45 protein-coding genes (2 of these 45 cut by a window edge) are annotated in these 57,671 nt (G+C 71.5%); 25 read left to right on the top strand and 20 right to left on the bottom strand.

What is annotated here, in order from left to right:
• Window positions 1-317 carry the beginning of a Glu/Leu/Phe/Val dehydrogenase dimerization domain-containing protein gene (locus JMF97_RS26640; RefSeq protein WP_203224019.1) on the bottom strand. Its footprint begins 811 nt before the window's first position, so the window shows 317 of its 1,128 coding nt (coding positions 1-317); the start codon lies at window positions 315-317; its stop codon lies beyond the left edge, outside the window.
• Between the two features lie 163 nt (window positions 318-480).
• Here JMF97_RS26640 and hppD point away from each other — a divergent pair, with 163 nt between their 5' ends.
• Genes hppD through JMF97_RS26620 form a run of 4 tightly spaced genes read left to right on the top strand, consistent with a single transcriptional unit; the run spans window position 481 to window position 6,206 of the window.
• On the top strand, window positions 481-1,518 hold the full coding sequence (hppD, locus tag JMF97_RS26635; RefSeq protein ID WP_307817116.1) for a 4-hydroxyphenylpyruvate dioxygenase: 1,038 nt from the start codon (window positions 481-483) through the stop codon (window positions 1,516-1,518).
• Complete coding sequence (locus JMF97_RS26630) at window positions 1,515-3,968, top strand: aminotransferase class I/II-fold pyridoxal phosphate-dependent enzyme (protein ID WP_203224017.1); 2,454 nt, start codon at window positions 1,515-1,517, stop codon at window positions 3,966-3,968. Before hppD ends, JMF97_RS26630 begins: the two co-directional genes overlap by 4 nt.
• Window positions 3,965-5,461, top strand: coding sequence for an amino acid adenylation domain-containing protein (locus JMF97_RS26625; RefSeq protein ID WP_203224016.1), 1,497 nt, complete (start codon window positions 3,965-3,967; stop codon window positions 5,459-5,461). The genes JMF97_RS26630 and JMF97_RS26625 overlap by 4 nt, the downstream gene beginning before the upstream one ends.
• 10 nt (window positions 5,462-5,471) lie before the next feature.
• The gene (locus JMF97_RS26620; RefSeq protein ID WP_203224015.1) at window positions 5,472-6,206 is read left to right on the top strand and encodes a thioesterase II family protein; all 735 of its coding nucleotides are present in this window, start codon (window positions 5,472-5,474) and stop codon (window positions 6,204-6,206) included.
• 20 nt (window positions 6,207-6,226) lie between these two features.
• Here the strand turns inward: JMF97_RS26620 and JMF97_RS26615 are convergent, their stop codons facing one another.
• From JMF97_RS26615 to JMF97_RS26605, 3 genes are read right to left on the bottom strand one after another with little or no spacing between them, the layout of a single operon-like run.
• Window positions 6,227-8,734 carry a non-ribosomal peptide synthetase gene (locus tag JMF97_RS26615; RefSeq protein WP_203224014.1) on the bottom strand — a complete coding sequence of 836 codons (2,508 nt, stop codon included), beginning with the start codon at window positions 8,732-8,734 and terminating at the stop codon, window positions 6,227-6,229.
• Window positions 8,727-9,953: a cytochrome P450 gene (locus tag JMF97_RS26610; protein ID WP_203224013.1), complete on the bottom strand. Its 1,227-nt coding sequence runs from the start codon at window positions 9,951-9,953 to the stop codon at window positions 8,727-8,729. Before JMF97_RS26610 ends, JMF97_RS26615 begins: the two co-directional genes overlap by 8 nt.
• The gene (locus tag JMF97_RS26605; protein ID WP_238360223.1) at window positions 9,950-10,714 is read right to left on the bottom strand and encodes an FkbM family methyltransferase; all 765 of its coding nucleotides are present in this window, start codon (window positions 10,712-10,714) and stop codon (window positions 9,950-9,952) included. The genes JMF97_RS26610 and JMF97_RS26605 overlap by 4 nt, the downstream gene beginning before the upstream one ends.
• Before the next feature lie 237 nt (window positions 10,715-10,951).
• On the opposite strand from JMF97_RS26605, the gene JMF97_RS26600 reads away from it, so the two are divergent.
• From JMF97_RS26600 to JMF97_RS26545, 12 genes are all read left to right on the top strand, one after another.
• Window positions 10,952-13,780, top strand: coding sequence for an amino acid adenylation domain-containing protein (locus JMF97_RS26600; protein WP_203224011.1), 2,829 nt, complete (start codon window positions 10,952-10,954; stop codon window positions 13,778-13,780).
• Complete coding sequence (locus JMF97_RS26595) at window positions 13,777-15,312, top strand: argininosuccinate lyase (RefSeq protein WP_203224010.1); 1,536 nt, start codon at window positions 13,777-13,779, stop codon at window positions 15,310-15,312. The genes JMF97_RS26600 and JMF97_RS26595 overlap by 4 nt, the downstream gene beginning before the upstream one ends.
• The gene (locus JMF97_RS26590; RefSeq protein ID WP_013734190.1) at window positions 15,309-16,205 is read left to right on the top strand and encodes a GHMP family kinase ATP-binding protein; all 897 of its coding nucleotides are present in this window, start codon (window positions 15,309-15,311) and stop codon (window positions 16,203-16,205) included. The genes JMF97_RS26595 and JMF97_RS26590 overlap by 4 nt, the downstream gene beginning before the upstream one ends.
• Before the next feature lie 8 nt (window positions 16,206-16,213).
• Window positions 16,214-18,484 carry a pyridoxal-phosphate dependent enzyme gene (locus JMF97_RS26585; RefSeq protein WP_203224009.1) on the top strand — a complete coding sequence of 757 codons (2,271 nt, stop codon included), beginning with the start codon at window positions 16,214-16,216 and terminating at the stop codon, window positions 18,482-18,484.
• A complete protein-coding gene (locus JMF97_RS26580) occupies window positions 18,481-19,512 on the top strand; it encodes a GntG family PLP-dependent aldolase (RefSeq protein ID WP_203224008.1) in 1,032 nt (343 codons plus the stop codon). The genes JMF97_RS26585 and JMF97_RS26580 overlap by 4 nt, the downstream gene beginning before the upstream one ends.
• Window positions 19,509-20,456, top strand: a complete 948-nt coding sequence (locus tag JMF97_RS26575; RefSeq protein ID WP_203224007.1) for a TauD/TfdA family dioxygenase — start codon at window positions 19,509-19,511, stop codon at window positions 20,454-20,456. Before JMF97_RS26580 ends, JMF97_RS26575 begins: the two co-directional genes overlap by 4 nt.
• A gap of 74 nt (window positions 20,457-20,530) precedes the next feature.
• A complete protein-coding gene (locus JMF97_RS26570; RefSeq protein WP_203224006.1) occupies window positions 20,531-21,271 on the top strand; it encodes a thioesterase II family protein in 741 nt (246 codons plus the stop codon).
• 5 nt (window positions 21,272-21,276) lie between these two features.
• Window positions 21,277-22,533 (top strand): DegT/DnrJ/EryC1/StrS family aminotransferase, encoded by a 1,257-nt coding sequence (locus tag JMF97_RS26565; RefSeq protein WP_203224005.1) that lies wholly within the window; start codon window positions 21,277-21,279, stop codon window positions 22,531-22,533.
• A complete protein-coding gene (locus JMF97_RS26560) occupies window positions 22,530-23,588 on the top strand; it encodes an ATP-binding protein (protein WP_203224004.1) in 1,059 nt (352 codons plus the stop codon). Before JMF97_RS26565 ends, JMF97_RS26560 begins: the two co-directional genes overlap by 4 nt.
• On the top strand, window positions 23,585-24,895 hold the full coding sequence (locus tag JMF97_RS26555; RefSeq protein WP_013734183.1) for an MFS transporter: 1,311 nt from the start codon (window positions 23,585-23,587) through the stop codon (window positions 24,893-24,895). Before JMF97_RS26560 ends, JMF97_RS26555 begins: the two co-directional genes overlap by 4 nt.
• A complete protein-coding gene (locus JMF97_RS26550; RefSeq protein ID WP_203224003.1) occupies window positions 24,892-25,530 on the top strand; it encodes a class I SAM-dependent methyltransferase in 639 nt (212 codons plus the stop codon). Before JMF97_RS26555 ends, JMF97_RS26550 begins: the two co-directional genes overlap by 4 nt.
• Window positions 25,527-29,006, top strand: coding sequence for a condensation domain-containing protein (locus tag JMF97_RS26545; protein WP_203224002.1), 3,480 nt, complete (start codon window positions 25,527-25,529; stop codon window positions 29,004-29,006). Before JMF97_RS26550 ends, JMF97_RS26545 begins: the two co-directional genes overlap by 4 nt.
• A gap of 58 nt (window positions 29,007-29,064) precedes the next feature.
• Here JMF97_RS26545 and pyrF read toward each other — a convergent pair whose 3' ends face one another.
• From pyrF to JMF97_RS26530, 3 genes are read right to left on the bottom strand one after another with little or no spacing between them, the layout of a single operon-like run.
• On the bottom strand, window positions 29,065-29,922 hold the full coding sequence (pyrF, locus tag JMF97_RS26540) for an orotidine-5'-phosphate decarboxylase (RefSeq protein ID WP_203224001.1): 858 nt from the start codon (window positions 29,920-29,922) through the stop codon (window positions 29,065-29,067).
• Window positions 29,922-30,641 carry an HAD family hydrolase gene (locus tag JMF97_RS26535; protein WP_203224000.1) on the bottom strand — a complete coding sequence of 240 codons (720 nt, stop codon included), beginning with the start codon at window positions 30,639-30,641 and terminating at the stop codon, window positions 29,922-29,924. Before JMF97_RS26535 ends, pyrF begins: the two co-directional genes overlap by 1 nt.
• Entirely contained in the window at window positions 30,638-30,853 is a 216-nt protein-coding gene (locus tag JMF97_RS26530) for an MbtH family protein (RefSeq protein WP_203223999.1), read from the bottom strand. Before JMF97_RS26530 ends, JMF97_RS26535 begins: the two co-directional genes overlap by 4 nt.
• Window positions 30,854-30,985: 132 nt before the next feature.
• Here JMF97_RS26530 and JMF97_RS26525 point away from each other — a divergent pair, with 132 nt between their 5' ends.
• Both JMF97_RS26525 and JMF97_RS26520 read left to right on the top strand, forming a co-directional pair.
• On the top strand, window positions 30,986-33,319 hold the full coding sequence (locus JMF97_RS26525; protein ID WP_203223998.1) for an AMP-binding protein: 2,334 nt from the start codon (window positions 30,986-30,988) through the stop codon (window positions 33,317-33,319).
• A 3-nt stretch (window positions 33,320-33,322) separates the two neighbouring features.
• Window positions 33,323-34,348, top strand: coding sequence for a hypothetical protein (locus JMF97_RS26520; protein WP_203223997.1), 1,026 nt, complete (start codon window positions 33,323-33,325; stop codon window positions 34,346-34,348).
• Window positions 34,349-34,390: 42 nt separating this feature from the next.
• Here the strand turns inward: JMF97_RS26520 and JMF97_RS26515 are convergent, their stop codons facing one another.
• The 5 genes from JMF97_RS26515 to JMF97_RS26495 form a co-directional block, all read right to left on the bottom strand.
• Window positions 34,391-36,178 carry a condensation domain-containing protein gene (locus JMF97_RS26515; protein WP_203223996.1) on the bottom strand — a complete coding sequence of 596 codons (1,788 nt, stop codon included), beginning with the start codon at window positions 36,176-36,178 and terminating at the stop codon, window positions 34,391-34,393.
• 8 nt (window positions 36,179-36,186) lie between these two features.
• Window positions 36,187-37,512, bottom strand: coding sequence for a helix-turn-helix domain-containing protein (locus JMF97_RS26510; protein ID WP_203223995.1), 1,326 nt, complete (start codon window positions 37,510-37,512; stop codon window positions 36,187-36,189).
• 241 nt (window positions 37,513-37,753) lie between these two features.
• Window positions 37,754-38,920 (bottom strand): winged helix DNA-binding domain-containing protein, encoded by a 1,167-nt coding sequence (locus tag JMF97_RS26505; protein WP_273543942.1) that lies wholly within the window; start codon window positions 38,918-38,920, stop codon window positions 37,754-37,756.
• Between the two features lie 103 nt (window positions 38,921-39,023).
• Window positions 39,024-40,043: a helix-turn-helix domain-containing protein gene (locus JMF97_RS26500; protein WP_203223994.1), complete on the bottom strand. Its 1,020-nt coding sequence runs from the start codon at window positions 40,041-40,043 to the stop codon at window positions 39,024-39,026.
• Window positions 40,040-40,648 carry a TOMM precursor leader peptide-binding protein gene (locus JMF97_RS26495; protein WP_203223993.1) on the bottom strand — a complete coding sequence of 203 codons (609 nt, stop codon included), beginning with the start codon at window positions 40,646-40,648 and terminating at the stop codon, window positions 40,040-40,042. Before JMF97_RS26495 ends, JMF97_RS26500 begins: the two co-directional genes overlap by 4 nt.
• A gap of 123 nt (window positions 40,649-40,771) precedes the next feature.
• Between JMF97_RS26495 and JMF97_RS26490 the strand changes: the two genes are divergently transcribed.
• Window positions 40,772-43,597, top strand: coding sequence for an AfsR/SARP family transcriptional regulator (locus tag JMF97_RS26490; protein ID WP_203223992.1), 2,826 nt, complete (start codon window positions 40,772-40,774; stop codon window positions 43,595-43,597).
• A 1-nt stretch (window position 43,598) separates the two neighbouring features.
• Here the strand turns inward: JMF97_RS26490 and JMF97_RS26485 are convergent, their stop codons facing one another.
• Window positions 43,599-44,555: a LysR family transcriptional regulator gene (locus tag JMF97_RS26485; RefSeq protein ID WP_203223991.1), complete on the bottom strand. Its 957-nt coding sequence runs from the start codon at window positions 44,553-44,555 to the stop codon at window positions 43,599-43,601.
• Between the two features lie 70 nt (window positions 44,556-44,625).
• On the opposite strand from JMF97_RS26485, the gene JMF97_RS26480 reads away from it, so the two are divergent.
• Window positions 44,626-45,636 (top strand): YeiH family protein, encoded by a 1,011-nt coding sequence (locus tag JMF97_RS26480; RefSeq protein ID WP_203223990.1) that lies wholly within the window; start codon window positions 44,626-44,628, stop codon window positions 45,634-45,636.
• 129 nt (window positions 45,637-45,765) lie between these two features.
• Here JMF97_RS26480 and JMF97_RS26475 read toward each other — a convergent pair whose 3' ends face one another.
• From JMF97_RS26475 to JMF97_RS26465, 3 genes are all read right to left on the bottom strand, one after another.
• Window positions 45,766-46,380, bottom strand: a complete 615-nt coding sequence (locus tag JMF97_RS26475; protein ID WP_203223989.1) for an AAA family ATPase — start codon at window positions 46,378-46,380, stop codon at window positions 45,766-45,768.
• 11 nt (window positions 46,381-46,391) lie between these two features.
• The gene (locus tag JMF97_RS26470) at window positions 46,392-47,030 is read right to left on the bottom strand and encodes a DUF998 domain-containing protein (protein ID WP_203223988.1); all 639 of its coding nucleotides are present in this window, start codon (window positions 47,028-47,030) and stop codon (window positions 46,392-46,394) included.
• 84 nt (window positions 47,031-47,114) lie between these two features.
• Window positions 47,115-47,666 (bottom strand): winged helix-turn-helix transcriptional regulator, encoded by a 552-nt coding sequence (locus tag JMF97_RS26465; RefSeq protein ID WP_203223987.1) that lies wholly within the window; start codon window positions 47,664-47,666, stop codon window positions 47,115-47,117.
• 121 nt (window positions 47,667-47,787) lie between these two features.
• Between JMF97_RS26465 and JMF97_RS26460 the strand changes: the two genes are divergently transcribed.
• Window positions 47,788-48,492, top strand: coding sequence for an SDR family oxidoreductase (locus JMF97_RS26460; protein WP_203223986.1), 705 nt, complete (start codon window positions 47,788-47,790; stop codon window positions 48,490-48,492).
• 5 nt (window positions 48,493-48,497) lie between these two features.
• Here the strand turns inward: JMF97_RS26460 and JMF97_RS26455 are convergent, their stop codons facing one another.
• The 4 genes from JMF97_RS26455 to JMF97_RS26440 all read right to left on the bottom strand — a co-directional run bounded on the left by JMF97_RS26455 (window position 48,498) and on the right by JMF97_RS26440 (window position 53,429).
• Complete coding sequence (locus JMF97_RS26455; RefSeq protein WP_203223985.1) at window positions 48,498-48,917, bottom strand: DUF4259 domain-containing protein; 420 nt, start codon at window positions 48,915-48,917, stop codon at window positions 48,498-48,500.
• A 117-nt stretch (window positions 48,918-49,034) separates the two neighbouring features.
• Window positions 49,035-50,987, bottom strand: a complete 1,953-nt coding sequence (locus JMF97_RS26450; RefSeq protein ID WP_203223984.1) for an ABC transporter ATP-binding protein — start codon at window positions 50,985-50,987, stop codon at window positions 49,035-49,037.
• Window positions 50,988-51,250: 263 nt separating this feature from the next.
• Complete coding sequence (locus tag JMF97_RS26445) at window positions 51,251-52,510, bottom strand: barstar family protein (RefSeq protein ID WP_307817115.1); 1,260 nt, start codon at window positions 52,508-52,510, stop codon at window positions 51,251-51,253.
• A gap of 145 nt (window positions 52,511-52,655) precedes the next feature.
• Entirely contained in the window at window positions 52,656-53,429 is a 774-nt protein-coding gene (locus JMF97_RS26440) for an SDR family NAD(P)-dependent oxidoreductase (RefSeq protein WP_203223983.1), read from the bottom strand.
• Window positions 53,430-53,587: 158 nt separating this feature from the next.
• On the opposite strand from JMF97_RS26440, the gene JMF97_RS26435 reads away from it, so the two are divergent.
• From JMF97_RS26435 to JMF97_RS26420, 4 genes are all read left to right on the top strand, one after another.
• Window positions 53,588-54,487, top strand: coding sequence for an AraC family transcriptional regulator (locus JMF97_RS26435; RefSeq protein WP_307817114.1), 900 nt, complete (start codon window positions 53,588-53,590; stop codon window positions 54,485-54,487).
• A gap of 118 nt (window positions 54,488-54,605) precedes the next feature.
• Window positions 54,606-56,183, top strand: coding sequence for a phenylacetate--CoA ligase family protein (locus tag JMF97_RS26430; RefSeq protein ID WP_203223982.1), 1,578 nt, complete (start codon window positions 54,606-54,608; stop codon window positions 56,181-56,183).
• Between the two features lie 2 nt (window positions 56,184-56,185).
• Complete coding sequence (locus JMF97_RS26425) at window positions 56,186-56,626, top strand: DUF4188 domain-containing protein (RefSeq protein ID WP_203223981.1); 441 nt, start codon at window positions 56,186-56,188, stop codon at window positions 56,624-56,626.
• Window positions 56,623-57,671: the 5' portion of a GNAT family N-acetyltransferase gene (locus JMF97_RS26420; protein WP_203223980.1), read on the top strand. It continues 31 nt past the right edge of the window; 1,049 of the gene's 1,080 nt are visible here — the first part of the coding sequence; its start codon is at window positions 56,623-56,625; its stop codon lies off the right edge, out of view. Before JMF97_RS26425 ends, JMF97_RS26420 begins: the two co-directional genes overlap by 4 nt.

The following is a 57,671-nucleotide window of genomic DNA, read 5'->3' as shown; positions in this document are numbered from 1 at the left end:
TCGTGCGTGATGCCCTGGTCCGAGCCGAGGTACAGGCCGCCGCGCAGCAGGGGGGTGAGCTGCCGGCCGAACGCCGTCAGGACCTTGTTGCGGTGCGGTCCCGGTGGCAGACCGCAGCGGATGCCGGCCTTCGCGCCGCCGATCGGCACCCCGGCCAGAGCCAGTTTTCTCGTCATCGCCGAGGCCAGGCCGGCGACCTCGTCGACGGTGACGTCGGTGGTCATCCGGGTTCCGCCCATCGCCCGGCCGGCGACGAGTGAGTCGACGACGACGAACGCCTCGACGTCGTTCTCCTCGTCGCGGATAAGGATCCTCATCTGACTGGTCATGCGACTCCGATCAGGGAAAAGCCGCCGGTCACACCGACGTCGGCTGCCGTGGCGGTCCGCGTCCCGCGCGCCGTTGACGAGGCGATACTAAACAACTAACGTGACAAGAGTAAAGGAGACATAACAACAGTCAACAGTGGTGGGAGTCGAAGTGTTCCGTGACATCCCGTACCTGGACCTGGTCACCGACGATCCGCAGAGCGTCATCGGCTACCTGTCCGACCAACTCGCCTTCGCTCCGGCGGCCCGCGCCGCCGACGCCGATCGGCAGGCGTTGGCGTTGCGAAACGGCCCGGTGACCATCGTCGTGTCGTCCCCGGTAGGCGCCCACGGGCCGTACGCGAAGCACCTCGACCGGCACGGCGCGGGCATCATCGACGTCCCGATGACCAGCACCGACCTCGACGCGGACGTCGGCCGGCTCGTACGGTCCGCGACGCCGATGCTGCCCGCGCCGGTCGGTGCCGCCCGCGCCGCGGGGTTCGGACCTGTGGTGCACACCCTGCTCCCCGTCGGAGCCGATCCGCTGCCGCCCGGCCTGTCCTGGACCTACCTGCCCGACCAGCCCGTCTCCCGGGGCGCGCTCGACATCCAGGCCCTCGACCACATCGCCGTCTGCCTGCCCGGGGGCACCCTGCAACAGACCGCCGACCACTACGCCGACGCCTTCGGGCTGCCCCGCTACTCCAGCGAGTACATCGAGGTCGGGGCGCAGGCGATGGACTCGGTGGTGGTCCGCAGCCCGTCCGGAGCCATCACCTTCACCCTCATCGAGCCCGACCTGTCGCACGCGCCCGGACAGATCGACGAGTTCCTCGACCGGCACGCCGGGGCTGGTGTGCAGCACCTGGCCTTCCTCGTCGACGACATCGTCACCGCCGTCCGGCAGGGACGCGACGCCGGGATCAGCTTCCTCACCCCACCGGGCGTCTACTACGAGACGCTGCTGGAACGGGTCACCTCGCTGCGCGACCGCATCGCGGACCTGCGCGACACCGGGGTGCTCGCCGACTGCGACGAGTGGGGCTATCTGCTCCAGATCTTCACCCGCTCGCCGTACCCGCGTCGGACCCTCTTCTACGAGCTGATCCAGCGCAACGACGCCCGTGGCTTCGGCAGCGCCAACATCCGTGCCCTCTACGAGGCGGTGGAACGCGAGCGCCAACGCGAGAGCACGCGGACCCGATGACGGCGTACCTCACCCTCGACGACCTCGCCGCCGCCGCCCGCAGCAAGCTACCCGCCGAGGTCTGGGACTTCGTCGAGGGCGGCGCCGGCCGGGAACGGACCCTCGCGGCCAACCGGGACGCCTTCGAGCGGATCAGGCTCCGGCCCCGGGTGCTGACCGGGGTGACCGAGGTCGATCCGAGCGTCAGCGTCCTCGGTGGCGTCTGGGCGGCTCCGGTCGGCATCGCGCCGCTGGCGTACCACACCCTGGTCCACCCGGACGGAGAGCTGGCCACCGCGCGGGCCGCCGGTGCCTGCGGCGTACCGCTCGTCGTCAGCACCATGGCCGGTCGCGCGTTCGACGAGATCCGCGCAGAAACCACCGCGCCGCTGTGGTTGCAGCTCTACCCGCTGCGCGATCCCGACGCGACGGCACATCTGGTGCGTACGGCCGAGCGGGCGGGGTTCGACGCGCTGGTGCTCACCGTCGACGCTCCCCGTCTCGGTCGCCGCCTGCGCGACCTGCGCAACGGCTTCCGGCTGCCGGACGGCGTCGCACCGGTCAACCTGCCCACGTCCTGGCGCACCGGCGCCGCCCGTCCCGCCGGGCACGCGGAGAGCCACTTCGCGACCGGGCTCACCTGGGACGCCGTCGCCCGGTTGTGCGCCTCGACCACGCTCCCCGTGATCGTCAAGGGGGTGCTGACCGCCGAGGACGCCCGACTGGCCGTCGCGGCGGGTGTCGCCGGTGTCGTCGTCTCCAACCACGGTGGACGGCAACTCGACGGCGCGCCCGCGTCCCTCGACGCCCTGCCCGAGGTGGCCCGCGCCGTCGACGGCGCCGCCGTGGTCCTGCTCGACGGCGGCGTACGCACCGGCGCCGACGTCCTCGGCGCGCTGGCTCTCGGCGCCACGGCGGTGCTGGTCGGACGGCCGGTGCTGCACGGGCTGGCCGTCGACGGGGAACAGGGGGTCGGCGAGGTCCTCCGCATCCTGACCGAGGAGTTCGTCGAGAGCATGTTCCTGACCGGCCTGGCCACCGTCGCCGACATCGATCCGGCCACGGTCACCGCTCCCGCCCTCGTCACCGCCTCGGTCGCCGCTTCGGTCAGCGCCCCGGTCAGCGCCCTCGTCGCCGGCCCGGTCACCGGCCCACCGGAGCCGACTGCCGGTGCGCTGCCGACCGGCCTGCATCTCACCAGCCTGCACGCGAGCCTGCGTCATCCGGTGCTCCGCACCATGACCTTCCTCAACGAGATCGTCGCCCGCTATCCCGACGCGGTGTCGTTCGCGCCCGGTCGCCCCTTCGAGGACGGGTACGACCTGGCGGAGCTGTCCGGGCACCTGAGCGCCTACCTCGAACACCGGCAGGCCGACGGGCAGACCGGGACCGCCCTGACCCGTGAGCTGTTCCAGTACGGCCCGACCGCCGGCACGATCCGCGACATCGTCGCCCGGACGGTCGCCCAGGACGAGGGAATCCACGTCGCCCCCGAGGCGTACGTGATCACGGTCGGGGCGCAGGAAGGGCTGCTGATCACCGTCCGGGCCTTCTGTGCCGACCCCGACGACGTGCTGCTGGTCCCCGATCCCTGCTACACCGGCGTCACCGGCGTGGCGAGTCTGCTCGGCGTGAGCGTCGAGGCGGTGCCGGAGACCACCGACGGTCCCGACCTGGTGTATCTGGACCGCCTGCTGGCACGGCTGCGCGCCGAGAAGCGACGGGCCCGACTGCTGTACCTGGTCCCGGACGCCGCCAACCCCTCCGGCACCACGATGAGCCGCCACGCCCGCGAGCACCTGCTGCGGGTGCTGCGGCCGTACGGCACGGTGGTGCTCGAAGACACCCCGTACCGGTTGCTCGGCCCCGCCGACCGTCCACCCACGCTCAAGGCACTCGATCGACACGGGCAGGTCGTCCACGTGGGATCGTTCGCCAAGTCCGCCTTTCCCGGTGCCCGCGTGGGCTACGTGATCGCCGACCAGACCGTGCACCGACCCGACGGCACCGGCCTGCTGGCCGACGAACTCAGCAAGATCAAGAGCATGGTCACGGTGAACACCTCACCGGTCAGCCAGGCACTCATCGGTGGACTGCTGCTGCGCGCCGGTCACCGGCTCGGCGAGGCCACCGCACCGGCCGCCCGCCGGTACTCGGCGATGATGCGCCTGCTCCGCGCCGAACTGGACCGCCACTTCCCGCAGCCGGTACGCGACCGGCTCGGGATCAGCTGGAACGACCCGGACAGCGGCTTCTTCCTGAGCCTGACCGTGCCGTTCGTCGCCGGCGACGAGCAACTCGACGACTGCGCCCGCAGGTACGGGGTGCTGTGGACACCGATGAGCTACTTCCACGTGCACTCCGACGCCGGGCAGCACGCCGTACGGCTGTCTGTCAGCTACCTCACCGAGCAGGAGATCGTCGACGGCGTCGGGCGGCTGGCCCGCTTCATCACGGACACCGCATCATGACGGCGGCCGGTACGACCCTCGCCGTACCCGAGATGGTGCGCCGGTGGATGCGGCACGCTCCGCACGCCCCGGCCGTACGTCAGGGTGCCCACACCCGCGACTACCAGGCCGTCGCCGGTCTGGCCCGGGCCGTGGCCGACCGGCTCACCGCCGCCGGCATCCGGGCCGAGGACCGGGTCGCGGTCCTGGCCGACCGCAGCGCGGACCTGCCCGCGGTGCTGCTGGGGATCGCCGCGTCCGGTGCAGTTTGCGTACCGATGGACGCCACCCACCCGGCGGACCGGCTCCGCTACGTCGCCACCGACGCCCAGGCCCGTCTCCTGCTCACCGACGGGACGCAACAGGTGCCGCCCACCCTGGCCGGACTGCCGGTGCTGCGCCTGGACACGCTGGCCCCGGTGTCCGGCGAGATCGGCTTCGACGGCCATCCGCACCAGCTCGCCTGCCTGCTCTACACCTCGGGATCCACCGGGCGCCCCAAGGGAGTCGGCGTGACCCACGGCGCGCTGGCCAACTGCCTCACCGCGACCGCCGAGGCGCTGGCCTACGCCCCCGGCGAACGCCTCCTCGCGGTCACCCCGCTCACCTTCGACATCGCCATGCTGGAACTGCTGATGCCACTCACCGCGGGTGGACAGGTCGAGATCGCCGGCCGTGCACAGGCGCGCAGCGGTCCCGAGCTGGCGCGACTGCTGGCCACCACCACGCCGCGCTATCTGCACGCCACCCCCTTGACCTGGCAGATGCTGTTCACCGCAGGCTGGACCGGGGACAGCGGGCTGGTGGCGCTGATCGGCGGCGACCGGGTGCCACCGGCCCTCGGCGGCCGACTGGCGGAGCGCGTCGAACGGGTGCACCACCTGTACGGACCCACCGAGGCCACCATGTACGCGGTCAGCGACATCGTGCCGCCCGGGCCACAACCCGCCGTGCTGCCGATCGGTACCCCGATTCCCGGCACCCGGGCGGTGGTCCTGGACCGTACGCTGCGACCGGTGCCCGCCGGTACGGTCGGCGAACTCTGCCTCGGCGGCGTCTGCCTGGCCCGCGGCTATCTCGGTCGGCCCGCGCTGACCGCCGAGCGCTTCGTACCCGACCCTGATCATCCCGGCGAGCGGCTCTATCGCACCGGCGACCGGGCGCTGGTGCTGCCCGACGGGCGGCTCGAACTGCGGGGCCGGGACGACGACCAGGTGAAGATCCGTGGCCACCGGATTGAGCTCGGCGAGATCGAGAACGTGATGAGCGAACACCCCGACGTCGCGGTGGCCGCCGCCGTGGTGGTACCGGTCGGCGCGGACCAGCGTCTCGTCGGGTACGTGCAGCTGCGCCCGGCCGCGTCGGCGTCGGCGCTCGACACGCTTCGCGCGTACCTGCGCGACAAGCTGCCCGGACACATGCGACCCACCGCGATCGGGGCGCTGCGCACCATGCCCACCACGACGACCGGGAAGGTGGATCGCGCCGCGCTCGCGCGGATCCGTCTGCCCTGAGGGAGGACCCATGACGGTAGACACCGCACGCGCGAACGGATGGTTGCTGCGCCCGGTCGAGGGCGATCCGGCCGCTCGCCTGTTCTGCCTGCCGTACCTCGGTGCCGGCGCGTCGATGTATCACCGCTGGCCGCGCCGCATCGGCGAGGTCGAGGTCTGCCTGCTGCAACCACCGGGTCGGGAGAACCGGCTGCTGGAACCGGCCCACCAGGCGTACGAGCCGTTCGCGGAGGATCTCCTGGCCGCCGTCGAGCCGTTGTTGGATCGGCCGTACGCCCTCTTCGCGCACTGCAACAGCGTCTTCGCCGCGTACGTGGTGGCGCTGCGGCTGGCCGCGGCCGGCCACCGGCCACGGCGCTTCTTCGCCTCCTCGATGGTCGCCCCCGACCAGGTCCCGTTCGGCAGCCTGCTCGACGTACCCGCCGACCGCCTGCCCGAGGTCGTCGCCGACCTGATGCGGGCGCGCGGCACCGAACCCTCACCGGAGATCGTCGAGCTGGCGATGGAGGCGGTCGAGTCGGATCTGCGCGCCTACCGTGACTTCGGTGGTGCCGCCCCCGCACCCATGCCCTGCCCGGTCACCGTGCTCTCCTGGCGCGACGACCGTACGGTCCCGCCGAGCCTGACCACCGGCTGGACCCGGTTCGGTCAGGACCGGGCGGTCAGTCTCGACGGTGACCACTGGGCGTTCCTGGACCCCTCGCCGGCCCTCCTGCGGATCATCGCCGAGGATCTGGCCGGCTGAGGGGTCCACCGCACCGGGGACTACAGCCGGGCTACCGCTGCGGCGAAGTCGGCAAGCACCGGCTTCTCGAACAGCAGCCGCATCGGCAACCGGTTGAGCTGGTACGCCTGCCGCACCGAGCCGATCATCTGGGCCGCCACCAGCGAGTGTCCGCCCAGCTCGAAGAAGCTGTCGGTACGCCGTACCTGGGCGACACCCAGCGCGTCCCGCCACAGGCCGGCGATGCGCTGCTCGTCCGGGGTCTGCCACTGCTCGACCGGCCCGGCGGGCGCCTCGCCGGACGACTCCGGCAGGGCGGCACGGTCGATCTTGCCGCTGCTGTTCAGCGGCATCGCGTCCAGCACCACGTAGCCGGCCGGGAGCATGTACTCGGGCAGCGCCCTGCTCAGCGCCGCGCGCAGCGCTCCGCGTAGCGCCACCGGGTCGGTGCTCGCCTCGTCGACGGTCAGGTACGCGACCAACCGGTCGTGGCCGCCGTCGCGGCGCATCACCACCACCGCGTCGCGCACCATGGGCTGAGCCATCAGATGATGCTCGATCTCGCCCAGTTCGACCCGGAAACCGCGCAGCTTCACCTGATGATCCACGCGCCCGAGGTGGTACAGCCGGCCGTCGTTACCGAATCGACCGAGGTCACCGGTGCGGTACATGCGCGAGCCGGCCGGGCCGTGCGGGTCGGGCAGGAAGGCCGCCGCGGTCACCGCCGGCTGCCTGCGGTATCCACGGGCCAGGCCCACGCCGGCCACGAAGATCTCGCCGGGCGCCCCGACCGGTACCGGCCGCAACCGGTGATCGAGCAGGTAGACCGCGAGGTTCGGCAGGGCGGTGCCGATCGCGGGCGCGTCGGTGACCGGGGCGGCGACGTCGCTGAACGTGGCACACACAGTCGTCTCCGTCGGGCCGTACGCGTTGACGAACCGGCGGCCCGGCGCCCAGGCGGCGGCCAGGTCGGTGTCGCACTGCTCCCCGGCGGAGACGACCAGGCGCGGGTTGCCGAGGTCGTCCGGGGTGAGCGCCCGCAGCAGGGTCGGGGGGTACGTGCCGACCGTCAGTCCCAGCTCCCGGATCTCGGCGGCGATCTCGGCCGGGGCCGCCTCGGCGGTGGTGAGGACGCCGAGGGTCGCCCCACCGGCGAAGGCCATCGTCATCTCCCAGACGGAGGCGTCGAAGGCCGCCGAGGAGAACAACGACACCCGGTCCTGCGGACCGACCGCGAACTCGTCGCGCAGGGTCACCGCCAGGTTGGCCAGCCCGGCCTGGGTGACCTCGACACCCTTGGGTCGCCCGGTCGACCCGGAGGTGTAGATGAGGTAGGCCAGTTCCGCCGGATCCGGCAGGTCAGCGACGGGCGTGTCGGGCTGGGCGGCGATCGCGGCCTCGTCCCGGTCGAGCAGCAGCAGCGGGCCGGTGTGCGCCGCGACCGCGACGGCCTCGCTCGCGGTGCTGACGACGAGTGTCGCGTCGGCGGCGTCGAGGATGTCCCGGAGCCGTTCGGCCGGGTGGCGGGGATCGAGCGGCAGGTACACCGCCCCGCTCTTGAGCACGGCGAGGAAGCTCAGTGGCAGGTCGATGCCGCGTCCGACGCAGACGCCGACCACCCTGCCCGGCCCCGCGCCCGCCTGCCGCAGCTGATGTGCCAGCTTCGTGGCCCGGACGTCGAGGTCCCGGTAGCTGATCGAGGAGCCCCGGGTCCGGACCGCGGTGGCGTCCGGATGGGCCGCGGCGATCTCGGCGAACAGTTGCGTCGGTACGGCAGTGACCGGCGTCGCGCCCGGTCGGGGCAGACGGTCCAGCAGCTCCTGGTCGGCCGGGCTGAGCATCGGCAGGTCGGACAGGCGCGTGCCGTCCTGCGCCGCGGCGCCCGCCAGCAGCAGGGTGAGCTGGTGCAGCAGCCGCTGCGCGGTGGTGGCGGTGAACCAGGGCGACCGGTGGTACAGCGCGGCACGGCTGCCGTCGTCGGCCCACCACAGCTGCAACTCCGCGCCGTCGGCCATCGCGGGTGGCGTGTCGGAGACCGAGACCACCAGCTGGGGCGGCCCGGCGATCGCCGACAGCGTCGACGCGTCGAGGTTGCGGTGTGCCAGCGCGTCGAGCAGTACCTCCCGGGTGCGGCGCAGCACGTCGGTGAAGGTGGGCTCGCCGGAGCAGTCGAGACGTACCGTCACGGGCAGGACGTGCTCCGGGTGCCGGGCCCTCGCCAGGGGCGTGGTGACCAGGGTGTCGTCCTGCCCGGTCAGCCGCGACGCCCAGGCGGCCACGGCGGCGGTCACCACCATCAGAGTGCTGGCCCGCTCGCGTCGGGCCAGCACGGCGACCGCCCGGCCGACGGTCGGGGGCAGGGTCAGTTCGCAGGAGGCGGGGGAGGCGGGCGGTCCGGACACCGGCGGTCGGTCGTACGGCAGGCCGAGCCGGGGCGGCGCGCCCCGCAGGTGCCGCCGCCAGTACTCGACGTGTCGCGGGTCGTCGCTCAGGTCCGTCGGCGTGCCGGGCCTGCTCGTCGGTCCTGCGGAGGTCAGCGCCTCAGTCACGATCGTCCTCCAGATGAATGCGTACGGGAAGCTGGTCCAGACCCCACATCAGGTTCGACCTGAGCCGGCGGACCGGTCCGGTCAGCTCGAAACGCGCCACCTGACTGGCCAGCGCGTCGAGGGCGACGCGCAGTTCGAGCCGGGCCAGGGCGGCGCCGATGCAGAAGTGCTGCCCCATGCCGAAGGTGACGTGCCGGTTGGGCCACCGGGTGATGTCGAAGCGGGACGCGTGGGGGAACGCCGCCTCGTCGCGGTTGACCGCCGGATTCCAGATGGTCACCTGTTCACCGGCCTCGACGAGTTGCGGGCCGACCACCACGTCGGTGAGTGCGGTACGCATGACGTGCAGGCTCGGCGCGGTCCAGCGCAGGATCTCCTCGACGGCGGTCGCCATGACCGCTTCCGTGTCGTGCCGCATCCGCTGCCACTGCGTCGGGTTGTCGATGAACGCCAGCACCCCGCCGGCCGTGGCATGCCGGGTGGTCTCATTACCGCCGGTCAGGATCCCGTTGATGTTGACCTGGATGTCTTCGTCGGACATCCGGTAGCCGGCCGACTGCCCGGTCACCATGGCGCTGACCAGGTCGTCGCCGGGGCGGCGTCGGCGTTCGGCGATCAGGTCCGCCGAATACAGGAAGATGTCGGCGTGCGCCTGCTCCTGCAGCTCCGCGCTGATCGGGTCGCCGCCGTCCTCGGTGACCGAGCCGAACGCGGTACGGGTCAGCTCGATCATCAGGTCCCAGTCGTCGCGGGGTACGCCCAGCAGTTGACAGGTGACGTAGAGCGGCAGCCGTCCGGCGATGCGGTCGACGAAGTCGAACGAGTCGAGATCGCGTACCTCGTGGAGGAGCTGCCGGACGATGGCCCGCATGCTCTCCTCCAGCCGTCGCACGGATCGTGGGGTGAAGGCCGGGTTGAGCACGTCGCGCATCCGTCGGTGCCGGGTGCCGTCGGTGACGATGAGCATCTTGCCGGCGGAGGCCCGTCCGGCGGCGCCCTCCCCGCCGATGCGCATGCCGCGCTCGGAGGTGAAGGACTGCCGGTCCTCGTAGACGGCGGTGGCGAGCCGATGGGTGGTGATCGCCCAGAACTCGGAGCCGTCCGGCCGCCGGTTGCGGTACATCGGGACGTGCTCGCGCAGGTGGTCCCAGACCTGGTACGGGTTGCCGCTGACGTACAGCTCGGGGTCGCCGAGGTCCACGTCGGTCAGTTGGTTCACCGCGCACCTCCGGTGGGGCGTACCGCGAACAGTTCGAAGATGTCGGTGCCGGTGAGCAGCGGATCCTGGGCCACACCCACCCGGTATCCGCGTTCGGTGAGTTCCTGCCGCAGCTGGTGCAGCCGTCCGCCGATGTCGTGCAGCTGCACGACGACCTGCCGGATCGTGGGCCAGTGCCGCTCGGCGATCCCGCGCAGCACCTCGACCTCCGCCTTCTCGACGTTGATCTTCAGCAGGTCGATCGGCTCACCGCCCAGCTCGTCGGCGACCTCGGAGAAGGTGCGCAGCTCGCAGGTGAGCGTCTCGCTGTCGTGCCGGTCGGCCACCATCTCCTCGATGTCGTCGGTGTCGAACCCGCTGTTGGCCAGGAAGGCCCGGGTGAGCTGTTCGTCGTAGCCGCGATCGGCGTGGAAGCTGGTCATCGCGGTGATCTGCGGATAGTTGGTCAGCACCGCCCTGCCGGGCCGGTCGGACAACGCGAACGGGTAGGCGGCGCCCCGGATGCGATGTTCGGCGAAGTTGGCGGCGAGTGCCTGGTAGCACCGGGGTGCGGGTTCGAAGGCGAAGACGCGGCTTGCGGCCTCCCAGTGGAAGAAGAGTGAGGCCACGCCGACGTTCGCCCCCACGTCGAAGACGGTCCCACCTGGCGTCAGGGTGACGCCGTGTTGCAGGTAGGCGCGTCCGGTCACGATGTTGCGGTACATCAGGCTCGTCTCGCCAGCATTGAGTTGCATGACGTCGTAGCCGTTGGGCAGGCGCATCCGTTCCACGCGCCGTACCTCCGTTTCGGTCGACCCTTCGTACCCAGCCATTCAGTCACTTAATATTGACTGTAGTTGTGCAGAGATTACAGTAGTTGTCGGACGCTGACTACGGATCGGTGCTGGGGGAGGGGCGAGTACGTGACAGAGTCGCTACCGGAATTGGTCGACCACCATCGATGGGAGCTGTCCGAGGCCGCGGCTACGGCCGTGACGAGGGCGGCCCGCAGCGCGCAGGTGCCAACCCGACAGGTGGTCGCGGCGGCCTGGGCCAAGGTCAGGTCGGTCCTGACCGGTGACCCCGAGCTGCCGCCCGGACCCTGGCGCGGCCTGCTCGGCACCGACACCGGCGAGGCCACGCCCACCGGCGAACCGCCCACTGCCGTCTGCCTGGAACACCCCGCCGACCTGCTGCGCGGCGTCGACGCGTCACGAACCGGCGAGTACCTGGACGGGGTGCTGCGGGCCATCGCCGCCGACCTGGACGCGCCGCACGAGAAGCACTCGCTGCTCACCGGCAAGGACGTCTGGCGGCAACTGCACGTGCTCCACGGCGAGCTGCGCGAGCTGCCCGACCGCCGGGCCCACGAGCTGATCGGCGAGCAGGCCCGCCGTACCCCCCATGCGGTCGCCGCCGTCCGCGGCGACCTGCGCTGGACGTACGCCGAACTGGACCAGCGCGCCAACGCGGTGGCGAACCGGCTCCTCGCGGCCGGCGCCCGTCCCGGCGACGTGGTCGCCGTGCTCAGCGACCGGACCCTGCCCTGGGTGGCCGCGATCCTCGGCATCCTCAAGGCCGGCCTGGTCTACCTCCCGGTCGACCCGGCCTACCCGCACTCCCGGATCGCCGGCATCCTGCGGCGCAGCGGCACGAGGCTGCTGCTGGCCGAGGTGCCGACCGAACCGATCGCCGACGTGCCGGTGCTGCCGCTGGAGGCCGCCGGACCGACAATCGACCCACAGGTGTCCGTACCGGCCGACGCCCCCGCGTACATCTACTTCACCTCCGGCTCCACCGGTGAGCCCAAGGGCGCGGTCTGCGCCCACGCCGGCATGCTCAACCACCTGAGCGCCAAGATCGACGACCTTGGCCTCACCGAGCAGGACGCCGTCTGCCAGAACGCGCCGCAGTGCTTCGACATCTCCCTGTGGCAGGTGCTGGCGCCACTGCTCGTCGGTGGGCGGACCGTGCTCGTGCCGCCGCAGGTGATCCTCGACGTCGAGGCGTTCGTGTCCACCCTCGACCGGGAGCGGATCACCGTCCTGCAGGTCGTCCCCTCGTACCTCGAAGTCCTGCTCGGCCACCTCGACCTGAGTCCGCATCAGCGTCCGGCGCCACGGATCGTCTGCGTCACCGGCGAGGCGATCTCCCGCAGTCTGGTCGCCCGCTGGTTCGGGTGCTTCCCCGACGTTCCGCTCGTCAACGCCTACGGTGCGACAGAGGTCTCGGACGACACCACCCACGAGATCATGCGTACGCTGCCCGCCACCGAACTGGTGCCGGTCGGCCGCCCGGTGCAGAACGTCTCGGTGTACATCCTGGACAGCCAACTCGCCCTGGTGCCCTTCGGTGCACCCGGACAGATCGCCTTCGCCGGCATCTGCGTCGGTCCCGGCTACATCAACGACCCGGACCGCACCGCGTCAGCCTTCGTGCCCGACCCGTTCCGACCCGACCAGCGGATGTACCTCACCGGCGACTACGGTCGATGGCTGCCCAACGGGCATCTGGAGTTCCTCGGCCGGCGCGACGAACAAGTCAAGATCAGCGGGATGCGGGTCGAGGTCGGCGAGGTCGAGAACACCCTGCTGCGGGTGCCCGGGGTGCGCTCGGCCTGCCTGGTGGTGGTGCCGATCGGGACGAGCAAACGGCTGGCCGCCTTCTTCACCGCCGACGAACCGGTGCCGGACCTCAAACGGCGGTTGGCGGACCAGCTGCCGGCCCACCTGGTCCCCTCCACGGTGCACCAGCTCGACGCGTTGCCGCTGACCGAGAACGGCAAGGTCGACAAGGCCGCACTCGTCGCCGCGGCGCTGCGCGCCGGGGCTCAGGCAACCGTGTCCCAGGAGCGTGAACAGGCGACCAACCCGCTGGAGCGCCGGCTCGCGGCCGCCTGGGCCGAGGTCCTCAACCGTCCGCTCGAGGACATCTACCGCACCGACAACTTCTTCGCCCTCGGCGGTGACTCGCTCTCGGCGGTCCGGCTGGTCGTCAAGCTCAAGCACCTCATCACCCTCACCACCCTGACCAGCAACCCGGTGCTGGCCGACCTGGCCGAGGCCGCGAGTCGTACCGGTCAGGCACAGCTGCTCCAGGCCCTGGCCACGCCGCAGGAGCCGGTGGCGACGGTGGTGACCGTGCCCGACGCGGCCGGCACCGCCCTCAACTTCCAGCCGCTCGCCGCCGGCCTCGCGGCGACGAACTGCGCTCTGCTCTCCACCGAACTGCCCGGGCACGACCTCGCCCGCCCCGAGGAACCACTCGCGGACGTGGCACAGGTCGCCACCCGGCTGGCGGACGAGATCGCCGCGCGGGTCGACACCCCACTGATCCTCTGGGGCCAGGGCAGCGGCGCGGCCGTCGCGGTGCAATGCGCTCGCCTGCTGCACGAGCGGGGTCGACCCGCGGCCCAGCTCGTCCTCGCCGCGGCCACCGCCGACCCGGATCAGCTCGCCGCGGACCTCGCCGAGGTGCAGGCGATGGGGGAGGGGGAGATCCGCCGGCACATGGCCGCCCAGGCGACCTACACCGAACTCGACGAACTCAAAAGCGAGCGGGAGGCGCTCATCGAGCGGGCGTACCGACACGACACCCTCGGCGCCGCGCGTTTCCTCCAGCACGCGCACGACGGGTGGCCGGCGCTCACGGTGCCGACCTGGGTCGTCGTCGGCGACGACGACATGCGGCTGGCCACCGAACCCCGTCCCGAGCTGGCCTGGCGGCACTTCGCCCCGACCGCCGAGCAGGTCGTCCTGCCCGGTGCGGGACGACACTTCCTGCGCACCCACGCCGACGAGGTGGTCACCCTCCTGCGGTCGATCGTGACCACCCGGACCGGCGCGTGAACGGGCAGCCCGTCGGGGACCCGACCGCGATGCCGCTCACCGGGCGGCTCGGCCGTACCCCGTCCGCCGTCCTGCACGAGCACGTCCTGGCACCTCAGTTCCAGTTCGAGGTCGAGCACCTGCTCGGGTGGTACCGGGTCGTCGAGCGGGTGCTGCTGGCCGAGTACACCCGGATGGGGCTGATCACCGAGTCCGAGGCGGCCGCCATCGCCGTACTGCTCGACACGGCCACCGCCGACCGGATCACCGCCGACCCGGCCGCCAACCTCTCCGACATCTGCCTGGCGCTGGAGCGGCACGTGCTGGCCGGGCTGACGACGGTGCCGCCCGCCTGGCACGTCGACCGCAGCCGCAACGACATCCAGGCCACCGCCCAACTCCTGTACGCCCGCAGCGAACTGCTCGACATCGCCGAGGCGCTGGTGGAGCTCACCCGGGTTGCCCGGCACCGGGCCGATGCCGTGACGCACCTGCCGATGCCCGGGTACACCCACCTGCAGGCCGCCCAGGTCAGCACGCCGGGCTTCTTCCTCAGCGCCCTCGTCGAGCACTGCCTGCGGACGCTCCGGCGACTCCTGGCCACCTACGACGAGATCAACCTGAGCCCGCTCGGCGCGGGTGCGCTCACCGGCCAGGAACTGCCCTGGGACCGGGACCGGATGGCCCTGCTGCTCGGCTGCGCCGGTCCGTATCCGCACGCCCTGACCGCCGTCGCGTCCCGGGCCTGGGCGTTGGAGATCGCCGGCGAGCTGTCCCACTTCGGGGTGGGCACGAGCCGGTTCGTCACCGACCTGATGGCCTGGGCCAGCAGCGCGTACGGCTTCGTCGAGCTGCCCGACGAACTCGCCGGAATCTCCGCGGCCATGCCGCAGAAGAAGAACTATCCGGTGCTGGAACGGATCCGGGGTCGTACCGCCCACCTGACCTCCCTCGCCCTCGACCTGGCCACCGCGCAACGGGCCACCCCGTACAGCAACATGGTCGAGGTCTCCAAGGAGGCCGGGGCGTACCTGCACGACCTGTTCCGATCCGCGCGCGGCGTGCTCGCCCTGCTGCGCACGGTGCTGGAGAACCTGGACTGGCGACCCGAGGCGATGCGGGCCGCCTGTGACCGGGAGTTCCTCGGCGGCTTCACCCTCGCCAACCGGCTCACCCTCGACGAGAACGTCCCGTGGCGGACCGCGCAGGTCATCGTCGGACGGTACGTCAGCGCCAAGCTGGCCGCAGGTGACCCCCTGGACCGACCCGACGCGTCGTTGCTGGCCGATCTGGCCGAAGCGGCGGGGTACCGGTTGACCGACCCGGCGGCGCGGCTGCGCGGGCTCGACAGCGAGGGGCAGTTGGCCGTCAAGTGCTCTGCGGGGTCCGCCCGTCCCGACCAGGTCCGTGACCTGCTGGACCGCCAGGGCGTCGCGCTCGACGCGCTGGCCGGGCAGCTGGGACGTCGTCGGGCCACCGTCGAATCCGCGATCCGGGAGGTCCACAGCCTCTTCGCGGTCGGCTCGCCCACCGGGGCGCGAGGACCGGCGTGAGCACCGGACAGGCGCACCGGTCCCGGACCGCCACCGGCGTCAGCTCCGCCTTCGGCACCTTCGGTGAGCTGCTCCAAGGGGTGCTGCCGGATCAGGTCGACTTCCTGGTCACCATGCCGATCGCCCGATGGGCCACCGCGACCTTCGAGCTGGCCGCCTCGGGCGGGGTCAGCGTCACCCCCGCCCACAAGACCAAGGCCCGACGACTGGCCGAGTCGATCCTCGCCGTCCACGCGCCCGGCGCCGGGGGACGACTGACGCTCGACGGCACCATCCCCGAAGGCAAAGGGCTGGCCAGTTCCTCCGCCGACCTGGTGGCGACCGCCCGCGCGGTCGCCAACGCCCTCGGGGTCCACCTGCCGGACACCGACATCGAGGACTTCCTGCGGGAGATCGAACCCACCGACGGCGTCATGTACCCGGAGGTGGTGGCCTTCGACCACCGGGCGGTACGGCTGCGCGCCCGGCTCGGCGTACTGCCGCCGCTGACCGTGGTCGGCATCGACGAGGGCGGCACGGTGGACACCGTCGCGTTCAACCGCATCCCGAAGCCGTTCCCCGCCGCCACCCGCGCCGAGTACGCCCGTCTGCTGGACACCATCACCACCGCCATCGCGGTGGGTGACCTGGCGACCGTCGGACGGGTGGCCACCCGCAGCGCGGAACTCAACCAGCAGCTGCGGCCCAAGCGGTCCCTGACCGCGATGCTCGCGATCTGTGCCGAGGCGGGCGGGGTCGGTGTCGTGGTGGCACACAGCGGTACGGCCATCGGCGTACTCCTGCCTCACCAGGCGCTCGGGTACGAGCGCCGCCTCGATCTGACCCTGCGCCGCTGTGCCGAGCTCAGCGACCAGGTCCTGCTCTACCACGCCCTGTGCGTGGACTACCGATAGGAGCTGCGGTGCGTTTCGACTCCATGGTGGACGCGATCGGGCACACGCCCCTGGTCCGGCTGCGGGCCTCCGGGGACGTGCAGTTGTTCGCCAAGCTCGAACTACAGAACCCGTACGGGATGAAGGACCGGGTCGCCCGTGAGGTGGTGCTCGCGGCGCGGGAGTCCGGTGAGCTGGCCCCGGGGGCGCCGATCGTGGAGAGTTCCTCCGGGACGTTGGCGCTCGGGTTGGCGCTCGTCGGGACCGTGCTGGGCCACCCGGTGCACATCGTCACCGACCCCCGCATCGACCCGATCACCCTGGCCAAGCTCCGCTCGCTCGGCTGTGTCGTGCACGTGGTGCCGGCGATGGCGCGCCACGGCTGGCAGAGCGCGCGCCTGGAGCGCCTCGCCGAACTGCGTCGGGAACTGCCCGGCGCGTACTGGCCGCAGCAGTACGGCAACCCGCTGAACCCGCGCGCGTACCAGGCGCTGGCCCGGGAGATCATCACCGACCTGGGACCGGTCGACGTGCTCGTCGGCTCGGTGGGCAGCGGTGGCTCGCTCTGCGGTGCCGCCCGCGCGCTGCGCGCGTACCGGCCGCAGTTGCGGGTCGTCGCGGTCGACTGCGTCGGCAGCGTCCTGTTCGGTCAGCCCGACCTGCCCCGCCGTCGGCAGAGCGGGCTGGGTAACAGCCTGCATCCGGAGAACCTCGACCACACGGTCATCGACGAGGTGCACTGGCTCAACGACCGGGAGGCCTTCGCCGCCACCCGCGACCTCGCCCGGGAACAGGGCATCTTCGCCGGCAACTCGGCCGGATCGGTGTACCAGGTGATGAGAGGGCTGACCGGGCTGCTCGCCCCGGGCACCCGGGTGGTCGGCATCCTGCCCGACCGGGGTGACCGCTATGCCGAGAACCTCTACGACGACGGGTACTGGGCCGAGCAGAAGCTCGACGACCTTCCGCTGGCCACCGAGCCGGTGCAGGTGCCGTACGGCAGCCGCGTCACCTCGTGGTCGTACGCGCCGGTGCCGCCCCGGGAGCTGATCTTCGTCGAGTCCAACACCACCGGCACCGGCATGCTCGCCCTGCACCAGGCGGTACGACTGGGGCTGCGCCCGGTCCTGCTGACCCATCGTCCGGGCCGGTACCGCGGGCTGCCCGAGACCCCGGCGGAGGTCGTCGAGTGCGACACCAACGACGTCGACGCCCTGCGCGCGCTGCTGTCCCGGCGGCGGTCCCTGGCCGGGGTCACCACCACGAGCGAGTTCTACCTGGAGACCGCGGCCACCCTGGCCAACGGCCTCGGCCTGCCCGGTAGCAGCGCCGACGCGGTGGCGGCGTGTCGGGACAAGGCGCGCACCCGTGACCTGCTGAGCCGGGCGGGGTTGCCGCAGCCGCGGTACTCGGTGGTCCGTACGCCGCACGAGGTCGCGGCTGCGGTGGCGCGGGCCGGGCTGCCCTGCGTGGTCAAGCCGACAGGCGACTCGGCCTCGACCGGGGTGCGGCTGTGTCGCACCGAGGCGGAGGCGCAGGCCCAGGTGGCGGCGCTGCTCGCGGTCACGGTGAACGTCCGGGGTCAGGTCGTCGCGCCGGCCGTGCTGGTCGAGCAGTACCTGCGCGGTGCGGAGGTGAGTGTGGAGACCTTCGCCGCCGACGGGCGCGTGGAGGTCGTCGGCATCACCGACAAGTCGATCGGTCCCGAGCCGTACTTCGTGGAGACCGGCCACCTCTTCCCGGCGCCGGAGCGACCGGAGAGCGAGGCGGTCCGACGGACCGCCCGCTCGGCGCTGGCCGCGGTCGGGCTCGCGCACGGCGCGGCGCACGTCGAGATGCGGCTGACCGAGGCCGGACCGGTCGTGGTCGAGATCAACGCTCGGCTGGCCGGCGGCATGATCCCCGAACTGATCCGCCTCGCCACCGGGCTGAACCTGGTCCAGCGGCAGCTCCGGGCGGCGAGCGGACTGCCACTGGAGCCGCTGGCACCCGCGACCCGGTACGCCGGGATCCGCTTCCTGACCACCGCGACCACCGGGGTGTTGCATGCCGTCGACGGCGTCGAGGAGGCCGCCGCGCTGCCGGGCGTGCACGACGTGACGGTCACCGCACCCGTCGGTGCCGCCGTCGGCCCGGCCACCGACGCCTACGGGCGACTCGGCTGGGTGATCGCCGACGGCGACAGCCCTGAGCAGGTACGGGCCCGCCTCGACCAGGCCCTGGCCCGGATGGCACTGGACGTGACTCCCGCGTCGGACGGTACCGCCGCGGCTGACGAGAAAGTGACGGTACCCGCATGATCGAGATGCGCAGTGACACCTTCACCCTGCCGACGGAGCAGATGCTCGCCGCGATGACGAGCGCCACCCTCGGCGACGACGTCTACGGCGAGGACCCGACCGTCCGTGAGCTGGAAGAGACGAGCGCGCAGCTGACCGGCAAGGAGGCGGCCTGCTTCCTGCCGAGCGGCACGATGGCCAACCTCTGCGCGATCATGGCCCAGGTGCCACGCGGCGCGAAGGTCATCGTCGGCGACGAGTCCGACATCTACCTGTACGAGGCCGCCGGAGCGAGTGTCTGCGCCGGGGCGGCCTACGAGCCGGTCCGCACCGACGAGGACGGACGTCTTCCGCTCGACGGGCTCGCCGCGGCCTTTCCCGCCGACCCGGACGACCCGCAGTTCGCGCTGCCCGCGTTGATCTGCCTGGAGAACACCCACAACCGGGCCGGCGGCGTCGTGCTCGACGAGGCGTACCTGCGCGCGGTGCGGGACTTCGCCGACGAGCGACAAGTTCCCGTCCACCTCGACGGGGCGCGCCTGTTCAACGCCGCACTGGCCGCCGGTACCACCGTCGAGGCCGTCGCGCGGCACGCCGACACCGTGCAGTTCTGCCTGTCCAAGGGGCTCAGCGCTCCGGTCGGTTCGATGCTCACCGGCCCCGCCGAGGTCATCGGCCGGGCCCGCCGGGTGCGCAAGTTGCTGGGCGGTGGGATGCGGCAGGCGGGTGTGCTGGCGGCGGCGGGGTTGATCGCCGTGACCCGGATGCCGCAGCGACTCGCCGAGGACCACGCGAACGCGCTGCGCTTCGCCGAAGGGCTGGCGCAGGTGCCCGGGGTGACGGTCGACCCGAAACGGGTGCAGACCAACATCGTCCTGTTCCGGCTCGCCGACATGCCGTGGGAGCGGTTCGTCGCCGAGACGGCCGACCTCGGACTGCGGGTGGCGGAGTTCGGGCACGGTCGGATCCGTGCCGTGACCCACCGTGGTGTCAGCCGTGCCGACGTCGACCGGGCCGTGGAGATCGTCGGGCGGGTGGTGGCGCGGTGACCGCGGTCGCGAGCGGCGGCCGGGTCGTCGAGCCGTGGCCGGTCCGCGCCGACGCCGACGACTGGCTGTACGACAACCGTGTCGAGCTTCGTCAGCGGCTCACCGAGACCGGTGTGGTGCACCTGCGTGGGCTCGGGCTGGATTCCCCCGAGCGGTTCGCGTCGGCCGTCGAGGCACTGGTCCGGCCCTGCCCGCGTCGGGAACCGTTCGCACCCCGGCCGCACCTGGGCGGGCCGGTGTACGGGCCGCCCGCCTGGCCGTCGTACCGGGACATGTGCCCGCACAACGAGCAGAGCCAGGCGCTGGTGTTTCCCGGCACGCTGCTGCTGGCACACCCGCCGGGGGCGGCGACGAGCGGGCGGACCCTGCTCGCCGACGGGGTCGAGGCGTTGTCCCGGCTGCCGTCGCGGGTACGGGACGCGTTCGTCACGCGGGGGTGGATGCTGGTCCGCAACTTCCGGCCGTACGTGGGCATGGGTTGGCGGCAGGCGTTCGGGGTGGAGACCGTGGCCGAGGTCGAGGCGTACTGCGCCGGACAGTCGATCGGGTACGAGTGGCTGCCCGACGACACGCTGCGTACCCGGCAGGCTCGGGCGTCGACGTTCACGCATCCGGTGACGGGCGTGCCGGCGTGGTTCAACCAGATCGCCTTCCTCAGCGAGTGGAGTCTCCAGCCGGAGGAACGCGAGGTGCTGGTGGGGGCGTACGGCCGTGCGGGGCTGCCGTTCAACACCTTCTTCGGTGACGGGGAACCGGTGCCGGCCGAGGACCTGGCGGCGGTGCAGGAGGCGATCGACGCCTCCACGTTCGACCTGTCGTGGGCACCGGGGGACCTGGTGCTCGTCGACAACGTACGGATGGGGCACGGGCGTACCGCCCACGCCGGCACGTGGCCGTTGTGGGAGGCCCAGGGCGACCCGCTGTCGGCTGTTGACTTTGCATGACTCCTGTCATGACTTGAGCCGTCAACTCTGGTAAATTCCGTTGTCATCGGCAGTCAAGACGAGTTGAGGTGCTGATGGACAAGTGGGTGAGCATCGCCACGCCGAACCCAGCCGCTCCCACGCGGTTGTTCTGCTTCCCGTACGCGGGCGGCGGCGCCTCGGCGTACCGGGAGTGGCATCGCTGGCTGCCGCAGGTCGAGGTGGCCGCCGTGCAGTTGCCCGGGCGGGAGAACCGGCTCGGGGAACGACCTGTCGCCGCCATGGACCGCCTGCTCGATCTGCTGGTCGAGGCCCTCGACCCGCTGCTGCGGCAACGCCCCTTCGCCTTCTTCGGCCACAGCATGGGAGCCCGGATCGCGTACGCGCTGACCCGCCGGCTCGAACAGGACGGCGCGCCCCTGCCCAGCTGGCTGTTCGCCTCCGGCAGCCCCGCACCGTGGCTGCGGATCCCCGAAGCGGCGTGGGCCGAACCCGACGACCGGCTGCTGGCCTGGCTGGCCGACCTCGGCGGTACGCCACCGGAGGTGCTCGACAGCCCGGACCTGATGCAGCTGGCGCTGCCCGTCATCCGCGCCGACCTGACCCTCGGCGCCACCTGGCAGTACCCGTACACCACGCCGTCGTCGGTGCCGGTACACGCCTTCGCCGCCACCGACGACGACTACGCCACCCCGGAGCGGGCCCGGGCCTGGGACCGCGAGACCACCGGCCCGTGCCGGGTGAGCGTCTTCCCGGGCGGGCACTTCTTCCTGCACGAACACACCGCACAGATACTCCGGTTGATCGACGAAGACCTGCTCAGCGTGGCGCGGTGACGGCCATGACCTCCACCGGACTCACCGCCACCACGCCGGGGATCGACCACCCGCAGCAGTGGCCGGTCTACGACGGCCAGGCCGTCGCACGAGCCACCGACCTGATCCGCGCCGGCCGCACCTTCGACTACCGGCACGGTCCCGAGATCGCCGAGATCGAGCAGTTGTTCGCCGACCACCTGGCCGGTCGACACGTCCTCGCGGTCAACTCCGGCACCAGCGCGCTGCTCGCCGCGTACTACGTCCTCGGGCTCGGTCCCGGCGACGAGGTGCTGGTGCCATCCCTGACCTTCCTCGCCACCGCCTCGCCGCTGTTCGTGCTCGGCGCCACCCCGGTGCTCTGCGACAGCGGATCGGCCAACGGCAACGTCACCGCCGCCAGCCTGGCCGAGCGGATCACCAGTCGGACCCGGGCCATCGCGGTCACCCACCTGTTCGGCCACCCCTGCCCGATGGCGGAGATCGCACAGCTGGCCCGCGAACGGTCACTGGCGCTGATCGAGGACTGCTCGCACGCCCACGGATCGACCATCGACGGCGTCCCGGTGGGCACCTTCGGCGACCTCGCCGTCTTCAGCATCGGCGGACTCAAACTCGTCAGCGGTGGGATGGGTGGCGTCCTCGCCTGCCGCGACACCCGCCACTACGACCTGGCCTGCCTGCTGAGCAGCTTCCGGCAACGCAGCAACCTCACCGTCCGCGATCCGGCGCTGCGTCGCCTCGCCGACGTCGGGCTGGGCGGCAACCTGCGGATCAGCCCCGTCGCGGCCGTCCTGGCCAGCAGCCACATGCGACGGCTCGACGCGCTGGTGCGCGCCAAGCACCACAACGCCACCGCACTCGTCGCCGCACTCAGCACCCATCCCGGCGTCGAAGGGCTGGGCGTCGCGGCCGGACACACCATGGGCGGCTGGTACGACATCGTGCTGCGCGTCGACCCGCTGCGCGCCGGCTTCGACCGCGACGACCTGGTCGCCGCGCTGAAGCGGCACGGCGTACGGGCCGGTGTGCCGCAGACCGCCCCGCTGCACCGTACGTCGGTCTTCACCGGCGCCCGGCCGCCGACCTGGCACGCGTACTCACCGGCCACGCTGCGCCAACGCTTCACGTACGCCCTCCAGGACCTTCCGGTGAGCGCTCGTCTGCACGACGAGTGGATCAGCCTGCCGGCGACCTACTTCAACGAGCCGCAGGAGGAACTGCTCGGCGCGTACCGGCGGGCCGCCGAGCGGGCGCTGTCCGACCTGGCGGCGACCCGATGAGCCAGGTCTCGGTCTACCTCGTCGGCGTGCAGAGCCTCGCCAGCTGGTTCACCCACTTCGTGCAGTGGCGACCCGGCGATCGGCACCTGCATCTGGGTGAGGGGCCGGTCGACGCCGAGGCGCTCCAGCGCAGTCTCCAGGGCCTCGACGTCGCGACCGCCGTCTTCCTCACCAGCCACGACACGCTGCTGCGGGACCGGGAACTCGCCGCCGGGCTGCGCCTCGCCGGCCACCGGGTCATCGTCCAGTCGGCGAGCGCGGCGAGCCTGGGCCTCGACAAGGTGGCCATGAAGCGCTTCTTCGACCGGCACGGCATCCCCACCGCCCCGTGGCGGTACCAGGACGAGGGCACCCTCGACGGAGGCGGCGACGACCTGCTGGTGGTGAAGGGCCGTAACAGCACCCAGAGCATCGGCATCCGGATGGCCACCGAGGTGACGTCGTCCCCGCAGTACTTCACCGAGCGGTACGCCGACGGGGTGGAGTACTCGGTCGTGGCGCACCGGACCGCCGGGCGCACCATCACCCTCCCGCCGGTCTGGAAGGGACCCACCTCGCCGATGCTGGTCCCACCGTGGCGCCGGCTGCGGCTGTGCCCCGCGCCCGGCCTGACCCCGGCCCTCGACACCTGGCTGCGCGACACCACCGAAACCATCGCCCGGGCCGCCGACGTCGACGGCTACCTGGAGGTGGAGTTCCTGGTCCAGGCCGACGGCACCGGTCTGGTCCTGGAGATCAACCCGCGGATCTGCGGCACTCTGCGCATCGCCGCGCTGGCCGCCGAGATACCCGTCTTCTCGCTGCACCACCTGACGTCGTCGGCGGCGTTGCCGGCCCTCCGGTACGCCGCCGAGGTCCCGTACACCGGGGCGTCGTTCAACGACCCGGCACAGCAGGTGTACGCCACCTCGCGGCTCACCGTCGCCGCGCCGGACCCGACGACCGTCATCACCGCGCTTCGCCGGCACGCCGGTGACCGCGCACTGCTCTACGACCCCTGGACCACCGGCAACGCGCCGACCCTGCTCGGAGCCCGAGAGGAAACCCCGTTATGAGCACCGAAACCGTCCGCGATGGAGCACCGTCGGATGACGGAGCTCCACCACCCTCGCTGAACCGGCACCGCGACTTCAACAAGCTCTGGCTCGGGCAGGGGATCTCCGCCTTCGGCACCGAGATCACCACCCTGGCGTTGCCGCTCACCGCGATCCTCATCCTGGATGCGAGCGCCACCCAGATCGGCGTCATGTCGGCGTTGCGGGAGCTGGCCTTCCTGGGCCCTCTGCTGTTCTTCGGCGTGCTCGTCGACCGGATGCGCCGACGTCCGTTGATGATCGGCACCGACCTGGCCCGTGCCTTCGTGATCGGTCTCGTGCCGGTGCTGGCCTTCCTCGACTCGCTGACCATGATGGTGATGTACCTCGTCGCCTTCACGGTCGGTTGCCTTTCGGTCATCTTCGACCTGGCCTACCGCTCCTACCTGCCCAGCATCGTCTCCCGTGAGCAGCTGATGGCCGGCAACAGCCGGCTGCAGGCCACCGACTCGCTGTCCCAGATCGCCGGTCCCGGCCTGGCCGGTCTGCTCGTGCAGGCGTTGCGAGCGCCGTTCGCGCTGGTCATCGACGCGATCTCGTTCGTCGCCTCGGCGATCGCCATCGCAATGGTGAAGACCCCGGAGCCGCCGGTCGAGCGATCCGCCGAGGACATCGGTCGCGGCTGGCGGGGAGTCTTCAGCGACATCGGCAACGGCATGCGGATCACCGTCCGGCACCCGGTGGTCCGGGCACTGGCCGGCAACAGCGCCACCTTCAACTTCTTCTCGATGCTGATGCTCACCCTCTTCGTGCTGTACGCGACCCGCGAGTTCGGCATCACCCCGGCCGCGCTCGGATTCATCTTCGCCGCCTTCGGCGTCGGCGGTCTGATCGGCGCGGTGACCATGGGACGGCTGCTGAAGGTGCTGGGCTACGGACGGCTGCTGATCGTCGCCTACCTGCTGGCCGTCGTGCCGATCGTGGCCATCCCGTTCGTCGACGGTTCGCCGACCACCGCCGCGATCCTCTTCGGCGTCATCCACTTCGTGGTCGGTTACGGCATCGTCTCGTCGAACATCGCCGAGATGACCATGCGTCAGATGGTGATCCCGCAGCACATCCTGGGTCGGGTCAACGCCAGCTTCCGGTTCCTCATCGGTGGCCTGGTGCCGATCTCCGCGCTGGTGGCGGGCCTGCTCGGGGACTCCATCGGGTTGCGGGCGACGCTGTTCATCACCGCCGTGGGCATCCCGCTGTCGCTGCTGTGGCTGATCTTCTCGCCGATTCCGAAGTTGCGCACCGTACAGGACGTGGAGGCGACGGCATGAGTGGTCCGACGTTGGACGGTGGCTGCGACCGCGGGTACGCGATGAGCCCCTGCCTGTGGGGACGTGAGCCGGAACCGGTCGTCGAGAGCCTGGCCCGGCGCACCTCGCTGGAGGGCCTCCGGGTGCTGGACGCGGGCTGCGGCGAGGGGCGCAACGCCGCGTTCCTGGCCCGACACGGTGCGCTCGTCGACGCGACCGACGTGTCCGAGCTGGCGTTGCGCAACGCTCGGGGGGCCTGGCCGGACGAACCGGGGATCACCTGGTCGGTGCGGGACGTGCTCACCCAACCGTTGCCGCCCGCCGGCTACGACGTGGTGGTCTTCGACAGCGTGGCGCACTGGCTCGCCGACGAGGCGTCCGTCACCGCCGCGGTCACCGCCCTGCAACAGGCCACCCGGGTCGGCGGCTGGCACGTCCTGTGCGCCTTCAACGACCGCGCCCAGGAGCTGGACAACCACGTCAACCCGCCCCGCTGCATCCTGCCGCACGGCACCCTCGTCGGCTACTACCTCAAGCCGGACTGGGAACTGGTCGAGGTGCACGACGACGACGTCATCTCCTCCCACGCCGACCAGCCCATCCCGCACCGGCACTCGGCCACCCGGCTCCTGGCGCGGCGGTGGGGGACAGGGTGACCGGCATCGAGATTCCCGGTGGCCGGCTGGCGCCGTTGTCGTTCCCGCAGGAGCAGCTCTGGCTCATGGAGAGCCTCGCTCCCGGCACCTACAACGAGGTCTGGGTGCTGCGCATCGAGGGCGAACTGCGGGTGCCGCTGCTGCAACGAAGCCTCGATGTGATCCTGAGCCGGCACGAGGTGCTGCGCTCCACCTTCGACGCCGTCGACGGTACGCCGGTCTGCCGCATCCGGCCCGAACTCACCATCGACCTGGGGCAGCCGACGGACCTGGCGTACGTGCCGGTGGCGCTGCGCGACCAGATGGTCGCCGATCTCGCCGGGCTGGTCGCGGACCCTCCGTACGACCTGCGTAACGGTCCACTGGTCCGCGCCGCGCTGCTGCGGCTGGACGACACCGAGCACATCCTCGTCCTCGCCACCCACCACATCGTGGCCGACGGCTGGTCGCTGCGCGTGGTGCTGCACGAGCTGCTCGCCGCCTACGAGGCGTTCGCCGCCGGGCGGGCACCTGAGCTGCCACCGCTGCCGTGCCAGTACCGGCACTTCGCCGAGGAGCAGCGTCGGCTGCTCGACGGTCGGGAACTCGCCGAGGAACAGCGGTACTGGCGTACGCAGCTCGACGGCGCCGTTCCGGTGCTCCCACTGCGTACCGGCGGTCTGCGTCCACCGGTCAAGTCCCCGCACGGGCGACGCATCCAGGTGACCTTCCCGGCGAGCCTGGCCCGGTCGCTGCACCGGCACGCGACCGGCTGGCGCAGCACCCCCGCCGCCGTACTGCTCGCCGCCTTCACCGCGGTGGTGCACCGCTACACCGGTCGGCAGGACCTGCTCATCGGCACCGCCAGTGCGGCCCGGCCGGACGAGCAGTGGGAGCCACTCGTGGGCTTCTTCGCCACCACGGTGCCGCTGCGCCTGCGACCCCGCCCCGAGCAGTCGTTCCACGAGCTCGTACGGCATGTGATGGAGGTCAGCCTCGACGCGCTCGACCACGACCGGCTGCCCTTCTCCCAACTCGTCGATCTGGTCCGACCCGACCGGGACCCGAGCTACCATCCGCTGATCCAGGTGATCTTCTCCCATGCCGACGTCCGCGACGCGGAGCTGACCGGCGAGACCCTGCGCCTGCGGTACGAGCACGTTCCCCGTTCCCGGTCCCGCTTCGACCTGATCGTGGAGGCCCAGACCAGCCCGACAAGCATCGGTTTCTGGCTGGAGTTCGACGAGCAACTGCTTCCCGAGCCGTTCGTGCGGGCCCTCTTCGACCACCTGCGGACCCTGCTGGCCGCGGCGATCGAGGCGCCCGCGATGGCGCTGACCGATCTGCCGATGCTCTCCGCCGCGGAGCGGGCCGTGGCCATCGCCGAGGTCCCACCGGTCGGTGTCCCGGTCCCCGCGGCGGAGCAGGTGGTGCAGGGCACGGACACGCTCGCACCGCAGGGCGTGGTCGGCCGGATCGTCGCGGTCGATCCGCAGCACGTCCGACTGGTCGGCGACCGTCTCCTACCGGTGCACGGGCAGACCCTCACCGACACCGGCGACCTCGGATACGTCGACGGGCGGGGCGAGATCGTGCGGCTCGGCCCTCGGGCCCAGCATCCGGTGATCAACGGGTTGACCGTGCCGTTGGACGAGGTGGCCGCCACGCTCTCGGTGCATCCCGGCGTCCGTGCCGCCGAGGTCGGGTACGACGGCACCCCGCCGGTGCTGCGTGCCCGGGTGACGTGCGCCGGCGACCCGGTTCCGACCGCTCGGCAGCTGGCCGAGTTCCTCGCCACCCGGCTGCCCCGGTACGCGATTCCCGACGTGATCGACGTGGACCGTCCGGCGGCCGAGGGCACCGGCGACAGCGCGATCCTCGGCCCGGTACGCCAGTGCTGGCGGCAGGTGATGGGGCGCGACGACCTCGACGACGACGATGACTTCTTCGTCCTCGGCGGACACTCCATCCTGGCGGCGGAACTGGCGTCGCGGCTGCGGACCGAACTCGGCCGACAGGTGCCGATCCGGTGGATCTTCGAGGCCCCGACGGTGCGCTCCCTGGCCCGCCGGATCGAACGGGAGGACGCCGCCGGCCCTGCGCGGACGCCCGTCGCCGCCCCGACCGGCACCCCGGCCCTCGGATCGTTCGACGGGGCGGCGTCCGGTCCGGTGGCCGAGCCGGCCGGTGCCGCGCCGCTGACGGCGGCGCAGACCCAGATCTGGGTGCTGGACCGACTCGCTCCCGGTCGGGCCACCTATCACAGCCCGCTGCGGGTCGACATCGACGGACCACTCGACGTGGCCGCGCTACGGCAGGCGTTCGCGCAGGTGGTCGAGCGGCACGAGATGCTGCGCAGCGTGATCCGGTTCGTCGTCGACCGGCCGGTGCAGGTGCCGCAGCCGCAGGGGCCGCAGCTGTCGGTCACCGACCTGAGCGCGCTGCCACCGCAGGCGCGGGCGGCCGAGGTCGACCGGCTCGCGCAGGCGCAGGCGCTGCGACCGTTCGACCTCGCCCAGGAGCCGGGCATCCGGGCAACCCTGGTCGTGGGTGCCGACGCGCGGCACGTCCTGCTACTCACCGTGCACCACATCGCCATGGACGGGGTGGGCTTCCAGGTGTTCTGTCGGGACCTGAGCGCCTGCTACAACGCCCTCGCCGTCGGGGAGAACCCGCCCGCGACGGCAGCCGGGCTGACCTGGCAGCAGTACGCCCGCTGGGAGGACGAGTGGCTGGGCGGCCCCGAGCCGGCCAGGCTGTGGGCGTACTGGGAGCAGACCCTGGCGGGGTTGCCGGTGCTGGCGTTGCCGACGCCGCTGCCCCGACCGCCGCTGCCCACCTTCGACGGTGACCAACTGGCGATCCTGCTCGACCCGGAGCAGACCGCAGCGGTGCTGCGGTTGGCCACCACCCGGCGGGTCAGCCCGTTCATCCTGGTCACCGCCGCGCAGGCGACGTTGCTGCACCACCTTGCCGGCAGCGACGACGTGCCGATCGGCACGGTGGGGGAGAACCGCCGCCTGCCAGGCGCCCAGGAACTGCTCGGCTGCACCATCGCGACGCTCGTGCTGCGGGTGGACTGCGCCGGCGATCCGTCCTTCGCGGAGCTGCTGACCCGGGTACGGGACACGGTGCTGGGCGCGTACGACCATCAGGGCCTGCCGTTTCCTCAGCTGGTGCGGGCCGCCGCGATGCCGCGGCAGCTGGACCGGCTGCCCCTGTTCCAGGTGGCGGTGGAGTGGCAGGAGCCCGACCGTAGTGGGTGGAACCTGGCCGGCTGCACGGTCGACTGGCACTTCACCCGGCTCGACACGGCCCGCAACGACCTGTACTTCACCGCCGCCCTCCGGGCCGACCGGTTGGAACTCAGTGTCGAGTTCAACACCAACCTGTGGGACGCGCCGACCGCGCGCGGACTGCTGACCCGCTGGCGCGACCTCCTGTTGGCGGCGACGCGTCGACCCGACCAGCGGTTGTCCGAGCTGGCCGGGTCGTGAGCAGGCAGCCGGGATGTCGGTGCCCTCGATACGGCGGGGCATCGACATCCCGACCTGTCTAGAGGTGTCGCGCGATCTCCTCGTGCCACCACCGGATTCCGGCGCGCAGCGCCGTCGGCGCGGGACCGTGCCGCAGCACCCCGGTCGTCACCGTGAGCATCGCCCGGTCGGTCGCGTCCCGGACCGGGGCGAGGACCTCCTCGGTACGGCGGTCGGCCCGACCCAGTCCGGGGATCTCCAGGACACTGTGCGGCAGGCGGCCGACCAGCTGCGCCGACTCGGGTGGCCGGGCACCCACCACCGCCGCCGCTGGTCCGGGCTGGTCAGTGCCGCAATGCTCGGTGTGCCATCCGGTGAGCGCGTCCGCGATCGCCTCGGCCGTGCTGGTGCCACCGGCGGTACGGCTGCCCTGGACCTCTCCGGCGCCGTGGTTCGAGGTACGGACCAACGTGAAGACCGCGGTGCCGCTGTCCTGCGCGATCCGCAACAAGGGGTGCAGTGTCGCCGTACCCATGAACGCGCAGGTGGTGACCGCGTCCCCGCCGAGTTGGCTGTCCGGCCCGAGGTAGAGATCCGCGTAGGCGGCCATCGTGTCGTCGGCGTCGCCGACCTTGGCGTCGAGGAGCACCAGCGCGTCCCGCTCGTGCGCGCCGTCGACGAAACGGCGCAACGCGGCCAGCCCGGCGGTGCCGTGACGCAGATAGAACGGAACCTGGACCTTGTAGCCGGCCACCCCGTCGCCGGCCGCCTCCAAAATGATGTCGCCGTAGCGGTCCAGCGACTCGCTGGTGTCGTCCAGCTCCCACCGGCGCATCCAGGACGCCGACGGAGCGACCCCGAGGCAGAGGCTGCCCCGCTGGGCGCTCAGCCTCGACCACGTCCCGGCAAAGCTGGTCCCTTCTCGGGTCAGCGGCATCAGGATCCCTTCCGCACCGTCCGGGCAGGCAGCAGCCGGACGAGCTGATCGAGTGTGGTGATGGTGGGTACGTCGGCCTGCCCGTCACCGGTACGGTCCAGCCATACCCCGGTCAGCCCGGCCGCGATGGCGGCACGGGCGTCGGAGTCGAGTCGGTCCCCCACGTAGACCGTCTCGGCGGGTGCGAGTCCGAGCCGGTCGCAGACGGCGTGGAAGATCCGCGGGTCCGGTTTGGCCACCCCGTCGACGTCGTCACAGCAGACCAGCGCCTCCAGCCGGTCCCGGATGCCCAGTGCGGTCAGCTTGCGGTGCTGGTACGCCCGGTCGCTGTTGCTCATCGCGGCGAGGCGTACCTCCGCGTGCCGCAGGGTGTCGAGCGCGGGCAGCACGTCGGGGAAGAGCGTGAACGCCTGATCGCAGTGTTCCAGGTACCGGGCCACCCAGGCGTCGGTCTCGCTCTCCTCGGGGCCCAGCGGGAACCCGGCCGTCGCACAGAACTCCCGTGCCCGGCGTCGACGTTGTTCGGTGAAGGTGCACTCACCGCGCAGGTACGCGGTGAAGTGGATCTGCTCCAGGTGCCGCCAGAGGGCGACGTACCGTTCGGCGTCGGTGGGGCTCACCGCCCTCGTCGTGGCCAGGTGGGCCAGCAGACCGCGGCCGGTCGCCCCGGAGAAGTCGACAAGTGTGTCGTCGATGTCGAAGACGACGGCGCGGATCACCGCGTCGACGACCGGGCCGCGAACTCGCGCAGGCTGCGCGGTCGCATGTCGGTCCAGACCTGTTCGATGTAGGCGAGGCACTCCTCGCGGCTGCCCCGCTTGCCCGCCTCGCGCCAGCCGTTGGGCAGGCTACGTCCGGTCAACCAGAGAGAGAACTGCTCCTCGTCGTTGGAGACCACCACGTATTCGGCGTCGTCGTCCGCCACGCTCATAAGTCCTCCTCGGTCATGCGCTTCCGGAAGCATAACTGGAGACAACTACAGTCTCAAATCTACCGACAAGGCGCTGACTCTAGTTATGCTTGGCGATCCGAGGGTTGTCGTGACGTGCGCGAGGAGGCAGCTGTGACGGCATCTGCGCCACAGTCCAGATCGACGATATCCGCAATCGACCGGGTATCGACAGAGCTCACCGCGCCGACGACAGCGCGCGACGCCGTCGCGCCGCACTGGTCGACCTACGCCGCCGCCCTGCTCGTGCTGCTGCGTCACTGCGGCCCGCACGCACCACGCCAGGTCGCCCTGCGGGTCGACGGGGCATCGGCGACGGTGCCCGTACCGTCCGGTCGGACGACGATGGCGCAACTCGTCGACACCATCGCCGGTACCCCCCTGAGCAGCGGCGAGGTCTCGGCGCCGGCGGCGTTCCACTGGCGCCATCCGCACCCCGACCCCGACGCCCAACTCGTCCTCACCGGCGACGACACGGGGATCTCCTGGCAACTCGCCCCGGGCTGGTCCGCCCCGATGCTCGCCACCGAACTGGACCGCAACCTCGCCGCCCTGCTGGCCCAGGTGGCCGACGACCCGCACCGGCCGATCGGGACGCTCGCCGTACCGGACCGGACGGCGCAGGACTGGTTGGCGCGCCACGGACGGCCCGCCGACACCGTGCTCGTCGGCGAACTCGTACCCGACCTGGTGGCCCACCAGGCGCAGCAGCACCCCAGGCGGCTCGCCTTCGGATCCGGACCCGCGAGCCTCACCTACGGCGAGCTGGACTCCCGGGCCAACCAGTTGGCCCGGGTACTGCGGGAACTCGGCGCCCAGCGGGACGGTTGCGTGGGGCTGATGATGGATCGTGGCAGCGAGATGCTCGTCTCCTTCCTCGCCATCCTCAGAAGCGGTGCGGCGGCGATCCTGCTGGACCCGGCCCATCCGGCACAGCGGATCGCCGAGGTCCTCGACGTGGCCCGCCCACGCGCCGTGCTCACCCTGGCGCGGCTCGGCGCCGTCCTGCCGCCCGTCGCCGGCACCGTGGTGGCCGTCGACACCGAGTGGCCGCGCATCCACCGGCTCCCCACCGACGACCCGGGCATCGCCGTGCATCCCGAGGACGTCGCCTACGTGGTGCACACGTCCGGCTCGACCGGTACGCCCAAACGGGTCGCGGTCCTGCACCGGTCGGTGGCCCACTCGGTCGCCACCCATCAGGAGGGTCACCGCATCACCGCACAGGACCGGGCCGCCTGGCTGGCACCACCCGGTTCCTCGGTGTCGGTCGGCGAGCTGTGGCCGTACCTCTGCGCCGGGGCCAGTGTGCACACCGCACCACCGGAGATCGTCGGCGCCGCGCCCCTGCTGCGCGACTGGCTGGTGGCCGAGAAGATCACCAAGGCGTACGTCAGCATGCCCCTCGCCGAGCAGCTCTACCAACTGCCCTGGCCCGCCCAGACGGCCCTGCAACTGTTGACCGTCGGCAGCGACAAGGTGCGGCGGTGGGCGGCACCGGAGCTGCCCTTCGAGGTCGCCGTCGCCTGTGGCTCGTCCGAGGCCAACGGCATCAGCAGCTGTCTGGTGCCGTGGGAGGACCGCCTCACCAGCGCGACCGCCACCACCACCGACCGGACCGCGCCGCCGCCGATCGGCAGGCCGTGGCCGGGCGTACGGATCGAACTCCTCGACACCGCGATGCGCCGCCTGCTGCCCGGCGCGGTCGGCGAGATGTACCTCGGCGGACCCGAACTCGCCCGGGGATACCTCGGCGACCCGGCGCAGACCGCCGACCGGTTCCGACCGGACCCGTACGGGCCACCCGGTGCCCGCCTCTACCGCACCGGTGACCTCGCCTGCTTCGACGAACGGGGACGGCTGCACCACCGGGGTCGCGTCGACCGGGAAGTCAAGATCCGGGGCTTCCGGGTCGACCCCGCGGAGGTGGAGCGGGCGCTGCTCGCCCAGCCCGGTGTGCAGGACGCGGTCGTGGTGGCCCTCGCCGACGAGGACGGCGAAAGCCAGCTCTGCGCCTATCTGGTGGCCCCGGAGGCCGAACCGCACCGGGTCCGGGCCGCGCTCGTCGACCTGCTGCCCGGGCATGCCGTGCCGGCCTCGTTCACCCTGTTGGACCGGCTGCCGGTGACCGCCAACGGCAAGGTGGACCGCAACGCTCTGCCCGCCCCCGACTGGACCACCCTCCGCAAGCCCTACCGGGCACCCCGCGACGAGGTGGAGCGTGACCTGGCGCAGCTCTGGGCGGATCTGCTGCCGGTGGCGCAGATCGGCCTGGACGACCACTTCTTCCACCTGGGCGGCGACTCGATGTCGGCCAACCGGCTCGCGGCACGCCTGAGTCGCCGGCTGCGGGTACGGATCACCGTGCGCGCGGTGCTGGAGCACCCCACCCTGGTCGAGCTCGCGGAGTTCGTCCGGTCCCAGGTGCGTATCGCCACCCGGAGCTGACCCGTGCTCGTCGAACTCGCTCCGCACAGCAGCGACGCCGAGCTGGCCTCGTTGGCCGGTCGGATCGCACGACACGAGGACGTCACCGCCTGGCCGCTGCGTCTGGCCGGCAGGTGCTTCCTCGTCGTCGCGGGAGACGAACGGTTGGTGCACCGGGTGGCCTCCGCCGCGATCCGCGCCTGGCACAGCACCGCCGAGCGGGGCTACTGGCTGGTGGACCGGGCGAACGCGGTGCTGCCGCGACGGGTGCCGCTCGGGACCGGTCACGTCGGCGGCGGTGACCTGTGGTGCGGGGCCGGACCGTGCGCGCTGGAGTCGGTGTCGGACACGGTGCAGACCGCCGCGATGGTGCGTCGCGCCGGGGCCGACGCGCTGCGGGCCAGCCTGTTCAAGGTCAGGAGCGGTCCCTACCACTTCCCCGGCAAGGGAAGCGGCGGCCTGTCGGCGTTGGCCGAGGTCCGCGCGGAAGGCGGGCTGCCGGTCATCACCGAGGTCATCGACCCGCGGGACGTCGGACCGGTCGCGCAGGTCGCCGACTGCCTACAGGTCGATCCGCGCAACATGACCAACCGGGCCTTGCTGGCCGAGCTCGGCGGCAGCGGTCGGCCGGTGCTGCTGATGCGGGGCGTACGTGCCACCGTCGCGGAGTGGCTCAAGGCCGCGGAGTACGTCGTCAGCCACGGCAACCCGCACGTCATCATGTGCGCCCGGGGCGTCGTGTCGTTCGACCGGTCGCTGGCGTACCAACTGGACTACGGCGCCGTCGCGGCGGTACGGCGACACACCGACCTGCCCGTCATCTTCGACCCGAGCCACAGCACCGGCAGCGCCGCGGCGGTCGCACCGGCCGCGTTGGCGGCCGCCGTCTTCGGCGTGGACGGGCTGCTCATTGAGACGCATCCCGCGCCGGAGCGGATGTACCGGCCCGGCGACGCGGCACAGATGTACCCGGTGGATCGGCTCGCCGCGCTGCTGGCCGCCTGCCGGCACGCCCGGGACCTCGCCGCGGGCCTCGACGCCTTCGCGTGAGGCCCGCGGCCTGAGCGTGCTGCCCACAGCCGGCGGTGCCGATCAGGGCTGCCCGTCGAGCAGCTGCTCCCGTTCGTCCGGCGACAACTGTGCCGCCCGCTCCAGCAGCAGGCGCTCGACGTACTCGGCCTGGGCGGCCACCGTCTGATACTCGAACAGCTCGGCGACCCCGATGTGGGCGCGGAACGTGTCACTCAACCGGAACGAGAGCTGCGCGACGGTGAGCGAGTGCCCGCCCAGGTCGAACAGGGCGTCGTGGGCGCCGGGGGAGACGCCGAGCAGCGACTGCCAGGCGGCGGCGATGGTCTCCTGGAGGTAGCCCTGCGGCTCGACCCGGTCCGCGGTGCCGGCCCACGCCAGGACCTCGACGGTGGCCTGGTCGTCCTGGACCGGGTCCGGCGGCACGTCACCGAGTCCCGGGATGTCGCGTACCCGGCGGTCGGGGTCGCTGGTGACCGCGTCGACGAGCGCCCAGAACTGGCGCGCCCACTCGGTGATCCGGGTCGCGTCGATGATCGCGTCGTCGAAGTCCCACCGGGCGGTCAGCTCCACGTCGCGGACCACCTTCACCATCAGGTCGTACTGCGCCCGGCCGCCGGTCAGCACGATCTCCTCGCAGCCCGCCCCGAGGTAACTGCCGCTCATGCCGGGCTGTCCCTCGACGGAGAAGACGGTCTGCACCAGCGGGGTGGAGCCCATCTCCCGTGGCGGGCGCAGCTGCGTGACCAACTGTTCGAACGGCAGATCCTGGTGCGCGTACGCGGACATCGCCGAGGCGTGTTCGGCGGCGATGAGGTCGCGCAGCGACGCGTCGGGGTCGGCCGTGCCGCGCAGCACCACCATGTTCAGGAAGTAGCCGACCATGTTCTCGGTCTCCGCCAGGGGCCGGGCGCTGACCGGCGTACCGACCACCGTGTCGCGCTGTGCGGTGAGGCGCCACAGAAGCAGCCGGAACGCGCTCAGCAGCACGACGAAGGGTGTCGTCGCGTGCTGGCGGGCCGCGGTGGCCACCCGGTCGGCCAGCCCGGTGGGGGCGGTGAAGTCCAGATAGGCGCCGCCGCGTCGGGCCGAGCGGGGATTGTCCAGCGGCAGGAGCAGCCGACCTGACGTCTGGGCCAGCCGATCCGTCCAGTACCGGGTCAGCGCGGTCAGCCGCGCACCGGCCAGGAAGCCGCGCTGCCACTGGGCGAAGTCGCCGTACTGGACCCGCAGCGGTGCGAGCGCGGCGGGCCGGCCTTCGCGTCGGGCCTGGTAGAGCGTCTCCAGATCGACCAGGAGTACGCCCTGGGAGACCCCGTCGGTCACCATGTGGTGGGAGGCGAGCACCAGGACGTGGTCGTCGGGTGCGAGGCGGTACAGCCTCAGCCGCGCCAGCGGACCCTGTTCCAGATCGAACGGCACCGCGAGGTCGCTTGTGGCGGCCGCGGTGGCTGCGGCGATTCCCTGCCCGGTCAGGTCGGTGACGCCGACGTCCACCGGGGCGGATCCGGACCCGAGCATCGGTATCTCGCCCTGACGGATCAGTCGGCTGCGGAGCGGCTCGTGCCGCGCGACGAGGTCTTCGAACGCGGTGTGCAACGCGGCGAGATCGAGGGGGCCGTGCAGCCGGAACGCGACGTGGTCGACGAGACTTCCCGGTTCCCCGGTCATCAGGTCGGTCAGCCAGACCTGTTCCTGTCCGCTGGACAGTCGTACCGGCGCGCTCGGATCGACGCGCGGCCGCAACGTGCCGGCCTCGGTGTCGCGTCCCAGCAGCCGAAGCGCCGCCTCCCGCCGGTTCGCCGGCAGGCTCGCCAGCCGTTCTAGCAGATCCGTCGTCTCGTCGGCCATCGCGTCTCCTATGGTTGGTCGTCGGCCAGCACCGTGTCGCGTTCCCGGGTCAGTTCGTCGATCTGTCGCCACACCTGGGCGGCGAGTTGGTACGAGCCGCCCTTCTCGCACAGTTCGACCGCGGAGCGCAGCATCGCTATCGCCTTGTCGAGCTCGCGGGTCTGGTGCAGCGCGTTGGCGTGGCTGAGGTAGCTGTAGATCAGATCCAGCCCGGCCAGCGGGGTGTCCGGGCTGGTCAGCGGCTCGTACAGGCGCAGCGCCTCCTGGGGGTTGCCGGTGCTGAGCTCGTAGCGGGCCCGCAGTGCGGAGACGATGGCCTGCTCCTGGGCGAGGCCGAGCATCCGCGACGTGGTCTCCGCGTCCCGGATCCACTGTCGCGCGCTGTCCAGGTCGTCGCCGATGTCCAGCAGCACCGACGCCGCCGAACGGCAGAACCGCAGCCAGTCGATGAGCGACATGCTGGGGAAGGCCAGCGCGTCCCGGGCCAGCCCGAAGTGCTCCCGCGCCTCCTCCGGGCGGCCCAACTGCGCGTACGCCATGCTTGCCACCCAGTGGGCCCGCCCGACGAAGCCCGGCCAGTCCAGCTTGCCCGCGACCTCCAGCATCTCGGTGATCAGCGGTTCCACCTGGTCCAGCTCACCGGCCTCGCAGAGCACCGAGATGAGCACGCCCAGCAGCCGTACGTGCACGCTCGTGCCGCCGATTCCGGGCTGACGCAGGTGGGTCAGTGCGCCGTACGCCGTACGCCGGGCCTCGCGCAGTTGCCCGAGGTCGCGGAGCACGGACGCGAGGTGGGTCTTGACGACCAGCAGCAGTTCCGGGGCGGACTGGACGAGGGGAACCTCGGCCAGTTCCTCCAGCAGCCGGAGCCGGGCCTGGTGTTCGCTGAGCATCCGCAGGGTGTCCTGGAGTTCCAGGCTGACGTCGACCACGCGCTCGGGCAGTCCGTCGGACCTCGCGCTGGCCAGCGCGTTCTCCAGGAACCGGCGGGCCTGGGCGTGGTCACCGACCTCGCTCGCGCTGCGCGCCAGGACCTGTTCGAAGACGATCGGGCGACGGCTGGCTTCGCTCGGCAGCAGGGGAGCCACGTCGACGTCGAGCAGTTCCTCCAGGCTGCAGTCGAGCATGCGGCCCAGGTACACCACCACGTCCAGGGTCGGGACCCGGCTGCCCGCCTCCAGCAGGGAGATGTAGCTCGGGGTGACGAAGTCACCGGCGAGTTCGCGCTGCGACATGCGCAGCGCCGTGCGCCGCGCCTTCAATCGCTGACCGAACTCCGGCTGGGTCACGGCGATCTCGCCCTGCGGAAGCCAACCCAGTTGCCCTTTCGCCATCTTCCCACGACTCCTGTTATTGTCTCTGATATGACTCTAGTTGAATAGCGCCGCAGAGCCTACCCCATCAACACGGTCGTGTTTAAGCACCCGGGGTACGAAAGGTCCGTGTCTCCGGCCGAGAGCGCACGTTGGAAGTCGGATCAAGCCGCTGCCGGAATGGCCAGCACATGCCCTGCTGCCTGCGCGTTCACGTCCGGCAGCGGCACTGACTGAAGTTAGCCACCCGGGTTTGCGAGAGCTAGGCGTGACCGCCGACGGTGACGGGGCCAATTCGCACCGAGACTTTCGCCCCGAAGAACGCGGCCAGCCGATCCGCCTCTTCATCGAGAGCACGGCGCTGCGCGGTGGACAACTCGTCAAGCGGTTCCACCGTCACGTCGATCCGGCGTCCGGATTTGCGTTGATGCCATACGCCGGCGATCTGCCCGTCGACGAGGAGCACGGGGAACGTGCCCGCCTGACCGTTGGCGAGGGCGCGTTGGGCCGCTCGGCCGGCGAACAGCCGGTCCCGAGGATGGCACCCGATGACGTACGCGTCGAAGTAGGGCAGCAGACGTAGCCCGGACGGCGGCTCCTGGTCGAACACGCGGTCGTCCGCGATCACCCAGGCCCGCTCACCTTCGGAATCGATCGGCTCCAATCGGTCCGCCGCCAGCTCGAACATTTCGGTCGCGAATGGACGCGGAATCGACAACCACTGCGCCACGTGTGCCGGCGTCGCGGGTCCGTACGCCCAGAGATAGTGCACGAGCAGGTCGGTCAGCGCGACGTCACTCGCGGCAGGCGTGAAACCCGGCAGCAGTCGCGTCGGACTCGTATAGGTCACCTTCCGGCCGCGTAACGGACCGAAACACATCACACCCCGGTTGGTCACCTGATGTTCGATCTGCCGCCACCGCGGCCAACGATCACCGAACGCCTCCATCACCCGGTCGGCCGACCAGTCCCCGACCCGCGCGGCGATGGCCTCGGTCAGCTCGTCAACTGTCAGATCGGCATCCCGCAGCGCATCGTCGATCGCCTCGATCACCGCTTCGACCTGGAGCTTTGTCATCCGTACCGCAGCGGGCTGCTGGTCCTGACCGGTGGGCAGCGCGCCCAGCGCACCCGCCCACATCGGCAGGTCGTCGGCGGCGAGCAGATGCACCGTGCCCCGTGGTCCACGGGTCTTCACCAGGCGGTGATCCCGCCAGAGCGCATCCTGCACGGACTGCCGGGACACCCCGTCGAGCCGCGTTCCGAGCGACCACTCGGCGGCCGACATCACCTGCGCGTGTACGCCGCACTGCGCCCTCGCGACCCGGGCGACATCCGCCTCATCGCCGGTGCGGGGCCCGGTCAGACCGGCGCGCTCCAGACGTCGCGCGTTGGCCTGATCCCATGTGCACCGAGCCGCGACCGTCATGCAGGAGAGTGTGCCGCAGCCGGCCACGATGTGCAGCCGCCCCGGCGTCCTGAACCGGGCCGTCGGTCATCCCGTTACCGACGGGCCGGTCCAGGACGCGGGGTCACCCGCCGACGTGCGGTGCCGGGTCGCCGGGCAGGTGGACTGCCGGCGATGGCACCGGGGCGGGCTGGGACGGCAGATGCCGCAGCGGCCCGGAGGAGGCCGGGCTCGCCTGCGCGTACCGGCCGTCGGGGGTGCCGTTCGGGCCGCAGTCGGGGCAGTCGCGGCGCCGGGGGAGAGGCCGGACGGTGGCGGTCGGCACCCCGTCGGGACAGGAGATCTCCAGGCAGGTGTCCGCAGTGGTGGGATCCACGCCGCGGATCAGTGTGTCGGCGACCTTTCCGGCCGTCAGTGCCGCGATCACGTCGACGATCGTCGCGGTCGGGCCGGCCGGGTCCGGCCGGGTCAGTGGCAGCTGGCACCCGCAGGAACCGGGCCGCAGCAGCGGCCCCACCCACCCGCCGCTCGCGTCGACCCGCGCGCCGAGCCACCACTGACCCGCCCGCAGGGTCGTGGCCAGGGCGGTGGGTGGGCCGTCGGCGAGCACCTCCACCACCACGACCGAGTGCCGTCCGTCGACGGTGACCGGCGGCAGCCCGACCAGCAGATCAGGGTCGTACGGCCACATGGCGACCCCGCTGCGGTCCAGCTCGGCGGTGATCGTCGCGGCCAGCCACCCGCGCCCCGCCACCAGTGCCCGACCGTGGCGCAGGTTGGCCAGCATCTGAGCGGTGTCGGTCGGGTGATCGAGTTGGCCGGCGGTACGGGACAGGAAGTCGGCCGCCGGTGTCGGCGGATCGGTTCCCGACCGGACTGCGTCGTCCGCGGTGACGGTGTGCGCGAGCCCGTGTCGCACGAGCAGGGTGATCCGGTCGGTGACCTCCGACATCGGCACGCCCAGCAACCGCGCGATCTGCGACACGCAGTGATTGCCGTCGAGCAGTTCGCAGAGCTGCGGCAGGACATCCGTCGCGCCCGGTCCGGTCACGACGGCACGCGCCGGGCCGCCCTCCAGGACGTACGAGTCGCCGAAGGCGAAGCGGACCAGCCCGTGGCTGAGGCGGTACACCGGCCCGGTCACGCCACAACCCCCGTTCTGTCGGGCTGGCCCGCTCGGTCGCCGGACGGCTGCTGCGCCGCCGCCGCGCGCTTCCCCCGGGGACAGCCGTCCACCGGCACGAATGCGTCGGTGCGTACGGTGCCGTCGAGCAGGTCGTAGCGGAGAATGCGCTGGCTGGCCGGACCCTGCTGCCTGATCAGCATCGTGGCGAGGGACGCCGCGACGCTGACGTGATGCTCCAGGTAGCCGAGCGGGCCCGACCACCTGTCCTGGTCGTACAGGTCCCACAGCGCCCTGGTGACGTGCGGCTGCTCGTCGGTGGCGAGCACCTGCCCCAGCAGACAGTCGTAGCAGCCGGGCAGTTGCCCGCCGAGAACGGGGCCCACACGAATCTGCGGATGTGTCAGGATGACTGGCAGCCACCACGGCACCGCCTCGTTGGCGTCGATGCTCCGGGCGATGGCGCGGGCCTCCCGCCAGGACGCCAGGACGATCGGTCGCAGGGGAGAGGTCGCCGTCGGGACGCTCTCTGTCACCTGCGTTCCGGCGATCCTGGACACCAGGCGACCAGCCACCGCGCGACCGAAGTCGCCGACAGCAACGACGGTGATCGGGGGCTGCTGCATGGCGGACCTCCAGGACAGCCACAGCTGAAAAGATGATCGCTTCGGTGGCCGATGGTACGGTGGCCTGCGTACAACCTGCGCACAATCGAGGTACATCTGGTCAGCCTCAGGCTGAGGTGAACGATGCCGATCCACTTCGACCTGCTCGGCCCGTTGTCGGTGGTCCGGGACGGCCGGCCGGTCGATCTCGGCTCGGTGAAGCAACGGCTGGTGCTGGCCTGTCTGCTGTTCCGGCCCAATGAGGCGGTCTCCAAGGAGCGACTGGTCACCGCCCTCTGGGACGACCAGCCACCGGCGTCCGCCAACGCCAACATCCGCACCTACGTCCGCGGGCTGCGGCAAGCCCTCCACGACGAGGCCGACGACCAGCCGCGGATCGTGACCACCCACGGTGGATACCTGCTGCGGGTCGAGCCGGACGAACGCGACCTCGACCGCTTCGACGCCGCGACCGCGCGGGGACGGGAAGCCCTGACCAGCGGTGACGCCGAGCGGGCCGAGGCCGAGCTGGCCGCAGCACTGGGCCTGTGGCGCGGCCGGGCGCTGGCCGAGCTGCCGCTTCCCCCGCAGCTGTCCCGCTGGGTCGAGCAGTTGATGGAACGGCGGCTGCTGGCCGAGGAGGACCACGCCGAGGCGAAGCTCGCCCTCGGTGCGCCGGCGGAGGTGATCCCCCGGCTGCGCGCCCTGCTCGACCGGCACCCGTTACGGCAGCGTGCCTGGGTGCACCTCATGTCGGCGCTCTACGCCAGCGGCGACGTGGCCGGCGCGTTGGCGGCCTTCCGGCAGGTCCGACGGGTGCTGGCCGAGGAGACCGGGATGGATCCCGGGCCCGAGCTGACCCGCCTGCACGACGACATCCTGCACCACCGGCGGCGTCCGGACGGATCGTCGGCGACAGCCGAACGGGTCGCCACGGCCTCGGTCCGGGTGCGCCCGGAGCAGCTACCGCTCGTCCCACCCGGGTTCGTCGGTCGGGAGCTGCACCTGGATCGCCTCGACGCGGCGGTCGGCGACCGGGCCAGCGGGCCGACCACTGTGGTCATCTCCGCAGTCTGCGGCATGGCCGGCATCGGCAAGACCGCGCTGGCGCTGCACTGGGCGCACCGGGTGGCCGACCGCTTTCCCGACGGACAACTCCACGTCAACCTCCGCGGGTACGACGACGGGGAGCGTGTCGCGCCCGCCGACGCGCTGCTCGGCTTCCTCGAGGCGCTCGGCGTACCACTGGCCCGCATACCGAGCAGTCTGGACGCTCGGATCGGTCTGTACCGTAGCCTGCTCGCCTCCCGCGAGATGCTCATCGTGCTCGACAACGCCCGCGACGCCGAGCAGGTACGGCCCCTGCTGCCCGGCGCGGGCCGGTGCGTCGTCGTGGTGACCAGTCGGGACCAGCTGCACAGCCTGGTCGCCGCGGAGGGCGCCCGCCTGCTGGCCCTCGACCTGCTGACCGCCACCGAGTCGAGGCACCTGCTGCGTAGCCGGATCGGTGGCGACCGGCTCGACGACGAACCGGACGCGGTGGCCGACATGATCGAGGCATCCGGGCGCCTGCCGCTCGCCCTGTCGATCGTGGCGGCGCGGGTGGCGACCCGGCCCACCTTTCCGCTGGAGGCGATCGCCGCGGAACTGCGCCCACCCGAGGCACGGTTGGAGGTCCTGGCGGACGGCGACGTACGCCGGGTCTTCTCCTGGTCGTACCGGGCCCTGAGCCCCGTCGCGGCCCGCCTGTTCCGCCTGATCGGGCTGCATCCGGGACCCGAACTGACAAGTGCCGCCGCCGCCGCGCTGCTGGGCTGTCCCGCCGCTGCGGTCGGCCCGGTGCTCAAGGAACTGACCCGGCTGCACCTGTTGACCGAGCACCGACCGGACCGATACGCCTGCCACGACCTGCTGCGCTCGTACGCCGCCGAGTTGACGCAGGGCGCTGAGCAGAGCGCCGAGCGGCACGACGCCCGGCACCGGCTGTACGACCACTACCTGCACAGCGCCTATCCGGCGGCCCGGCTGGTCCAGCCGCAGTGGACACCCATCACCCCCGTGCCGGCACTGGGAGACGTCATCCACGTGCCGATGGCCGACCAGGATGCCGCCCTGGCCTGGTTCTCGACGGAACGCCGGGTGCTCCTGCGGGTGATCCGGCAGGCCGCGACGACCGGGTTCGAGGCGTACGCCTGGCAGCTCGCCTGGGCGTTGACCACCTTTCTCGCCCCCCGTGGGCTCTGGCACGACCAGCTCGCCGCCCAGCAGGTCGCGCTCGCGGCGGCGGAATGCCTCGGCGACCTGAATGCCCAGGCCACGGCCAGCCGACTGCTGGGCCGGGCCGCCGCGCGACTCGGCCAGCACGACACCGCCGGCGACCGCCTGCAGTGGGCGATCAAGCTGTACGAGCAGCTCGACGACGAGGACGGCCTGGCGCAGACCCTGCACAACTACACTGAGCACTGTTTCGTGCTCGGCCGCCTGGACGAGGCGCTGACGCACGGTCACGAGGCCCTGCGCCTGTACCGCCGGACCGGCAACCGGGCCGGCGAGGGGCGGGCCCTCAACGCGGTCGGGTACATGCACGCCGTTCGCGGTGACTACCGGCAGGCGATCGTCGACTGTACGGCGGCGCTGACCCAGCAGCGCCTGATCGACGACCACAATGGTCAGGCGGCGACGCTGGACAGCCTCGGGTTCGCCTACCACGCACTCGGCGATCATGCCCGCGCGGTGTCCTGCTACGAGCGGTCCGTCGAACTCTTCCGCGCCTCCGCCGACCGTTATCACCAGGCGGAAACCCTCGTTCGTCTCGGCGAGACCCACGCCGCGATGGGCAACGCCGAGGCAGCCGCGCAAGCCTGGCGAATGGCCTCTGCCATCTACGACGACCTGGGTGATCCCACCGTCGATGAGGCACGCCGCCGACTCGCCGGGCTCGGCCAGGCCGCTGGCGGCCCACACTGCTGAACTAGCTTCGACCCGGTGGCTTCCGGTCCTTGGTGATCGTCGTGGGCCGGGCCGGGGGCGTCGTGGGGGAGGTGTCGATAGCCTGCAGCAGTGCGGTGGCCGACCCGGTGAGCCGCCGACCCCGCGGCCACACCGCGCGCAGGTCCCGCCGGAGCGGCAGGTTGTCCACCGGCACGGTGACCAGGTGGCCGGTGGCGAGTTCCGTCTCGACGGCGTGCCTGCTGAGCACCGCGGGCGCGGTGCCGGTCATCGCCGCGCCCTTGACGGCGGCGTTCGAGCCGAGGGACAGGTGCGGCGGCGCGGGGTCGAGGTCACGCAGGGTCAGTTCCAGGGTCTCCCGGGTGCCTGAGCCCTGCTCTCGCACCACGAGCCGGGTGGCCGCCAACTCCGCCGGACGCAGCGGGCGACGACGACGGGCCCAGTCATGCTGCGGCGCCACGACGACGACCAGGTGATCGTGCCCGACGATCATGTGATCGAGTCCGTCGGGCACGTTCGGCCCTTCGATGAACCCGATGTCGACGCTGTCGTCGGTCACCAGCATCCGCGCGACTTCCGTGGAGTTGACGACGGTCAGGCCGACCTGCACATCGGGTTCGCGCTGCGCAAGGCGGTGCAACCACCGGGGGAGCAGGGCCTCGGCGACGGTCATGCTCGCCGCCACGCGCAGGCGCGCCGCCCGCGCGTGACGCATGGCGGTGAGGCTGTTGTCGAACTCGTCGGCGACGGTCAGCAGCCGCAGCGCCCACGTCACCACGACCTGCCCGTCGTCGGTCAGCACCGAACCACGCGGGGTCCGGGTCAGCAGCGGAAGCCGTACCTGCCGTTCCAGGGCGGCGAGGCGCTTGCTGGCCGACGGCTGGGACATCCCCATCGTGCGCGCGGCCCGGCCGACGCTGCCCAGCTCCGCCACCCCGACCAGCAGGCGCAGCGACACCAGGTCGGGAAGCACACTCATAACCCCAGGCTATGACCTGCACCCCGGTGGACGGCTACTGGAGCGGGCCAGATCACGTGAAGCTGTCCCTATGACGATCAAGGAGGCGACCGGCGTCGTTCCCGCCACCGGTCGGGGCAGCCCCCGCCTGCTGCCGGGACTGCTCGTCGCCGCCGGTGCCGCCGCCGTCGGACATCTGGTGAATCTCCGGTTCGGCGCCGCCAGCCCGCTGGTGGTGGCGATCGTGCTGGGTATCGTGCTGACCGCCTGCGGCGGCAACCGCCCGTGGCTGCGGCCCGGCCTGCGGTTCGCCGCCACCACCCTGCTGCGGATCGGCATCGTGCTGCTCGGCCTGCAACTGGTGCTGACCGATGTCGTCGGGTTGGGTGTCGGGCCGATCCTCGTCGTGACGCTGGGGGTGGCCGCCAGCTTCCTCGCCACCCGCCGGGTGGGCCGACGCCTCGGCCTCACCGCCGACCGCTCGTTGCTCGTCGCGACCGGGGTGGCCATCTGCGGCGCGTCGGCCGTGGCAGCGATGAACCAGGTAGGTGACGGCGAGGAGGAGGATGTCGTCACCGCGGTCGCGGTCGTCACCGTGCTCGGTACGGTGTCCATGATCGCCCTGCCCGCCCTCGGTGTGCTGTTCGGCCTGGACGAGGTGCTGCTGGGCCTGTGGGTGGGGGCGAGCGTGCACGAGGTGGGCCAGGTCGTCGCGGTCGGCGGCGCGGTCGGCGCCACGACCCTGTCGGCGGCCGTCGTCGTCAAGCTGTTCCGGGTGCTGCTGCTCGCCCCGCTCGTCGCCCTGGTGGCCCTGGAACGCCGGACCACCGGTGACGTACGCAAGCCTCCGATGCTGCCCTGGTTCGTCGTCGGCTTCGTCGCGGCGGCGATGCTGCGCGCGACCGGCTGGCTGCCGACAGGTGTCCTCGACCTCGGGTCGGTGGCGGGCACGATTCTGCTGGCCGCAGCCATGTTCGCCCTCGGTGCCGCGGTCAACCTGCGCTCCGTCGCCCACGGCGGCCGCACCGCGTTGACCGCCGGGACGGTCGGCACCGTCGTCCTGTCAACCGTCACACTGGTCGGCCTGGCCCTGACCACCTGAGCCCGGACGGGCGGGTACGACACCGGCTCCGTGACGAATTTCTCCCCACCCAACTGCATACATGCGCTGGCCGCCGGCGCGGACCCGAACGTCCCTGTGGGCCCGTCTCAGATGGGATCGCCTGTGTCGTCAGGAACGCCCGCTGCGGTGGGCGGCTTCGTCGGCTTCGTCGGCACAGCGCCGGCAACGCCTCGGGCAGGGCGTCTGCGGTACGGCGTGCGTGAGGCCGCTGGCATCCAGGATCGCGGCGACCGTCTGGTCGAAGGTGTGGGTCTCGGGGATGACGATTTCGTCGACGCGGTGGAGCAGGTCGCGTGGGGTGTACCACTGGTGCATCTGGGCCGGTGTGACGGGAACGGGTTCGCTGCGGTTGCGGTGACGGCGGACGGTTTCGTCGAAGGACACGTCCAGGTAGAAGACCGACGCCGGTCCGGGATGGTCGGTGATCAGCTGATGCAGGGCGCTGGCGTAGCGCTCGGTGTGCAGGATGCCTTCGAGGATGACGTGGTAGCCCAGGTCGAGGGCGGTGCGGGCGGTCGCGGCGATGAAGGCGGGGGCGACCGGGTCGACATGGCTGCTGTCGTGTTCGCCGAGCACGGTTCTGCGCAGGTGGTCCTGCTCCAGCAGGGCGGCGCCACGTCCGAAGCGGCGACGGACCTCCTCCGCTGTGGTCGTCTTTCCGCTTCCCGAGTTGCCGCGAATGATCACCAGCGTTGGCGGTTGCATGGTGATCGGTGCTCCCATGACACCCTCCTTCACCTTAGGGCGGTGGGCCGGCGGGCAGCGGTGCCGCGCTGCCGTCGTCGGCCGGAGGCGGTGCGCAGCCCGGCGACCACCAGCAGGGGTGCGAGCGCCTCCGCGCCGGCCGCGACCCGTTCGGCCAGGCCGATCCGCTCACCGCCGGTAGCCAGCTCGGCCACGAACCAGGCCACCGGCAGCGCCAACCCGACCGTCAGCGCCGCCCAGGGTGCCCGCCGTCGGGCGCGTCCACTCGTGGTCGTGGTGCGCGGCGCGGCGAGGGCGGGCCAGAGCGCCAGCGCGCCGAAGGCCACGGTGGCAGCGAGTTTGTGCGGCACCGAGTCCCCGCCGCCGGCCGGCAGCGGGAACGCCGCCACCGCCAGGGTCCCCACCCCGCCGAGGGCGAGCAGGGCCCGTCCGGCCGGCGCGAGGGGACGTAGCCCGGCGGCGGTCACGCAGTGACACAGTCCGAGTCCGGCCAGGCCGAGCGTCATGATCCACCGGTCGGTCGCGTCGACTGCGGCGAGCGCGCTGATCGTGTCGGTGACCTGGTCGAACCCGCCGGGCTGGCGGGCCGCACCGAGGGTCCAGCCACCGATCAGGAGGATGGGCGCTGCCGCGGCGGAGGCCAGCGCCCATCGGGGTACGACTCGCATTCCCGCACCGTACGTGTTGACCGGCCGAGCTGTCGATGATCAACGAGGCGGACGGGCTGCCCGTTTGGTCATCGAGCCGCAGCGTCAGTCGGAGTGGCGAGGCTGCCGGCGCGCCGCTGTCGCGTACGCCTCGTCCTTGAGCCGCGCGGCAGCCTCTCCGAGTGGCACGTCGTGCCCCTTGGTGCACCTGACGTGGGCGGAGAGCGGGGCCCCGCAGCCACGGTGAACGAGTTCGACGCCGGTGCGGTGGTCGTCGCCGAGCAGTTCACCCCACTGCACGAGGGCCACGATGATCGGGAAGAGTGCACGCCCACGGTCGGTGAGCAGGTATTCGTCGCGGGTGCGCTTGCCGGGTTCCTGGTAGGGACGCCTGTCGACGATGCCGTCGGCGTACAGCTGCTTGAGTCGCCCGGCGACGACGGCCTCGCTCAAGCCCGTACGGCGAGCCAGCTCGTCGAACTTCGTGCCCCCGTAGAAGAGCTCACGGACGATCAGCATGGCCGAACGCGTGCCGATCAGGTCGAGCGAGCGTTCGATGCGGCACCAACCCGCGGCCGTCCAGTCGTCGCGCGCGGCGAACGTGCCCAGACGCTCGAGGGCGTCGGTGGACTCGACCTGTCCCTCGTCGTGATTCATGACACCCATCCTACCCTGACTTTGCTTCTCCGAAGTCAGGAAGGCTAGATTGCTGACTATGGCTGACACTAGTCAGCCGGATTTTCGAACGCGGCAGCCATGCGCCACGGAAGGATCTGACATGCCCAGTCTCAACGGAGCCGTCGTGCTCATCACCGGAGCCAACGGTGGCCTCGGCACCCACTTCGTTCACCAGGCCCTCGACCGGGGGGCGGTCAAGGTGTACGCCGCCGCCCGCAACCCACGGGACTGGAACGACGACCGCATCGTCCCCCTCGTCCTGGACGTGACGTCGCCGGAGTCCATCGCGGCCGCCGCCACCGTCGCCGACGACGTGACCATCGTGATCAACAACGCCGGGGCGTTGAACGGCGCCAGCGTGCTCGGCGACCTGGCGGCGGCACGGGAGCTGTTCGAGACCAACTTCTGGGGCGCGCTCGCGGTGACCAACGCGTTCGCTCCGGCGCTGAAGACCTCGCGGGGCACGGTGCTCAACGTGCTGTCCGTCCTGAGCTGGCTCGGCATCGGCGACGCCTACAGCGCCACCAAGGCGGCACTCTGGCAGGCGACGAACACGCAGCGCATCAAACTCGCCCCCGAGGGCGTGCACGTCGCCGCGTTGCACCTCGGGTACGCCGACACCCCGATGACCAGGGACGTCGAGGCCCCCAAGCTCGACCCGGCCGACGTCGTCCGCTCGGCGTACGACGGGATCGAAGCTGGCAGCTACGAGATCCTCGCCGATGAGCTCAGCGGCCGGGTGAAGGCCGGACTCGCAGGGCCGGTCGAAGGGCTCTACCCGCAGCTCGCCGGAGCCCGCGCCTGACCCGGCTACTGGGCTGTCAGGACTCCCCGCAGGTCGTGGACGACGTCGAAGGCCGGATTGGTGGGTCCTGCGGCGTCCTGCCACAGAAAGTGCCACTCCGAGTCGGCGGCCATGATCCGGTCGAGGGCCCGGGCCGCGAGCGGGGCCAGGTCGTCGGGCAGATCGAGCCGACCACCGTCGAGCAGGAAATCCGGTGCGTACGAGGAGGTGATCGCCGGCCCGCCGGGCCGCTGCGCGGCGACGATCACGGCTGCGGCGATCGCCTCGCAGGCGACATCGGCGTCGAGGTAGCCGGCCTCGCCGGCGGCCCGGCTCAGCGCCTCGCGGACCAGCATCGGGCGCCTGGCCACGTCGGCGTCGTCGAGATCACCACACCAGTCGGCGGCGGTGTCGTTGTCGAACGGCCCGCTGTCCCACGTCCCCATGCCAACTCCCAAGATCGGTTGTCCGGCATTCTCACATCGACCACCGACAAGATTCCCCGAGCAGGGCGGCGGCCGTCGTGCAGCGCGGAGGTGCAGCCGGCCGGATGCCGTGGTGCGTCAGGTGGAGGCGGTGGGCTGGCGGGGCAGCGGTGACGTGGCCGGGGTGGTGCGGTAGCCGGCAGCTTGGAGGGTGAACAGGTCGGCGTACCGTCCGCCTGCGGTCATGAGTTGGTCGTGGGTGCCGGTTTCGACGAGCCGGCCGTGGTGCAGGACGTAGATGCGGTCGGCGTGCCGGACGTTGGCGAGCCGGTGGGTGATCAGGATGGTGATGCCACGTCCCTGCCGGTCGCGGATGGCCTGGAACAGGGCGTCCTCGGCGCGAGGATCGAGGGCGGACGAGGGTTCGTCCATGATGAGCAGGTCGGCGTCGCGCAGGAAACCACGGGCGGCCGTGATGCGTTGCCACTGTCCGCCGGAGAGGTCCTGACCACCGGCGAAGGTGCGGTCGAGCAACGTCTCGTAGCCGTACGGCAGATCGGTGATCATGTCGTGGGCGACGGCGCGGGCGGCGGCGGTCTCGATGCGGGCCTGTTCGGGGACGGTGGTGATGTCGCCGATGGCGATGTTCGTGGCGGCCGTGAACGGCCAGTTGTGGTACTCCTGCGTGACGACGGCGATCCGGGCGTGCAGCGCGTCGTTGTCCCAGTCGGCCGCCGGGCGGCCGTTGTAGCGGATGGTGCCGCCGGTCGGGGTGCGCAGGAGAGCGATCATGGTGGCGAGGGTCGACTTGCCGGAGCCGTTCTCGCCGACGAACGCCACCGTCTGCCCGGCCTGGATGTGCAGGCTCACCCCGTCGACGGCGGCGGTCTCACGGTCGGGATAGCGCAGGCTGACGTCGTCCACCACGATCTCCCGCAGTTGGTCAGGTGCGTCCGCCGCGGGGGCGGCGGGCGGGGGCAGGTAGTCGGCGGCGCGGGTCATGAAGCCGGTGTAGTCGCGGAAGTGCTGCCCCTCGGTGTAGATCCGGTCGGTCTGGAAGGTGACCACGGCCAGGGACCGCTGCGCGGACTGGACGGCGATCACGCAGGTCGCGGCGGCCGCGAGGGGGATCTGCCCGTCGATGAGCAGCAGACCGAGCAGGACGTACACCACGGCGGTCGCGATGCCGCCGATCATCGCCCCGACGGTGGTGGTCGTGGTCACCCGGCGGGCGAGGGCGAGTTGGATGTCGGTCTCGACCCCCATGACCCGGTCGTACTGGTCGAGCAGGAAGCCACGCAGACCGTAGGAGCGTAGTTCGGGGGCGGAGTCACGTTCGGCCATCAGGCGGTGCAGCAGCCACATCCGTCGCCGCCGCACCGACCCGGCGGCATAGGTCCGGTAGCGCAGATGCCCGGCCCGCAGCGACGCCCACCCGTTCGGCACGGTGGCCACCAGCAGGGCGAGCAGCAGCAGCGGGTGGATCACCACGACGGCGATCGCGACGGCGAGCACCCCGGCCAGGCCGGCGAGCAGGTTCATCGACGCCTGCACCAGGTCGGTGGTGGAGGTCGAGCCGCGGGTGGCCCGTTCCATGTCGTCAGCGAACGCGTCGGCGTCGAACGCCTCCAGCCGTACCGCAGTGGTCATCTCGAACAGCCGTCGCTCGACCTCCCGGTCGACCTTCGGGGTGAGGCCGTTCTGCGCATACCCCATCGCGGCTGTCATGGTCGCTCGCAGCGCGGTCACCGCCGCCAGCGCGATCAGGGCGGGTAGCGCCGCGATCACCTTGTCGGCGGTCGGCCCGCCGGCGAACAGTTCCACGAGCACCCGCTGCGCCGCGAGCAGCCCGAACGCCGACATCACCCCGGCGCCGACGGTGGTTACCGCCACGACCGAGGTACGCAGCCGGTCGGCCCGCCAGCTGACGACGATGGCGGCCCAGACCAGGCGGGGCAACTCGGAGAAGACCGCGAACAGGCTGGCCTCAGCCCGCGCCCGTACCCCGGTCTCCCACCACAGCTCCCGCAACTCCGGCAGTACGGAATCCTGCCGTGACGACGTACGGGCGCCATGCTCTGTCGTGGACATGGAAGTACCTCCCGGAAACGAGCAGGATCGGCTGCGGTGGCGGCGTGGACTGGCGTTGGCGGAGGTGCCCCGACGGTGACGTCGGCGGACGTTGTGGACCGCACTCATCAGCTCGCGCGTGCCACGCCGAGATCCGGGACGACGTCAGATCGCAGCGTGTAGCAGTCCACTACCGCAGAGTAGTGGCCTGTTGTGTCGGGAGGATGCCACGCAGCGCAGTTCCGACACACGCCTGCCCGGGTGACTCCGATCGGGCGGCGTGGTCAGCGGAGGTCGACCTCGACCTGGTGCGCCGCGAGGATGTCCAGCAGATCGTCCAGAGTGGTCGCCGGTGCCAGCCGACGTCCGTCATAGCCGGCGACGAGGTGCGCGCGGGCGACGGCCGAGTCGTGCCACACCAGCCGGAACGGTGTCCGTGCGCCGAAGTCTCCGCGCAGGCAATCGTGGAGTGCGTGGAGGTTCCAGCCGAAGTACCCGCCGGGGCCGTTGATCGCCTCGCCGATCGCGCAGTAGAACCCGTCGATGTCGGTGACGTACCGCCCGTCGAGGTCATAGGTGGTGCCGGGTGGCTGTTCGGCGGCATCGACCCGGTGGGCGAGTGTCACCCCGGCCCAGTGGTGGCGCAACTTGCGGTGGTGGCCCGCCCACTCGTTCCTCGCTGCGGGCCGATGGGTACGCCACTGCTCCAGGATGTCGAGGACCCCCAGCGGCAGTGGCTCCCGTGGATCGCTGTCGACGGTCACGTCGAGAAGCCCGGCACCGAGACGCGACGGCTCGCCCGCGACGACCGTTCCGGACACCAGGCCGTCGATCACCGGGCGGATCGCGCCGTCGGCGGCTGTCATGTGCACCTCGGCGCGGATCCGACGGCGACGCCGGGAAGCCTTGCTCGCGTTGCCGACCGCACCGAGCGCGGTGAGCAGCGGCGTTTCCGGCCGGCAGCCGAGCAGTCTGACCTGTGGCACCGGCGGTGCGGCCCGCTCGCGGAACACGCCACTCACATCCCGGCAGGTGCCGTAGGGCGTATCGTCCCGGCCCAGCAGGGCGAACTCGGCGACGTCGGGACGTACCACCGCCTCCGTGCGGTCGTAGACGTGGACGAACCCGTCGAGTTCGACGTCCACGGTCTGCGGCATCGTCGTACTCGGTCGTCGACCGAGTACGACGACATCGCCAAGATGTTCGCCGAACCAGGACAGCGACCCGGGCGGTGCCGCCAGCGAGATGTCACCCAGCCAGGCGCGTTCGGTGCCGAGCGCCTCGACGGGCAGCCGATCCAACAGCTCGGCAAGCGCGCCGTCCGGGGCGCAGCCCACGAGGGTGAACCGCTCCCGCGGCCGGGGCGGCAGGTCGACGAACAATCCCTCGATCTCGGCGCACAGCGCCAGCGGGATGTCGTCGGAGTCGGAGTCGTCGACGCCGACACGGCCGAGGAGCAGCCAGCGGGGAGCGGCCGGATGCTCCCAGCCCCACCGCCGCTGCACCGGCGTACGCCCAGCCCCGGAATCGGCGTTCGTCACCACGTCGCGACCCTATCCCCAGATCATCTGCCGCAGGTCGAGCGGGCGTCGACGCCGGTTCGACCTGCCGAAGGGCTGACGGCCAGGCCGACCGTGCCGCGTCCGCCCGCGCGCCCGTTGCCGGGCGGCGGGCGGACACTGTGGGCGCTCAGAGGTCGTAGCCGCCGGAGACCTCGATGTTCTGCGCGGTGATCCATCCGCCGGTGTCGTCGAGCAGGGTGGCGATGACCTTGCCGATGTCGTCGGGCTCACCGAGGCGGCCGAGCGCGGTCTTGGCGGCGAGCATCGGGATCACCTCCGGGTACGCCTCGAAGCCCACGACGCCCGAGGCGTCGGAGAGCCGGGTACGCGTCGGCCCTGGTGAGACGGCGTTGACCCGGATGCCACGAGCGGCGAACTCCTTGGCCATGTAGCGGGTCAGCACGTTCAGGCCACCCTTCATGGTGGCGTACGCGGAGTAGCCGGCGTCCACCAGGCCGGTGGGCAACGCCGAGTTGCTGCTGACGTTGACGATGGCGCCACCGTCGGCGATCAGCGGCAGCAGCGCCTGGGTGAGGAAGTAGGGGCCCTTGAGCAGCACCCGCATGAACCGGTCGAACAGTTCCTCGGTGGTGTCCTCGAACATCGCCATCCCACCGAAGCCGGCGTTGTTGACCAGGTGGTCGAAGGTGTCCCGCTGCCAGGTGTCGCGCAGCGCGGTGACGACGTCGTCGCGGAAGGCCGGGAAGGTGTCGCTGCGGCCGATGTCCAGCCGGAGTGCGACGGCGGTGCCGCCCTCCTTCTCCACGGCGGCCACCGTGTCCTGCGCGCCGGCAGGGTTGCCGCTGTAGGTCAGGATGACGCCCGTGTCGCGCTTGGCGAGTTGGATTGCCGTGCTCTGGCCGATGCCGGAACTGGCACCGATGACGATTGCGACCCGCATGCTGTCCACCTGTTCATTCGTGGAGCTGCTGTCAGCTCCCGGCGATTCAGATGAGTCCATCTGATCAGCCTGAACAGGTGATCTGTTAGAAGGATGTTCCCAACCTCTTGCCTGATTCTCTCATGTCGTGGAGGCAGGGTTCGTGCTTCAATTGTCCGGTGTCGCTTGACGAACTGAGGGAGCTGCTGGCCCGCCATGCCCGCCCCGACGCCAGCACCGCCATCGACGGGGTGCTGATCGGTCGGGCCGAGCAGGCGCACCTGCCCTCGGCGTCGATGTCCGGCACGGTGCTGGCGCTCATCGCCCAGGGCGCGAAGACCCTCGCCCTCGGCGACCGGGTGTACGAGTACCGCTCCGGCCAGTACCTGATCGCCTCGGTCGACCTGCCGGTCACCGGCCACTACACCGAGGCCAGCCGCGAGCGCCCGGCCCTCGGGTTCGGCCTCGTCCTGGAGCCGACGGCGATCGCCGACCTGCTGCTCGACACGCCACCGGGAAACCTGCCCCGGACCCACGGCGCACCGTCCGCGCTCGCCGTCAGCGACGCCCCGGTCGAGCTGATCGACGCCGCGGTACGGATGCTGCGGTTGCTGGAGACGCCCCGCGACATCCCGGTGCTCGCCCCCATGATCAAGCGGGAGATCCTGTGGCGTCTCGTCACGGGGGAGCAGGGCGAGACAGTCCGCCAGATCGGCCTGGCCGACAGCAACATCGCGCACGTCAGCCGCGCGGTGCGCTGGATCCGCGACAACTACCGGGAAGCGTTCCGGGTGGAGGAGGTCGCCCAACTGTCGGGCATGAGCCTGTCCGCGTTCTACCGCAACTTCCAGGCCGTCACGGCGATGAGCCCCATCCAGTTCCAGAAGCAGATCCGTCTCCAGCAGGCTCGGCTGCTGCTGGCCACCCACCCCGACGACGTCACCGGCGTCGGGTACGCGGTCGGGTACGACAGCCCGTCACAGTTCAGCCGCGAGTACCGCCGCCACTTCGGCACCCCACCCAGCCAGGACGCCACCCGTCTGCGGCGTACCGCTCACCCCGTGCCCGCCATGCCGTAGCGGTCGATTCGGTCGCCGGGGCACGCGTCGGCGTCACCGTCGACTGAGTAGGGATGCTCAGGGCGGACACCGTTCGCGGTCTCAGGTGTCGGCCCGTCGGCATCGCGAGGATCATGGCATGGCCGATCTGCCGCACCGACACCTCGCTCTGCGTACCACTGAATCACCGTTGCCGGCTCTGGCCGCGCGTGGCCGGCAGGCCGTGCTGGCCCCCCTCGGGCGCGCGGTCGCCGCGTTGAGCCGGCTCGTCGGCCGCCACCCCGCCGGGTGGCGGTGGATGGCGCGGCGACACCATCCGGCCCTGGACACGCTGGCCGCGGCGCACGCGCAGGCCGTCTGCGTACGGGCCGCCCGGCAGGTGCCCGCCTACCGGGCCTTCCTGCGTGCCCGTCCGGCCGGTGTGCGTCGTCGGCTGACGGATTTTCCGGAGACCGACAAGCTCGGGTACGTGGTGGCCCACGACGCCGCCGCACGCTGCTGGCAGGGGCGGTTGCCCACCCGAGGGGTGGTGGTCGACGAGTCGGCCGGTTCGTCGGGGCGGCCGTTTAACTGGCCGCGGGGGGACCGGGAACTGCGGGCGGTGCACCGGGACATCGTCGGCTACACCGGGTTGGTCTTCCCGATGCGTCGACCGTTCGTGATCAACGCGTACTCGATGGGGGCCTGGGCGACCGGGACGACGACCGGTGCCGCGATGGCCCGGATCGCCGTGGTGAAGAACACCGGGCCGGACCTCGGGAAGATCGTCGACACGCTGCGCGAGTTCGGCCCCGACTTCGACTACCTGGTGACCGCGTACCCGCCGTTTCTCAAGCATCTGCGCGACCGGCTCGACGCCGAGGAGTTCCCCTGGTCGCGGTACCGCATCTACGCCAGTTGCGGCGGGGAGGGGATGACCGAGGCGCTGCGCGACTACCTGGAGCAGCGGTTCGCGCTGGTCCGCTCGGCGTACGGGGCGTCGGACCTGACCATCGGCATCGGCGCGGAGACCCGGTTCACGGTGTGGCTGCGGCGGCGGCTGCAGAACGACCGGGCGCTGCGGGCCGAGTTGCTCGGCGCCGACGAGCAGCGGCTGCCGATGGTGTTCCAGTACAACCCGTTCGCCACCTACCTGGAGACCAACGAGCACCGGGAGTTGATCTGCACGGTCACCGGTGACGTGCTCCAGCCCCGGCTGCGCTACAACATCGGCGACGAGGCGCTGCTGGTGCCGTACCGGCGGATCGTCGAGTTGGCGCACGCCGACCCGGTACGCCGGGTCGAGTTCCGCACCGCCGCCTCGGTGGAACGGATGACCCTGCCGGTGTTGCTGCTGTTCGGCCGACGGGACTCCACGGTCTCCTACCTGGGGGCCAACCTCTACCCGCAGGACGTCGAGTACGGCCTCTACACCGGCAACCCGTACGCCGCCGAGATCAGTCGTTTCTGTCTGGCGCTGGTCGAGGACGCGGCGCTGGAGACCCGACCGGTGATCCACATCGAACTGCGCCGCCCGCTGCCCGCGCCGCAACGCGAGGCCCTCGCCGCCGCCTGCCGCACCGGGGTACGCCGGCACCTCACCTCGGTCTCCCGGGACTTCGCCCAGTCGCTGATGGAGGACCCGACCGCCGGTGACCTGCGAGTGGAACTGCACGAACCCGGCAGCGGCCCGTTCGCCGGCGAGAACAAGATCAAGAACGTCTACCTGGTGAGGTGACCATGCGTACCCGTGACTTCTCCCGCGCTCCCGCGCAGGCCCGCGCCGGGGCCATGTTCATCGGCGCGACCCGCTACAGCAACCCGCTGGTCCTGCTGCGGCTGGCACCGGCCTGGTTCCGGATGGTCCGCGACATGCGACGGATGTCCGGCTACTGCTGGCACACCGTCTACTGGCAGTTCCCGTTGACGCTCGGCACGATCGCCTTCTTCACCGACCGCGACGCGATGCTGCGCTTCGCCCGGACCCGCCAGCACCGCCGGCTGATGGTGTGGCTGACCGACGGCACCCGCAACGCGACCGCCGGCTTCATCCGGCTCTACACCGCCGCCCCCGACGGCTACTCCAACGGCACGTGGCGTGCCGAAGGCCCGGAGATGGGACACATCGCCACCTTCACTCCGATCGGCGCGGAGACCACCGGGCCGGAGGTCGTGCGGTGACCACCCGGTTCGAACGGGTCACCGGCCGCCGGGACCTGCGGGACTTCCTCAGCCTCACTGACCGGCTGTACGCCGGCGTTCGGCGGTACGTGCCCATCCCACGCCAGCAGATCCGGCGGTGGTGGCGCGACGGCGTGCCGATGTACCTGCTGCGCGACGCCACCGGCACGGTGATCGGACGCACCACCCTGCACACCGACGCGGCCTTCGACGCCAAACTCGGCCGCCGCTGCCAGCTCTTCGGGCTCACCGAGTTCACCGAGCCGGCCGCCCGGCCGCTGTTCGACGCGATCACCGCGTATGCCGCCGCCGACCGGGACCTGCTCTTCGGCCCGGTGGCGCTGCTACCCAACCAGGCCGGTGGGGTGATCACCTCCGGGTACGCCGACCGGGGTTTCGTCGACAGCGCCTGGAACCCGCCGCACTACGTGACCGCCTACGAGGCGTACGGGTTCCACCGCCGCTTCGAAGCCGACACCTGGATCTGCCCCGTGCCCGTCCCGGCACAGCCGAAGCCGTCGACATACATAAAATCCGACGGCGTACGCCTCGAAGTGCACCGAGGGGACCTGCGGCGCCTCGACGAGCAGCTCGACCTGCTGCGCGGGATGCTCAACGACTCCTTCGCCCAGCTCGGCTACTACACCCCGATCTCCGCCGAGCAGCTGCGGCGGCAGACCGACGGGCTGGCGTACCTGCTGGACGAGTCGTTGCTGCTCTACCTGACCCGCGACGGCGCTGCGGTGGCGTTCGTGCTCTGCGTACCGGACATCAGCGAGTTCCTGGCCGGCGTGCGCGGCAACCTGCACCCGGTCAACCAACTGCGGTTGCTGGCCTCCCGCCGCCGCTACCGGCGGGAGGCGGTCCTGATCATCAAGGGTGTCGTGCCGCAGTACCAGGGACACGGCTACCAGCGGCTGCTCTCCGCCCACCTGCACCACAACCTGTACGCCGCCGGCTACACCACCCTGCGCAGCACCTACGTCGAGCGGGACAACCCGGCCTCGGCCGCCCAGTACCGACGCCTCGGCGGTCGCCCGCTGCA

Origin of the sequence: Micromonospora fiedleri (assembly GCF_016774385.1) — a bacterium.
GTDB lineage: Bacteria > Actinomycetota > Actinomycetes > Mycobacteriales > Micromonosporaceae > Micromonospora > Micromonospora gifhornensis.
This window is presented reverse-complemented; position numbering and strand designations above follow the sequence as displayed.

Bases quoted from the DNA above. Each gene is read 5' to 3' on its own strand.
- JMF97_RS26625 (WP_203224016.1), top strand. From the start codon at position 3,965: ATGACGGCGGCCGGTACGACCCTCGCCGTACCCGAGATGGTGCGCCGG.
- JMF97_RS26425 (WP_203223981.1), top strand. From the start codon at position 56,186: ATGCGTACCCGTGACTTCTCCCGCGCTCCCGCGCAGGCCCGCGCCGGG.
- JMF97_RS26570 (WP_203224006.1), top strand. From the start codon at position 20,531: ATGGACAAGTGGGTGAGCATCGCCACGCCGAACCCAGCCGCTCCCACG.
- JMF97_RS26475 (WP_203223989.1), bottom strand. From the start codon at position 46,380: ATGGGAGCACCGATCACCATGCAACCGCCAACGCTGGTGATCATTCGC.
- JMF97_RS26555 (WP_013734183.1), top strand. From the start codon at position 23,585: ATGAGCACCGAAACCGTCCGCGATGGAGCACCGTCGGATGACGGAGCT.
- JMF97_RS26460 (WP_203223986.1), top strand. From the start codon at position 47,788: ATGCCCAGTCTCAACGGAGCCGTCGTGCTCATCACCGGAGCCAACGGT.
- JMF97_RS26455 (WP_203223985.1), bottom strand. From the start codon at position 48,917: ATGGGGACGTGGGACAGCGGGCCGTTCGACAACGACACCGCCGCCGAC.
- JMF97_RS26465 (WP_203223987.1), bottom strand. From the start codon at position 47,666: ATGAATCACGACGAGGGACAGGTCGAGTCCACCGACGCCCTCGAGCGT.
- pyrF (WP_203224001.1), bottom strand. From the start codon at position 29,922: ATGCCGCTGACCCGAGAAGGGACCAGCTTTGCCGGGACGTGGTCGAGG.
- JMF97_RS26505 (WP_273543942.1), bottom strand. From the start codon at position 38,920: ATGACGGTCGCGGCTCGGTGCACATGGGATCAGGCCAACGCGCGACGT.
- JMF97_RS26450 (WP_203223984.1), bottom strand. From the start codon at position 50,987: ATGTCCACGACAGAGCATGGCGCCCGTACGTCGTCACGGCAGGATTCC.
- JMF97_RS26510 (WP_203223995.1), bottom strand. From the start codon at position 37,512: ATGGCGAAAGGGCAACTGGGTTGGCTTCCGCAGGGCGAGATCGCCGTG.
- JMF97_RS26530 (WP_203223999.1), bottom strand. From the start codon at position 30,853: ATGAGCGTGGCGGACGACGACGCCGAATACGTGGTGGTCTCCAACGAC.
- JMF97_RS26440 (WP_203223983.1), bottom strand. From the start codon at position 53,429: ATGCGGGTCGCAATCGTCATCGGTGCCAGTTCCGGCATCGGCCAGAGC.
- JMF97_RS26430 (WP_203223982.1), top strand. From the start codon at position 54,606: ATGGCCGATCTGCCGCACCGACACCTCGCTCTGCGTACCACTGAATCA.
- JMF97_RS26470 (WP_203223988.1), bottom strand. From the start codon at position 47,030: ATGCGAGTCGTACCCCGATGGGCGCTGGCCTCCGCCGCGGCAGCGCCC.
- JMF97_RS26515 (WP_203223996.1), bottom strand. From the start codon at position 36,178: ATGGCCGACGAGACGACGGATCTGCTAGAACGGCTGGCGAGCCTGCCG.
- JMF97_RS26580 (WP_203224008.1), top strand. From the start codon at position 18,481: ATGATCGAGATGCGCAGTGACACCTTCACCCTGCCGACGGAGCAGATG.
- JMF97_RS26495 (WP_203223993.1), bottom strand. From the start codon at position 40,648: ATGCAGCAGCCCCCGATCACCGTCGTTGCTGTCGGCGACTTCGGTCGC.
- JMF97_RS26480 (WP_203223990.1), top strand. From the start codon at position 44,626: ATGACGATCAAGGAGGCGACCGGCGTCGTTCCCGCCACCGGTCGGGGC.
- JMF97_RS26565 (WP_203224005.1), top strand. From the start codon at position 21,277: ATGACCTCCACCGGACTCACCGCCACCACGCCGGGGATCGACCACCCG.
- JMF97_RS26605 (WP_238360223.1), bottom strand. From the start codon at position 10,714: ATGCGCCTGCCCAACGGCTACGACGTCATGCAACTCAATGCTGGCGAG.
- JMF97_RS26485 (WP_203223991.1), bottom strand. From the start codon at position 44,555: ATGAGTGTGCTTCCCGACCTGGTGTCGCTGCGCCTGCTGGTCGGGGTG.
- JMF97_RS26620 (WP_203224015.1), top strand. From the start codon at position 5,472: ATGACGGTAGACACCGCACGCGCGAACGGATGGTTGCTGCGCCCGGTC.
- JMF97_RS26490 (WP_203223992.1), top strand. From the start codon at position 40,772: ATGCCGATCCACTTCGACCTGCTCGGCCCGTTGTCGGTGGTCCGGGAC.
- JMF97_RS26630 (WP_203224017.1), top strand. From the start codon at position 1,515: ATGACGGCGTACCTCACCCTCGACGACCTCGCCGCCGCCGCCCGCAGC.
- JMF97_RS26550 (WP_203224003.1), top strand. From the start codon at position 24,892: ATGAGTGGTCCGACGTTGGACGGTGGCTGCGACCGCGGGTACGCGATG.
- JMF97_RS26560 (WP_203224004.1), top strand. From the start codon at position 22,530: ATGAGCCAGGTCTCGGTCTACCTCGTCGGCGTGCAGAGCCTCGCCAGC.